This window comes from Acinetobacter sp. V104_13, assembly GCF_031798995.1.
Lineage (GTDB): Bacteria > Pseudomonadota > Gammaproteobacteria > Pseudomonadales > Moraxellaceae > Acinetobacter > Acinetobacter pittii.
Genome location: NZ_JAVQNP010000015.1, coordinates 1 through 51,333, shown reverse-complemented (window position 1 = coordinate 51,333; position 51,333 = coordinate 1). Strand labels below are relative to the sequence as shown.

Annotated in this window: 47 protein-coding genes and 1 pseudogene; 20 read left to right on the top strand and 28 right to left on the bottom strand. The window is 38.2% G+C overall.

Annotation, left to right across the window (positions count from 1 at the left end; all coding sequences use genetic code 11):
• Positions 1-438: 438 nt before the first annotated feature.
• Positions 439-1,671: a tyrosine--tRNA ligase gene (tyrS, locus tag RMB06_RS03960; RefSeq protein WP_002115433.1), complete on the bottom strand. Its 1,233-nt coding sequence runs from the start codon at positions 1,669-1,671 to the stop codon at positions 439-441.
• A gap of 61 nt (positions 1,672-1,732) precedes the next feature.
• On the opposite strand from tyrS, the gene RMB06_RS03955 reads away from it, so the two are divergent.
• Together RMB06_RS03955 and RMB06_RS03950 are read left to right on the top strand one after the other, a co-directional pair.
• Positions 1,733-2,860 carry an anhydro-N-acetylmuramic acid kinase gene (locus RMB06_RS03955; RefSeq protein ID WP_086260980.1) on the top strand — a complete coding sequence of 376 codons (1,128 nt, stop codon included), beginning with the start codon at positions 1,733-1,735 and terminating at the stop codon, positions 2,858-2,860.
• Positions 2,861-2,987: 127 nt separating this feature from the next.
• The gene (locus RMB06_RS03950; protein ID WP_311078446.1) at positions 2,988-3,830 is read left to right on the top strand and encodes an alpha/beta hydrolase; all 843 of its coding nucleotides are present in this window, start codon (positions 2,988-2,990) and stop codon (positions 3,828-3,830) included.
• A 60-nt stretch (positions 3,831-3,890) separates the two neighbouring features.
• On the opposite strand, the gene erpA is transcribed toward RMB06_RS03950, so the two are convergent.
• The 4 genes from erpA to RMB06_RS03930 all read right to left on the bottom strand — a co-directional run bounded on the left by erpA (position 3,891) and on the right by RMB06_RS03930 (position 7,975).
• Positions 3,891-4,226 (bottom strand): iron-sulfur cluster insertion protein ErpA, encoded by a 336-nt coding sequence (erpA, locus tag RMB06_RS03945; RefSeq protein WP_002115421.1) that lies wholly within the window; start codon positions 4,224-4,226, stop codon positions 3,891-3,893.
• A gap of 124 nt (positions 4,227-4,350) precedes the next feature.
• Complete coding sequence (locus tag RMB06_RS03940; protein ID WP_311078444.1) at positions 4,351-5,355, bottom strand: putative solute-binding protein; 1,005 nt, start codon at positions 5,353-5,355, stop codon at positions 4,351-4,353.
• Positions 5,356-5,707: 352 nt separating this feature from the next.
• Positions 5,708-6,715 carry a putative solute-binding protein gene (locus RMB06_RS03935; RefSeq protein WP_002115480.1) on the bottom strand — a complete coding sequence of 336 codons (1,008 nt, stop codon included), beginning with the start codon at positions 6,713-6,715 and terminating at the stop codon, positions 5,708-5,710.
• 255 nt (positions 6,716-6,970) lie between these two features.
• On the bottom strand, positions 6,971-7,975 hold the full coding sequence (locus RMB06_RS03930) for a putative solute-binding protein (RefSeq protein WP_282463749.1): 1,005 nt from the start codon (positions 7,973-7,975) through the stop codon (positions 6,971-6,973).
• Between the two features lie 253 nt (positions 7,976-8,228).
• Between RMB06_RS03930 and RMB06_RS03925 the strand changes: the two genes are divergently transcribed.
• Positions 8,229-10,157 (top strand): ATP-binding cassette domain-containing protein, encoded by a 1,929-nt coding sequence (locus RMB06_RS03925; protein WP_311078440.1) that lies wholly within the window; start codon positions 8,229-8,231, stop codon positions 10,155-10,157.
• Positions 10,158-10,207: 50 nt separating this feature from the next.
• On the opposite strand, the gene RMB06_RS03920 is transcribed toward RMB06_RS03925, so the two are convergent.
• From RMB06_RS03920 to dnaA, 6 genes are all read right to left on the bottom strand, one after another.
• Complete coding sequence (locus RMB06_RS03920) at positions 10,208-11,134, bottom strand: hypothetical protein (RefSeq protein ID WP_311078438.1); 927 nt, start codon at positions 11,132-11,134, stop codon at positions 10,208-10,210.
• Positions 11,135-11,269: 135 nt separating this feature from the next.
• Positions 11,270-11,662, bottom strand: coding sequence for a cytochrome b562 (cybC, locus tag RMB06_RS03915; protein WP_023187717.1), 393 nt, complete (start codon positions 11,660-11,662; stop codon positions 11,270-11,272).
• Between the two features lie 35 nt (positions 11,663-11,697).
• Positions 11,698-14,166, bottom strand: coding sequence for a DNA topoisomerase (ATP-hydrolyzing) subunit B (gene gyrB / locus RMB06_RS03910; RefSeq protein ID WP_311078435.1), 2,469 nt, complete (start codon positions 14,164-14,166; stop codon positions 11,698-11,700).
• A gap of 52 nt (positions 14,167-14,218) precedes the next feature.
• On the bottom strand, positions 14,219-15,301 hold the full coding sequence (gene recF, locus RMB06_RS03905) for a DNA replication/repair protein RecF (protein WP_002115479.1): 1,083 nt from the start codon (positions 15,299-15,301) through the stop codon (positions 14,219-14,221).
• Between the two features lie 14 nt (positions 15,302-15,315).
• Positions 15,316-16,464 carry a DNA polymerase III subunit beta gene (dnaN, locus tag RMB06_RS03900; RefSeq protein ID WP_002115478.1) on the bottom strand — a complete coding sequence of 383 codons (1,149 nt, stop codon included), beginning with the start codon at positions 16,462-16,464 and terminating at the stop codon, positions 15,316-15,318.
• Positions 16,465-16,561: 97 nt separating this feature from the next.
• Positions 16,562-17,971, bottom strand: coding sequence for a chromosomal replication initiator protein DnaA (gene dnaA, locus RMB06_RS03895; RefSeq protein ID WP_002115442.1), 1,410 nt, complete (start codon positions 17,969-17,971; stop codon positions 16,562-16,564).
• Between the two features lie 681 nt (positions 17,972-18,652).
• Here dnaA and rpmH point away from each other — a divergent pair.
• The 5 genes from rpmH (at position 18,653) to mnmE (ending at position 22,752) form a co-directional block, all read left to right on the top strand.
• Positions 18,653-18,787: a 50S ribosomal protein L34 gene (rpmH, locus tag RMB06_RS03890; protein WP_000831329.1), complete on the top strand. Its 135-nt coding sequence runs from the start codon at positions 18,653-18,655 to the stop codon at positions 18,785-18,787.
• A gap of 29 nt (positions 18,788-18,816) precedes the next feature.
• Positions 18,817-19,209: a ribonuclease P protein component gene (gene rnpA / locus RMB06_RS03885; protein WP_005063921.1), complete on the top strand. Its 393-nt coding sequence runs from the start codon at positions 18,817-18,819 to the stop codon at positions 19,207-19,209.
• 10 nt (positions 19,210-19,219) lie between these two features.
• Positions 19,220-19,540 carry a membrane protein insertion efficiency factor YidD gene (gene yidD / locus RMB06_RS03880; protein ID WP_003656027.1) on the top strand — a complete coding sequence of 107 codons (321 nt, stop codon included), beginning with the start codon at positions 19,220-19,222 and terminating at the stop codon, positions 19,538-19,540.
• Between the two features lie 5 nt (positions 19,541-19,545).
• The gene (yidC, locus tag RMB06_RS03875; protein WP_311078432.1) at positions 19,546-21,306 is read left to right on the top strand and encodes a membrane protein insertase YidC; all 1,761 of its coding nucleotides are present in this window, start codon (positions 19,546-19,548) and stop codon (positions 21,304-21,306) included.
• A 90-nt stretch (positions 21,307-21,396) separates the two neighbouring features.
• Entirely contained in the window at positions 21,397-22,752 is a 1,356-nt protein-coding gene (mnmE, locus tag RMB06_RS03870) for a tRNA uridine-5-carboxymethylaminomethyl(34) synthesis GTPase MnmE (protein ID WP_044101820.1), read from the top strand.
• Positions 22,753-22,800: 48 nt separating this feature from the next.
• Here the strand turns inward: mnmE and RMB06_RS03865 are convergent, their stop codons facing one another.
• On the bottom strand, positions 22,801-23,064 hold the full coding sequence (locus RMB06_RS03865; protein ID WP_311078431.1) for a metal/formaldehyde-sensitive transcriptional repressor: 264 nt from the start codon (positions 23,062-23,064) through the stop codon (positions 22,801-22,803).
• Between the two features lie 57 nt (positions 23,065-23,121).
• Between RMB06_RS03865 and dmeF the strand changes: the two genes are divergently transcribed.
• Positions 23,122-24,090, top strand: a complete 969-nt coding sequence (gene dmeF, locus RMB06_RS03860; RefSeq protein WP_311078430.1) for a CDF family Co(II)/Ni(II) efflux transporter DmeF — start codon at positions 23,122-23,124, stop codon at positions 24,088-24,090.
• Between the two features lie 95 nt (positions 24,091-24,185).
• Complete coding sequence (locus RMB06_RS03855) at positions 24,186-24,884, top strand: DsbC family protein (RefSeq protein WP_126645900.1); 699 nt, start codon at positions 24,186-24,188, stop codon at positions 24,882-24,884.
• Positions 24,885-24,935: 51 nt separating this feature from the next.
• Here the strand turns inward: RMB06_RS03855 and RMB06_RS03850 are convergent, their stop codons facing one another.
• From RMB06_RS03850 to RMB06_RS03825, 6 genes are all read right to left on the bottom strand, one after another.
• A complete protein-coding gene (locus RMB06_RS03850) occupies positions 24,936-25,187 on the bottom strand; it encodes a GlsB/YeaQ/YmgE family stress response membrane protein (RefSeq protein WP_002115476.1) in 252 nt (83 codons plus the stop codon).
• Positions 25,188-25,359: 172 nt separating this feature from the next.
• A complete protein-coding gene (hpt, locus tag RMB06_RS03845) occupies positions 25,360-25,887 on the bottom strand; it encodes a hypoxanthine phosphoribosyltransferase (protein WP_002115408.1) in 528 nt (175 codons plus the stop codon).
• A 214-nt stretch (positions 25,888-26,101) separates the two neighbouring features.
• Positions 26,102-27,427 (bottom strand): guanine deaminase, encoded by a 1,326-nt coding sequence (gene guaD / locus RMB06_RS03840; RefSeq protein WP_311078429.1) that lies wholly within the window; start codon positions 27,425-27,427, stop codon positions 26,102-26,104.
• Positions 27,428-27,483: 56 nt separating this feature from the next.
• Positions 27,484-28,539: an aromatic ring-hydroxylating dioxygenase subunit alpha gene (locus RMB06_RS03835; RefSeq protein WP_311078428.1), complete on the bottom strand. Its 1,056-nt coding sequence runs from the start codon at positions 28,537-28,539 to the stop codon at positions 27,484-27,486.
• Between the two features lie 292 nt (positions 28,540-28,831).
• Positions 28,832-29,992 (bottom strand): glutathionylspermidine synthase family protein, encoded by a 1,161-nt coding sequence (locus RMB06_RS03830; RefSeq protein WP_311078427.1) that lies wholly within the window; start codon positions 29,990-29,992, stop codon positions 28,832-28,834.
• 21 nt (positions 29,993-30,013) lie between these two features.
• Positions 30,014-30,379 (bottom strand): hypothetical protein, encoded by a 366-nt coding sequence (locus RMB06_RS03825; protein WP_032056184.1) that lies wholly within the window; start codon positions 30,377-30,379, stop codon positions 30,014-30,016.
• A gap of 178 nt (positions 30,380-30,557) precedes the next feature.
• Between RMB06_RS03825 and RMB06_RS03820 the strand changes: the two genes are divergently transcribed.
• On the top strand, positions 30,558-31,139 hold the full coding sequence (locus RMB06_RS03820; RefSeq protein WP_002124528.1) for a nucleotidyltransferase family protein: 582 nt from the start codon (positions 30,558-30,560) through the stop codon (positions 31,137-31,139).
• Positions 31,140-31,190: 51 nt separating this feature from the next.
• Here RMB06_RS03820 and RMB06_RS03815 read toward each other — a convergent pair whose 3' ends face one another.
• Together RMB06_RS03815 and RMB06_RS03810 are read right to left on the bottom strand one after the other, a co-directional pair.
• A complete protein-coding gene (locus tag RMB06_RS03815; protein ID WP_025464217.1) occupies positions 31,191-32,144 on the bottom strand; it encodes a TerC family protein in 954 nt (317 codons plus the stop codon).
• Positions 32,145-32,463: 319 nt separating this feature from the next.
• Positions 32,464-33,060, bottom strand: coding sequence for an undecaprenyl-diphosphatase (locus RMB06_RS03810; RefSeq protein ID WP_032042486.1), 597 nt, complete (start codon positions 33,058-33,060; stop codon positions 32,464-32,466).
• Positions 33,061-33,196: 136 nt separating this feature from the next.
• On the opposite strand from RMB06_RS03810, the gene RMB06_RS03805 reads away from it, so the two are divergent.
• On the top strand, positions 33,197-34,447 hold the full coding sequence (locus tag RMB06_RS03805; protein WP_086400365.1) for a low temperature requirement protein A: 1,251 nt from the start codon (positions 33,197-33,199) through the stop codon (positions 34,445-34,447).
• Positions 34,448-34,514: 67 nt separating this feature from the next.
• Here the strand turns inward: RMB06_RS03805 and mpl are convergent, their stop codons facing one another.
• The gene (mpl, locus tag RMB06_RS03800) at positions 34,515-35,888 is read right to left on the bottom strand and encodes a UDP-N-acetylmuramate:L-alanyl-gamma-D-glutamyl-meso-diaminopimelate ligase (RefSeq protein WP_032038268.1); all 1,374 of its coding nucleotides are present in this window, start codon (positions 35,886-35,888) and stop codon (positions 34,515-34,517) included.
• Positions 35,889-36,128: 240 nt separating this feature from the next.
• Between mpl and RMB06_RS03795 the strand changes: the two genes are divergently transcribed.
• The 4 genes from RMB06_RS03795 to RMB06_RS03780 all read left to right on the top strand — a co-directional run bounded on the left by RMB06_RS03795 (position 36,129) and on the right by RMB06_RS03780 (position 40,406).
• Entirely contained in the window at positions 36,129-36,491 is a 363-nt protein-coding gene (locus RMB06_RS03795; RefSeq protein WP_075384089.1) for a DMT family protein, read from the top strand.
• 283 nt (positions 36,492-36,774) lie between these two features.
• Complete coding sequence (gene purE, locus RMB06_RS03790; protein WP_002115451.1) at positions 36,775-37,290, top strand: 5-(carboxyamino)imidazole ribonucleotide mutase; 516 nt, start codon at positions 36,775-36,777, stop codon at positions 37,288-37,290.
• Between the two features lie 9 nt (positions 37,291-37,299).
• A complete protein-coding gene (locus RMB06_RS03785; protein ID WP_311078422.1) occupies positions 37,300-38,421 on the top strand; it encodes a 5-(carboxyamino)imidazole ribonucleotide synthase in 1,122 nt (373 codons plus the stop codon).
• A gap of 692 nt (positions 38,422-39,113) precedes the next feature.
• On the top strand, positions 39,114-40,406 hold the full coding sequence (locus RMB06_RS03780; protein WP_311078421.1) for a lytic murein transglycosylase: 1,293 nt from the start codon (positions 39,114-39,116) through the stop codon (positions 40,404-40,406).
• A gap of 63 nt (positions 40,407-40,469) precedes the next feature.
• Here RMB06_RS03780 and RMB06_RS03775 read toward each other — a convergent pair whose 3' ends face one another.
• The 6 genes and pseudogenes from RMB06_RS03775 to RMB06_RS03750 all read right to left on the bottom strand — a co-directional run bounded on the left by RMB06_RS03775 (position 40,470) and on the right by RMB06_RS03750 (position 46,950).
• Positions 40,470-40,844 carry a hypothetical protein gene (locus RMB06_RS03775; RefSeq protein WP_014207668.1) on the bottom strand — a complete coding sequence of 125 codons (375 nt, stop codon included), beginning with the start codon at positions 40,842-40,844 and terminating at the stop codon, positions 40,470-40,472.
• 101 nt (positions 40,845-40,945) lie between these two features.
• Positions 40,946-41,914 (bottom strand): annotated as a pseudogene (locus tag RMB06_RS03770) (M57 family metalloprotease).
• Between the two features lie 137 nt (positions 41,915-42,051).
• Positions 42,052-42,951: a matrixin family metalloprotease gene (locus RMB06_RS03765; RefSeq protein ID WP_311078419.1), complete on the bottom strand. Its 900-nt coding sequence runs from the start codon at positions 42,949-42,951 to the stop codon at positions 42,052-42,054.
• Positions 42,952-43,280: 329 nt separating this feature from the next.
• The gene (dnaK, locus tag RMB06_RS03760) at positions 43,281-45,221 is read right to left on the bottom strand and encodes a molecular chaperone DnaK (RefSeq protein WP_002115449.1); all 1,941 of its coding nucleotides are present in this window, start codon (positions 45,219-45,221) and stop codon (positions 43,281-43,283) included.
• Positions 45,222-45,339: 118 nt separating this feature from the next.
• Positions 45,340-45,894: a nucleotide exchange factor GrpE gene (gene grpE / locus RMB06_RS03755; RefSeq protein WP_002115470.1), complete on the bottom strand. Its 555-nt coding sequence runs from the start codon at positions 45,892-45,894 to the stop codon at positions 45,340-45,342.
• A gap of 162 nt (positions 45,895-46,056) precedes the next feature.
• Positions 46,057-46,950, bottom strand: coding sequence for a LysR family transcriptional regulator (locus tag RMB06_RS03750; protein ID WP_032006002.1), 894 nt, complete (start codon positions 46,948-46,950; stop codon positions 46,057-46,059).
• Between the two features lie 107 nt (positions 46,951-47,057).
• Here RMB06_RS03750 and RMB06_RS03745 point away from each other — a divergent pair, with 107 nt between their 5' ends.
• A complete protein-coding gene (locus RMB06_RS03745) occupies positions 47,058-47,924 on the top strand; it encodes an MBL fold metallo-hydrolase (protein WP_311078415.1) in 867 nt (288 codons plus the stop codon).
• A gap of 392 nt (positions 47,925-48,316) precedes the next feature.
• On the top strand, positions 48,317-48,547 hold the full coding sequence (locus RMB06_RS03740; RefSeq protein ID WP_000733015.1) for a hypothetical protein: 231 nt from the start codon (positions 48,317-48,319) through the stop codon (positions 48,545-48,547).
• Between the two features lie 169 nt (positions 48,548-48,716).
• On the opposite strand, the gene RMB06_RS03735 is transcribed toward RMB06_RS03740, so the two are convergent.
• Complete coding sequence (locus RMB06_RS03735) at positions 48,717-49,043, bottom strand: hypothetical protein (protein ID WP_311078413.1); 327 nt, start codon at positions 49,041-49,043, stop codon at positions 48,717-48,719.
• Positions 49,044-49,253: 210 nt separating this feature from the next.
• Here RMB06_RS03735 and RMB06_RS03730 point away from each other — a divergent pair, with 210 nt between their 5' ends.
• Complete coding sequence (locus RMB06_RS03730; protein ID WP_311078412.1) at positions 49,254-50,324, top strand: alpha/beta hydrolase; 1,071 nt, start codon at positions 49,254-49,256, stop codon at positions 50,322-50,324.
• 157 nt (positions 50,325-50,481) lie between these two features.
• Positions 50,482-51,039: a peptidylprolyl isomerase gene (locus RMB06_RS03725; RefSeq protein WP_033851383.1), complete on the top strand. Its 558-nt coding sequence runs from the start codon at positions 50,482-50,484 to the stop codon at positions 51,037-51,039.
• Positions 51,040-51,333 lie beyond the last annotated feature (294 nt).

Genomic DNA, 51,333 nt, shown 5'->3' with positions numbered 1-51,333 from the left:
AACTGTTTTTCAACAAGTTTCTATCTGCATCACCGCCGATGGATGTGCATTATAGATGATTAAGATCCCTTTGCAAGGGGTATTTCGGCCTTTTTCAATTGAGTGCCGTTTTTTTCTACTATTTTGCGAAAAAAGTGATATATATGGCTTTTTTTTAGGCATTTTCACTACCTTTTATTAGTTTTTATATTTAAGAATTTGGGGCATTTTTAATTTTCTATGTCTTTAATAGAGTTTATAGACATATAAAGTTCCTTAATTCCAAAGAAATAATAGAGTAAAAACTCTATTCCCAGCTATATTTCTTCTTGCTTTTAACTTACTTCATTTATTATTAATTATGTTTAGATGGTTCCACGTGGAACGCTTAATTGGTTTTGTGATCCAGAAATAAAAAAAGCAGGATTACTCCTGCTTTTTTAATCTATAACTTTTTTATTAGTCAGTGAAAATTACACGTGCAATTGCTTTTTTACCTGATTGAATAATAAAGCTTCCGTTTTCTTTTACAGAGAAGCTTGCATCAACAGCATTCCAGTCAACTTTTACCGCACCACGAGCTACCGCATCTTTTGCCGCAGCTGCATTCGGATTTAGGCCTGCTACACGTAAAATCGTAGCAATAAAGATTTCTCCTCCAAACTCACCAAGTGAAATAGTCACTTCTGGTGTGTCTTCAGGTACTTCACCTTCTGTAATACGGTTACCAGCACTCTTATGGGCATTAGCAGCAGCTTCTGCATCATGGAAGCGTTCAACTAGCTCAAGCGCAAGAATACGTTTTACTTCTTGCGGATTACGACCAGCAGCAATTTCATCTAATAGAGCTTTGATCTCATCAAGAGATTTGAAGCTTAATAAATCGAAATAGCGTTCAATTAAAGAGTCTGGCATTGATAAAACTTTTTGGTACATTGCCCCTGGTGTATCAAATACACCAATATAGTTACCTAAAGATTTAGACATTTTATTTACGCCATCTAGACCTTCTAGAATCGGCACGGTGATACACACTTGAGATTCTTGGCCATAACGGCTTTGTAAAGTACGACCCATAAGTAAGTTAAAGGTCTGGTCTGTACCGCCTAACTCAACGTCAGCTTCAAGCGCAATTGAGTCATAACCTTGAACTAAAGGATATAAAAACTCATGAATTGCAATCGGCTGATGATTGCTATAACGCTTAGTAAAGTCATCACGCTCTAACATACGTGATACGGTTTGCTGACTTGCTAATTGGATAAGGTCAGCAGCAGACTTTTGATTAAACCATTCTGAGTTAAAACGTACTTTTGTTTTATTCGGGTCTAATATCTTGAATACTTGTTCTTGATAAGTTTTAGCGTTGGCTTCTACTTGTTCACGTGACAACGGCGGACGAGTTGCGCTTTTACCAGTTGGGTCACCAATCATTGCTGTATAGTCGCCAATTAAGAAGGTAACCTCATGGCCCAAGTCTTGGAAAGTTTTTAGTTTATTAATAAGAACCGTATGTCCTAAATGTAAATCTGGTGCTGTAGGGTCAAAACCAGCTTTAATTTTAAGAGGACGATTCTCTTTGAGCTTTTTCAGTAAATCTTCTTCTGAAATAATTTCGTGCGTGCCTCGTTGGATGAGGGCAAGCTGTTCTTCGGCGGGCAAGAAATTTGACATCACAAAACCTAAACACATCAGTTATTCAATTTGTGCGATATACTAACATTTTTTCAGCGTCTTGCAGGGGAAGTTGCATATGAGCGCAATCTATATCGGCGTAATGACTGGCACTAGTATGGATGGTGTAGATATTGTTGCGGCTTCATTTGAGCCACTACAGCTTCATGCCACTCTTACAGTTCCATTCGAACCCGAGTTACGTGATGAGCTTATGGCATTAACTTTACCTGATGACAATGAAATTGACCGCATGGGTAAAGCTGATGTTGCTCTAGCCCAAATGATTGGTCATGGGATTAATACTCTCATTGAAAAGCACCAATTAGACCGTAGCCAAATAAAAGCAATTGGTTCGCATGGACAAACTATTCGTCATCGTCCAGAACATGGCTTTACGCTACAAATTGGTGATCCAAACATTATTACTGAAATTACTCAGATTCCGGTTGTTTCAGATTTCCGTCGTAGAGATATGGCAGCAGGAGGTCAAGGCGCGCCATTGGTTCCGGCTTTCCATCAAGCATTATTTCAACATCCAAGTATTCATCGTGTGATTTTGAATTTGGGTGGTATTGCCAATGTGAGTATGCTGCCGGCCAATAATGCTGACGGCGTATTTGGTTTTGATACAGGACCTGCAAATATTTTGATGGATGCGTGGTGTCATCGCCATACAGGTCATCCATATGATGAAAATGGTGACTGGGCAGCTTATGGTCATCCTATTCGCTCTTTACTCGATCGTCTCCATGCCCACGAGTATTTTTCTAAAGAACCGCCTAAGAGCACAGGACGTGAAGACTTTAATATTGATTGGTTAGATGATCAGTTAATCGATTGGCGAAATGATTTAACTTATGACGAGTTAGAAGATACACCTGAAAACATCCAAGCTACCCTATTAAAACTTACTGTGCGTGCTATTCAAAAAGCGATTTATCGTTCTGAGATGGAAACAGGCGAAGTGTATGTTTGCGGTGGTGGAGCTTATAACTCTTATTTACTAGAACAGTTACGTTGGCGTTTACGTAAACATAATTGGTCTGTTCAACCTACCGATGTGTTAGGACTTTCCCCTACTTGGGTCGAGGCTACAGCATTTGCATGGTTAGCAATGCGCTTTGTAGATGGTTTAAGTGGAAATTTGCCAGCAGTCACAGGCGCTTCGGATTTCAGAATCCTAGGTACGATCACGGCAGTATAAAACTATTTATTGATTTGTTTGGTTAGATTCGACCTCATAGCACATTTACTGACCCGAAATGCTGTTATGTAAATGAGCATAAAAACTCATGATAAATGCCGATAAAAATAATTTAAGGCATGTTTGTATGGATCTGACCAAACGTATTCATCAATATACACGCGGGGCTTGGACATTCGATGTGATTGATTCAGGCCCTATAGATGCTCCACTCGTTGTTTTATTGCATGGTTTTCCAGAAACTGCTCATAGTTGGGAGCAAACCTCTGAATTATTGCATCAGCATCAATTTAGAACGCTTGCGATTCATCAACGTGGTTATAGTTTAAGTGCTAGGCCTCAAAGCCGATTTCAATATTCATTGAGTGAACTTGTAGAAGATGTGGCAAGTTTCATTGAGCAGCTTAGCCAACCAGTTTATTTAATTGGGCATGACTGGGGCTCGGCAATCGCTTCGGGCATTGCTATGAAGTATCCACAATATATTCAGCATCTCACTTTAGTTTCTGTGCCCCATCAAGCTGCTTTTTTAAAAGCTTGTTTAAGCAGCAGACAACTTTTTAAATCTTATTATTTTGCAATTTTTCAGCTACCAGTCCTGCCAGAACTTTTATTTAAAAAGATACCTAAATTGGGTCGTAAGTTTCTAAAGTCATCAGGCATGACTGAACAGCAAATTGCTATATTCGAGACTGAGTTTATAAAAGAAAATAGATTAACTACGGCGTTGAATTGGTATCGTGGCTTTTTTTGGAACAAACCTCAAAATCCATTTAAAGCCATAGATGTTCCAACTCTTTTTATTTGGGGTAAACATGATATTGCCGTTACAGAAAAAAGTGCGGAGCTAAACTCACGTTATTTTAAAAATAGTTATGAAGCAGTTTTTATGGATGCATCGCATTGGATTCCATATCAGAATGCACCTGAACTGGTACAATACTTTTTAGAATCTGTCCGTAAAATATAATGATCTGACCAATAAAAAAACCTCTCTATTTTGAGAGGTTTTTTAAATTTTAAAATTCTTTTAAATCGAGAATGAAGAACCACAACCACATGTTGTTGTTGCATTCGGGTTTTGTACGATAAAACGTGAACCCTCAAGACCTTCTACATAGTCAACTACTGAACCAATAAGGTATTGGTAACTAAGTGAGTCAACCAGCATTTTTACATCGCCATTTACGAATTCTGCATCATCTTCATTTACGCTTTCAGCAAAATTAAAGCCATACGAAAACCCTGAACACCCGCCTCCTGTTACATAGACACGTAACATGAGATCGTCATTCCCTTCACTATCACGGAGTTGGCGTACCTTATTGGCAGCATTATCTGTCAAAACTAGAGCTTGGGCATTCATGATGATTGTTCCTCGGATTTTGCTGTGCCTTTCAAAATAAAAAAGACCCTATATTGAGTATAGCATAATCAATATAGGGTCTGTCTTCGAAGTTTAAAGCGAATCTTGAGTATTTTTATCAAGATTATTTGTAATTCTCGTCTTGTAAGCCACATTCGAAGTTTTTAGCATCTTGCTTACAACGGAATTGCCATAATAGTTTCATCATGCGTTTATCATATACACCACGTTGTGTAAGGTTAATTCGAGACTCACGCATGAGCTTTTGGTAGCCTGGTTTATCGGCTGCTGGGACATCCATCCAGTATTTTTGTGGAATATCAGCTTTCATCTTACCCAAGATGGTAAAAGCACGTGGTAGCTGACCTGAAACCCACTCTCTAGATTTCTGTCCAAAACCAGCTGGGAACTTATCAGGTCGAATAATAATATTTCCTGTGACCTGTAAGATTGGATAATTCACGATCGCACCTTTTGTACCTAAACCTTTTTGTAGTTCCAAAGGTTTAAATGCTGCTGCTGGCGCACCAATAATATCAACTTGATGGTTATTAAATTTCGCACCAAAATTTGTTACGTCAGCACTAACAGCCTGTGCCCCGACCTGCTGAACCATAATTTTTTGTGCTTCATCATAGTCAAGCACAGCGATTTTTTTACCGGCAGCTTTCGCTACTGTATTGATGCTACGGTCATTTACTAAAAGGTAAGCATCACCAACGGGAATAATACCGACGACCTCATAGCGTCCATTAACCATATATTTACTAAAAGTTTGGCTCGCTAAGCCTTGCATGACTTTAACAGCAAGTTTGAGATCTGGAATCGCACCAATTGCATCTAATGAACCAGTAAATGAGTTGAATTGACGCCCGCGCATTCCTGACACGCTAATACCATCACATTTACCCGCTTTAAAATCTTCAGCAATCACGGCTTCATTCTGGTTTACTTTAAGCTCGATATCAGCTCCCCAGTTTTTAGCGGCAAGCTGATAATCCTTCATCAACGCATAGACATCGCCATTTTTACCAACGAAGTCAAAAACACATACTGTTTGTTTAGCCTCGGCTGCAAAAGAAACTGTGGTAAGTCCCATCGCAAGTAATAGCGCTTTGGAAAATTGCATATTCTTTTTCCTTTCCTTGTGGAGTTTTTGTTTTTCGATACCAAGAAATTTCACACCGATTAGGTATGAATCGGATAGGCTTCATATAAAAATCATGTTGGAATATTTTTATAGACCGTATTTGCTTTTATGATTTTATTTCCATGGAAAATAGATAGCGATTTACCTACCTATTAGCAATTATTTTAATCACTTAAGTCCTTGATCCATTTTTATACCTTCATGTTTCCTTATGAAGTTTTTATCTAAATTTAGCTTAACGTCTTTCTAACTAACCACAATGGCAGAACTGACAGGACATAGAAAACAAAAAGCCTAGAACTCAGTCTAGGCTTTCTGAAAGAAATTAGGATTATTCACCAGGCATTGAACATTCAAAGTTAGCCTTGTCTACAGAACAACGTGCTTTTTTAAGTACAGACATCATTCCTGCATCGTAAACACCACGTTTAGTTAAATCCATACGGCCATCACGCAACATTTTTTGATACTTAAGTTTATCTTCTGCACTTAAGTTCATTTTGTATTTGCCAGGAATTTGCGCTTCTAAACGGTTGATCATTGCAAAGCTCTTCGGTAACTGTTTAACAAACCAGTCACGAGATTTTTGACCAAAACCAGCTGGGAATTTATCAGAACGTAATACTAGATCTGCTGTAACGTGTAATACAGGGAAGTTCCACATTACACCGTTTGCGCCTAAACCTTTATTTAACTCTAATGGTTTGTAAGCATAAGCAGGCGCACCTACCATATCTACCTGACCATTGTTGAATTTAGCAGCAAAGTTTGAAATATCAGAAAGAACTGCTTGAGCTCCTACACGTTGCACCATAATTTTTTGTGCATCGTCATAACCAAGTACAGCGAATTTTTTACCCGCAGCTTTTTCAACAGAGTTGATGTTTTTGTCACGTACGAAAATGAATGCTGAACCTAGTGGAGAAATACCAGCAACTTCGTATTTTTTACCACCCATATTTGTGGTCATTTTTGCTGCATTACGCGCATCTAATACATAGGTAATTGCACGTTGAGCGATTTGATTGTTTGGAACACCACCGAGTGAGTCGATAGATCCTGCGAATTTATTATATTGGCGTGCACGCATTGCTGTCATTGCCACAGCATCACACTTACCCGCTTTAAAATCATTATCAGCAACAGCCTCGTCCTGACGAGGAACTAAGTTAATTTCAGTACCCCAGCCTTTTGCAGCAAGAGCCCATTCTTCCATCATTTTATATGAGTCGCCTGCTTTTCCTAAGAGGTCGAATACACATACGGTACTCGCTGCTTGCGCTGAAGCAGAAAAACCAACAACAGAAGCGGCAGCCATAGCAAGTACGATTTTTTTCATTTTCTTCATCCTTCCACGGAACAGATTTTTTGTTTGAAGTTTCCTTTCAAACACAGATATTAATCATGTTTTTTAGAAAAAAATAGAGCTTTTACTCAAATATTTTTATCTCATTGAATCATTGTTTGTTCGATTTAATTTATTTATTAGCAGTAAAAATCACTAAGTTTCCGTAAGTTACTTTTTATATTCACAATTTTCATACCCATATTCAGCTTTGAAATATATGTAGCGTTTTTGTGTTTAAAAAACAAACTACTCACCACTAAGAGTACATTCAAAATTTGTCCGTTCAACTGTACAGCGGGCACGTTTCAGTACACTCATCATTGTTGCATCGTATACGCCTTGTTTTGTTAAATTGAGACGGCCTTCACGTAAAATTTTTTGATATTTAGTTTTGTCTTCTACAGAAAAGTTCATTTTAATTTTTGAGGATACGCCCATTTCTAGCCGTTTTACCATGGCAAAGTTCTGGGGTAATTGTTGTGTAAACCAAGCACGAGACTTTATACCGAAATCTGTGGGGAACTTATCACTTCGGGCAATTAAATCACCCGTAACATTAACCACGGGAAAAGTAAACATTGCTCCTTTCGTTCCAACCCCTTTGCCAATCTCTAAAGGTTTATAAGCATAAGCGGGTGCAGCAATCGCATCGACTTGGCCACTATTAAACTTTTTCACAAAATCGGTAATTTCTGAAGGAATAGGCTTAGCACCAACGCTTTCCACCATAATTTTTTGTGCTGCGTCATATTGCAAAATAGCAAATTTAGTCCCACGTACTTTTTCAATTGAGTTGAGGTTTTTATCTCTCACAAATAAATAAGCCAATCCAATCTGAACAATACCAACGACCTCGTAATTGGTTCCATTTTGTGCAGTAACCATACGATGTTTATTACGCTTATCTAAAACGTAACTGATGGCTTTTTGGGCAATTGCATTACTGGTTACTCCCCCAATAGCATCAATCGAACCTGCAAATTTATTGTAGTTTCGCGCCCGCATGGAAGTCATATAAGCGGCATCGCACTTACCTTCACGCAGTCTACGGTCAACTAAGCCTTCATCTTGAAATGGAATTAAAGTGATATCTGCTTGCCATTCTTTCGCTGCAAGCGCCCACTCTTCCATCATTTTATAGGATTCACCTGACTTGCCCAATAAATCAAACACACAGACATTTTGCCCTGCATGCACTGTCCCCACAGCACAGCAAAATGCTGCGCCAATCATCCCCAATCTTTTTTTCATTTGACTTTCCTTAGTCTAGTTTTATTAGCAGCTCATTAATCAACCAAATTTCAAACTGTTTTTATTTTAGCCATATTTTTTTAAAAGTATTCTATCTCGTTCAATATTTTGAAAATTTCGGATGAATAGCAAGATTTAGAATGTCTTGATATATACAATTATTAACGACTGCTCACTAAAATCCGGAAAGTTTTGTTTTCATCGACAGTTCTCTTTAAAATACAGCATCCCTAACTCACCTCGATAAAATAAGATGATTCAATTTGACCAAGTTTCTTTACGCCGCGGTGGACGTGTTCTATTTCAAAAAGCGTCTATGCAATTACACCCAGGTTGGAAGATTGGTCTGACTGGAGTAAATGGTGCAGGTAAATCGACCTTATTTGCTGCATTACTTGGAAGTTTAGGTGCTGATGAAGGTTCACTCACTCGTCCTTCAGGCTGGACCGTGGCGCATATGGCGCAAGAAGTAAAAGCCCTAGATATGCCTGCAATTGATTTTGTTCTTTCAGGTGATGAAGAGTTTTGGGATATTCAAAATAAGCTTGCTCAACCAGATCAACTGAGTGATTTTGAATTGGCTAAATTGCATGGCCGCTTTGATGAAATTCATGGTTATTCAGCACCCTCTAAAGCTGCGCAGCTCATGGCAGGTCTGGGCTTTCTAGAAAATCAATTACGTTTGAATGTTGAGAGCTTCTCAGGTGGATGGCGTATGCGTTTAAATTTAGCGCGTACCCTCATGAGTCGTTCTGATCTACTGTTACTGGATGAGCCAACAAACCACTTAGATTTGGATGCAATTCTGTGGTTAGAAGATTGGCTTAAAGCCTATGAAGGTACACTCATTCTAATTTCGCATGACCGCGACTTTTTAGATGCGATTACAGATCACATTCTTCACATTGAAAATCAGGAACTCACACTTTACACGGGGAACTACTCTACATTTGAAACCACGCGTAGTGAACGCCTTGCCCAGCAGCAACAAGCTTTTGAGAAGCAGCAAGAAACACGTGCTCATCTACAAAAGTTTATTGACCGTTTTAAGGCAAAAGCGACTAAAGCTCGTCAGGCACAAAGTCGTATTAAACAACTTGAGCGCATGCAGCAACTTGCACCAGCTCATGTTGATACGCCATTTACTTTTAGTTTCCGTGAACCGACTAAAATGAGTTCACCATTGCTGACTTTAGACAGTGCCAGCATTGGTTACGGCGATAAGCAAATAGCCGAAAAAATTAAATTACAAATTACACCGAACTCACGTATTGGTTTGCTTGGGATGAACGGCGCAGGTAAGTCAACATTGATTAAGAGCTTGGTTGGTGATTTACCACTCTTGGCAGGTGAACGTAAAGCTTCCGAGCTGCTTAATATCGGTTACTTTGCGCAGCACCAGATGGATGCTTTAGATGGTCACGCTAGCCCAATGCTACAGCTTGCCCGTATAGCAGATAAACAAATCAGTGAAGCCACTCTACGTTCGTTCTTAGGGAGTTTTGGCTTTAGTGGTGAACGCATGGATACACCATGTGAAAGCTTTTCTGGTGGAGAACGTGCTCGTTTAGCCCTAGCACTCATTGTATGGCAGCGTCCAAATGTTTTAATTCTCGATGAACCGACGAACCATTTAGATCTTGATATGCGTCATGCACTAAGCATGGCATTACAAGATTTTGAAGGTGCTGTTGTTCTGGTTTCCCACGAACGTCAACTTATTGCAAGTGTATGTGATGAGCTTCTTTTAGTACACGGCGGTAAATGTACTGAGTTCGAGGGTGATTTACAGGACTATGCTAAATGGCTACGTGAAGCACGTCAGCAACAAATCAATGCTCAGACTGCTGTGGCACAGAATAATTCGTCCTCTGCCGCTCCAGCGCCTGCTAAAGTTGATAAAGAAGCACAGCGTAAAGAAGCAGCTCGTCGTCGTGAACAGACTCGACCTATTCGTAAAAATATTGAAAAGGTTGAATCACAAATTGAAAAGCTACAACCACAGCTCGCCAAAATTGAAGAATGCTTAGCAGACACATCTTTATATGAGGCTGCACGTAAGGATGATCTACTCAAACTTATGAATGAGCAGACAGAGCTGAAAGCTAAACTTGAGCAACACGAAGAGCAGCTTTTGGAACTCATGATGGAATTAGAAGAAATGGAAGCTTCTTTTGATTAATCCATTTTCTAAAATAAAAAAACCGATTTCTTAATCGGCTTTTTTATTGATTAGTAAGGCGTATAAAAAGCCCCTAATTCATTTAAATTGGTATTGATCGGTAAAGGCCAAATATTGCTTGATAAGCTGTCAGCAATATATAAATCGTATCCGCCTCGACTCCCTGTTTGTCCTGCAAGAGATACCACCATGTAACGCTGATCTAAAGGAGCTGGATCGGAAGTATTATAATTAATATTGTTAAATGGCAAACGTGTAGTTTGTTTATTAGCCATATCATAAATATAGATCTGGTCATGAGGATTTGTTGGGCTATACCAGCGCACATATAAGAACCGACTTCCTTGCCACCATACTGGATAATATGAAGCGATATTGGTCAGCTGTGTATCATAAGCACCCGACTGATCAATACTAAAAATTCTAGAATTATTTCCAGCACCTTTTGCATACAAAATTTGAGTGGTATTCACCATCGGATAAGGCATCGATTCTTCTATATCCCAACCATTTTGAGTCACAGAAGTCATCGTACGATCCATCATTTTAATGATTCTTAGATCGCCATTTTGTTTAAAAATAATACGCTGGTTATCTATAAATTTAGGGTCTTCATCGCGCTTATTATTGCCCTGAGTTAGGTTAATGGGTAACTCAGTGCTTCCGACTTTCCAAACATACACATCCCATGCATCGCCATAATGCTGTCCAGAATTCACTCCCATAAACGTTAACCATTTTCCATCTGGAGAGAAATGGCCATTCATCATATGGTCAATTTTCCAATTTGCGCCGAGTAATGTGGTCTGCTGTGTTGTGAAGTTATAAAGATAAAGCTTACTGTCCCATGCCTCATAATCACTATAACGATGAAATACTAATTTTCCATAAAAGGTGGGGGCTATCGCAGCATGCAGTTGAAATAAACAATTAAAAAATATGATTCCAATGCATAAGAGTTTTTGTATTTTTTTCATAATTATATTTCCTATTGTTATTAGTAAGTACCGCATAGAGAATATAACTTCGAATAGTTTACTTGTTAAACAAAATACTTTTTTCGGATACAAAAAAGGGCTAATGATGATTAGCCCTTTACCATAAAAAATCAATTATCTAAATTTTTTATGATTTTCATTTCGTATTTTGACTAAATTAATTGCTTCAGTTTTGGCTTGATCTAATTGTCCTTGCTCAACTAAAACAGTTACTTTATCAATTTCGGCAACAAGCTGATCTAAACCAGCTTGGTACTCTTTTACCTTTACATTTTCTGATGGCAAACCTTCGAGTTTATGCGGCAAATATTGCTTAGAAGAAACTGCTGCTTCACGCATTACAACAAGCTGTTTTTTTGCGTTATCAGCATCTTTCGCTTCGGCAAATGCTTTCGTACTCTTAGCTAAAGTTTTCATATTCGTTTCTAGGTCTGCCGCCCAAACAGCAGAACTTCCTAAAAACACACATGAAATTAATAGGCTAGCTAATAATTTCTGACTCATCATTCTCTCCCTAGACTGATTTAGAATCATGTTATGAATTAAGCATCAATATCCGCATTTAAAGCATTCTCTTCAATGAATGCACGACGTGGTTCAACATCATCACCCATTAAGCAAGAGAACATACGATCTGCTTCAATCGCATCATCAATTGTCACCTGCAACATATTACGGTTTTCAGGGTCCATTGTTGTTTCCCACAACTGATCAGCATTCATCTCTCCAAGACCTTTATAGCGTTGGATCATCATACCGCGGCGTGAATCTTGTAAAATATGTTGCCAAACTTGATGGAAGTTAGCCACTTGAATACGGCGATCACCTTTTTGTAAAAAAGCACCGTCTTCAAGTAAAGTGAACCAACTCTTCGAGTTTTTGAGTAAACGTGCATATTCAGCAGAATTCAGTAAAGCTGCATCAAGCAAATACGCATGCGGCAGATTATGAACATAGACAGTAATACGCGGCCAATAATGCGCAGATTTTTCACCTTGAGCATTTTCACGCTCAAATGCCTCTAAAGAGATTTCTGGACGTAAACTTGGCTGTAATCTGGTAATGATATCGCGTACCTGATCTGCCCATTGTTGTACATAAGCTTTATCATGGTTTTGATCACTCTTGAATGCTTCTACTTCAAGTAAAGCATCAAGTAAGCTAGCTGGATAACGTAAAGTTAAGCGCTGTAAGCTCTTTTGTGAAACCTGATAGTCCTGAATCACTTTCGCAAGTGCTTCACCTGTAATTGCAGGTGCTTCAGCATTGGTATGCAAAGATAGCTCATCAATCGCATTTGAGATGAGATAAGTTTCTAACGCATCATTATCTTTGATGTACTGTTCTTGCTTACCTTTCTTCAATTTATACAAAGGTGGCTGAGCAATATAAATATGCCCACGCTCAACCAATTCCGGCATTTGACGGAAGAAGAACGTTAATAACAAGGTACGAATATGCGAACCATCAACGTCGGCATCGGTCATGATAATGATTTTATGATAGCGAAGCTTATCAGGGTTATATTCTTCACGACCAATACCACAGCCAAGTGCAGTGATTAAAGTACCCACTTCCTGACTAGAAATCATTTTGTCAAAGCGTGCACGTTCAACGTTCAGGATTTTACCTTTCAACGGTAAAATAGCCTGCATTTTACGGTTACGGCCTTGCTTGGCACTACCACCTGCAGAGTCACCCTCGACTAGATATAGTTCAGAAAGTGCTGGATCTTTTTCCTGACAATCTGCCAATTTACCTGGTAAACCAGCGATATCAAGCGCGCTTTTACGACGCGTCATTTCACGTGCTTTACGTGCTGCATCACGTGCACGCGCAGCATCAATAATTTTGCCTGCAATCGATTTTGCAGCTTGCGGGTTTTCAAGTAAGTAAGCAGAGAACTCTTTGTTCATTGCTTGCTCAACTGCTGGTTTTACTTCACTCGATACCAGTTTTTCTTTCGTTTGAGATGAGAATTTCGGATCAGGTACTTTGACCGAAATAATCGCCGTTAAACCTTCACGTGCATCATCACCTGTCACATTGACTTTTTCTTTCTTGAGAATATTTTCATTTTCAAGATATTGGTTAAGACCACGCGTTAAAGCCGCACGGAAACCTGCTAAATGTGTACCGCCATCCTTTTGAGGAATATTGTTGGTAAAACAACGCACGTTTTCTTGATAACTTTCATTCCACTGCAATGCAACTTCTACACCGATACCGTTTTCTGTATCAGCAGTGAAATGAAAAATCTCGTTTAGATGAGTTTTACCTTCGTTAATGTATTTTACAAACTCAGATAAACCACCTTCGTAGTCATATACATGTTCAAGGTTAATACGTTCATCACGTAAAACAATACGCACGCCCGCGTTTAAAAATGAAAGCTCTCGTAAACGACGCGCTAAAATTTCAACGTTAAAAATGGTTTGACTAAAAGTTAATTCACTTGGCCAAAAACGTACAGTTGTACCACTGCTATCCGTTTCACCAATCACACGTAATGGATATTGCGGATCACCGTGGTGATACTCTTGTTCGTGCACTTGGCCAGCGCGATTAATAATTAAATGCAATTTACTTGAAAGCGCATTTACAACTGAAACGCCTACGCCGTGCAAACCACCTGAAACTTTATAGCTGTTATCGTCAAACTTACCGCCTGCGTGCAAGATCGTAAGAATTACTTCTGCTGCAGACACCCCTTCTTCAGGGTGGATATCTGTTGGAATACCACGGCCATTATCAGAAACACTTACCGATTCATCTTCGTGAATCGTGACAATAATTTCATCACAATGCCCAGCTAAAGCTTCATCGATTGCGTTATCGACAACCTCGAATACCATATGGTGTAAACCGGTACCGTCGTCTGTATCCCCAATATACATACCCGGACGTTTACGAACTGCATCTAATCCACGTAATACTTTAATACTAGAGGAATCATAAGCCTTTTCATTGGTTTGTTCTGTTTGAGAGGCTGATTGAGACTCTGAACTCATGGTTTCTCCCTAGCAAATATAGGTTTATTCAAAGATGGGTAACATCAAAAAATTATGGTGAAGCAAGACTAACTTGACCGGATTCAACATTGAATAATTGATATGAAATAGACAGATCATGTAAGTGTTTTTTTACCGATGCATGATCTAAAGTTGTCATAAAAACCTGGCTACCAAGTTGGCTTAATCGTTCAATTAAACGTTGTTGTGCGGTTAAGTCTAATTCTGCTGTCAGATCATCTAATAATACCACAGTTTCCTTATTACTCGCATGTAACATTGCAATTTGTGACAGTTTTAAGGCAATAATCAAGAGTTTTTTCTGACCTCTTGATAAAACTACATCAGCATGTCCAAACGGGGTTTTTAAGCGCAAATCTGCACGATGTGGCCCATATTCGGTATAGCGTCGTTCGATGTCTTTTTGGTGTTGATTCAGCAAGTCTTGCATGAGTCCCTGCTCTGTATGAAAACCGGGACTATATTCCAGTTCAATCTCTAGATCAGGTAGCAATTGACTTAAATCATTTTGAAAAAAGACATTCCATTGTTCCACAATACTTAAACGCTGAGAGTGTAAAATTTCACCATAATCACTCAACATTTTATTCCACGGCTCTAAATCCGCTAGAGAAATATTCCGTCTGGTTTTAAGTAAAGTATTACGCTGCTTTAATGCACGAGAATAATATTGCCAAGCAAAATAAAACTCAGGTTCCACGTGGAACATCAGCCAATCTAAAAGCTGGCGCCGAGGTTTCGCCCCATGGTCAATAATATCTGTACTTTGTGGATCAATATGCTGCAAAGGAAGCAGTTTAGCGAGTTGTCCCTGTGTAGCCACTGTATCGCCATTGACCTTCATCAACTGCTCACCAGAGGCCAACTTTTGCATGCCAATTTTTTCAGTTGCAGATTGCGCGAAAACAATCGCATCTTCAGCAGAGTATTGAATATAATTTTTAGGTATGTGGGTGCGGAACGACCGCCCTGTTGCAAGCAAATGGATTGCTTCCAGTATTGAAGTTTTTCCTGAACCGTTAGCGCCATAAAATACATTAAACGGTTGCAACCCTTGGAGTGCAACCGTTTTTAAATTACGCACACGTTCAATATTTAAACGCGTAAGATGCATATTAGATAGCCAGATTATACACGCATCGGCATAACGACATAGGTTTGATCAGGATGTGCCGGATCTTGAACCAATACAGATTGGTTTGCCTCAGTCATGCTCATATTTACATCATCACCATCAAGCACACCTAAAACATCCAGCAAATATTGCGCATTAAATGACATTTCAAGCGGTATGTTTTGATACTGAATCGCTAAATCCTCAATCGCTTCGTCTTGTTCAGGGTTATTTGCACGTAGCTGTAAAGAATCTTGATTAAAATTCAAGAAAACACCACGTAATTTCTCATTACTCAAAATTGCGACACGTTGTAATGATTGTTTGAACACATCATGGCTAATTAACACATGTTTATCGCCACCACGTGGAATTACACGACGATAATCAGGGAATTTTCCATCAATCAACTTTGTAGTAAAGCGAACAGTGATATCGCCCTGCTCTTTGTCACGGCTTGGCGTATTAATTGTGACATTTAACAATTCGCGACCAATCAGCAACGTTAATTGTTCATCTTCAATGCTAAGTAAACGCTGTAATTCACCAACAGCTTTACGAGGCACAATTGCTTGGACCAATTGAGATGATGTAGAAGAAGCAGTAATTTCACAAAGTGCTAAACGGTGACCATCTGTTGTTACTGCACGTAATTGATTTTCATCAATTTCTAATAAAGTACCCGTTAAATAGAAACGTACATCTTGCACAGCCATGGCAAAAGCAGTTTTTTCAAATAAACGCTTTAACTCACGTTGAGTAACTTGTACTTGTGTACCTTGACTATTTTCAGTGGTTAATAACGGGTAATCTTCTGCTGGTAAAGTACCTAATACAAAACGGCTATTACCAGACTTTAAGATACATCTTTGATCTTCAGTAATTTGTAAATCAATCAATGCAGCTGTAGGCAATGATTTACAAATTTCCATCAACTTACGAGCAGGAACGGTTGTTTCACCTGCTTCAATGCATGCCCCTTCTGTTAAAACAGTACTGGCAACCAGTTCAACTTCTAAATCAGAACCGGTAATGGTGAGTGCCTGAGCATTAGTCTGAATTTTGACGTTTGAAAGAATATTCAATGTATGACGACGTTCTACCGCACCGACAACATGCGATAAAACATTGAGTAAGCTTTCTTTAGCGATTTTCAAACGCACGATTCATTCCTCTAGCAACTTGGAGCAAATATTTCATTTTTTAGCTGTGTACTATGCTGCACTTACGTAGACTTTGCAACAACGTCTTATCATTTCATTAACTCTGGAGTAGACGCAGTAAATTTTTATAGTCTTCGTCAAAAATCGGATCTTCTTCACGTAGACTTACTACTTTTTCGCATGCGTGCATCACTGTACTGTGGTCACGGCCCCCAAAAGCCATTCCAATTTCGGGAAAACTATCACCAGTCAACTCACGAGCAAGTCCCATTGCTAACTGACGTGGTCGCGCATAGATTCGAGTCCGCTTTGGTCCTACCAATTCTTTTAAAGGAATACGGAAATATTCACTCACCACACGTTGGATATTTTCTACACTAATTGTACGTGCGCGGATTGCCAACACATCTTTTAAAGACTCGCGGACAACATCAAGATCAATTGGTGCACCTTTAAAACGAGAAATTGCGACGACTTTATTGAGTGCGCCTTCAAGTTCACGTACGTTGGCAACTACTTGTTGTGCAATAAATAATGCACAATTTCGAGGTAAATCAACGCCGCTATTTTCGGCTTTTTTCAATAGAATTTCGATACGAGTTTCAATATCTGGCGGTTCAACGCCTACAGAAAGTCCCCAAGAAAAGCGTGAAACCAAACGTGGATCCAACTCGGTCAATTCTTTTGGATAACGATCTGAAGTTAAAATAATCTGTTTAGATTCATCAAGTAATGCATTGAATGTATAGAAAAATTCAACCAAGCTTGCTTCTTTACCAGCTAAAAGATGAATATCATCGACCAACAATAAATCTAAAGAACGGCAATTTTTCTTAAATTCTTCAACTTTGCCTTTTTGCAAAGAACTTACAAAATCCTGAACGAAGCTCTCAGAGGTCATATACATCACCCGTGCATTAGGCTTGGCTTGCAATAAAGCATTACCAACTGCCTGCATCAAGTGAGTCTTACCCAATCCTGTCGGACCATATAAGAATAAAGGGTTATGCTGTGAAGCACCTAATTGTGTTAATACCTTTCTACATGTTTCAGCAGCCATCTGGTTCGAACGGCCTTCAACAAATAAAGAAAAAGTAAATTGGGGATTTAATAGTTTCTTTTTCGGTGTTTTTGGGTTCACTACACTATTAGTAGTAGGTGAACTGGAAATAGAATCTGGTTCTTTTTTTACTTTAATACTTTGTTGGGGCGCAGTTTGCAAAGCAGCAGTTGTAGTTGCTGGCTGCTCACCTGATGACAAAATACTACCAGGACGAGAATCAACTAAAATCTCAACCTGACGTACACGCCCTTCTGATAACTGTTCGGCCAATATAGAAATTAATTCTAGATGGTTCTCTTGAATGTAACGCGTCCAATAAGGATTAGGTGCATAAAGACGCAGTGTCCCTTCTACTTCTTCAGCAACTAATGGGCGAATCCACATCGCAAAGACGTTATCAGAGAGCTCTTGTCGCAAGCGAGTTAAGCAGTCTGTCCAAAGCATGTGTATCCCCTATTTCTGCGTTTTTAAATTCAAATAATCTAAAGATTAACCCTTCCTGATGAGAAGGGGTCGCCATTCTAACCAAGTTATCCACATCTGTCATGACGATTTCAGTTGATTTTGTCTAAAAAGAAATCTCTTGTGAATAAATTTAAATTCAAAATGGCTTGTGTATAACTTTTTGCACAACCTGTGGATAAATTAACACATAAACTTATCCACAATCCATAAATATAGTAAAAACAGAGTTATCAACAACTCAAATATATGTTTTTTAAATTTAAAAGTGCGAAATCCACAGAAAAAGTTATCCCTAATAAGAATAAATTTAAATTTCTAAATTTGAATTTATTTAATAGGGAGGTGATCTTTTGTGGATAACTGCAAAATATGAATTTAAATTCAAATACAGCAAATCCAAACCAAGATGGTATCTTGTTTTGTTGATAAATATGTATATAAGGTGTGTATATATTAAAAGTTCTAATAAAAATAGACAATTACTTTGTGTATAACTTTTAAAGCTATATATTGCACTGAATTATGACCGTGATAAAAAGAAGAGAAGAGATTAAAAATTTGGGTTAAATACAAAACTTTCTTGGTTTTTCATTGACAGCGTAAACATTGCACAATAAAATCGCGGACCTTTATAGAAAGATCATTTTTGGGAGTTTCAATATGAAACGTACTTTCCAACCATCTGAATTAAAGCGTAAACGCGTTCATGGTTTCCGTGCTCGTATGGCAACTAAAGCTGGTCGTCAAGTATTAGCTCGTCGTCGTGCAAAAGGTCGTCATAGCTTAACTGTTTAATACTGTTACGCTGACCAGACTTGGGTGTGATGACACTTTACAGTTTTAGCACAGACGTGCGAATACGCTGTGCTGCAGATTATAAAAGTGTATTTGATGGTGCGCTTTTTAAAGTGCATCAACCCCATTTTTTATTTCTTGCAAAATTAACCGAACAGCCTAAAAGCCGTTTGGGTATTGTTGTTGCTAAGAAAAAAGTGCGCCGAGCGCATGAAAGAAATCGAATAAAACGTCTTGCTCGTGAGAGCTTTCGTCTACATCAGCCGAATTTTGGATCAGACATAGATGTTGTGGTGATGCCGAAAGTTGGTATAGAAACGATTACGAATGCTGAGCTATATCAACAATTAGACTTTGCTTGGCAAAAATTACAGCGCTTAGCAAAAAAACATTCTAAAGTTGGCACAACCTCGCAGAATTAAGAGATAGCCAATGGTCCGTTTTCTACGTTGGTTGATTCGACTGTATCAAATTGCGATTAGTCCGCTTCTTGGACCCCGTTGTCGTTATATCCCGACTTGTTCCCAATATGCGATAGAAGCATTGCAAACTCATGGTGCGATAAAAGGCGTTTGGTTATCTTCTAAACGGATTTGTCGTTGTCATCCGTGGGGAGGATCTGGATATGATCCGGTACCGCCAAAAGCAATTCGTTTTATTTCGTTTCATCAAATAGATTCTCAAACGCATCATGTTGCTGTACCCTTTCGTGATCGTTTACTGAAGCAAAATCTCTCTAACCATTTGGGGTAATAGATATGCAACAATGGGCCAGGTTTGCAATTCTCGGGGCCATGTTTGTCACCGCATATTTGCTCATTTTGGCTTGGCAAAAAGATTATGGAAATGCTACAACTGCTCCGCAACAACAAGCGGCAGCTGTAAGTTCGCATGAAGTATCTGCTGATTTGCCAAATGCTAAAAATGCAACAGTGGCTTCCGATGTGCCACAAGCAAATATTGCGCAGTCACAAACCACAGATGCAACTGCACCTGTGAATCAACAGCTTATTTCAGTACAAACTGACCTTTACCATATTTGGATCAATCCAAAAGGTGGTGATATTGTTCGTATTGAATTACTCTCACACGACAAAAGCAAAGACAGCGATCAACCTTTTGTTATGCTTGAAAATGATGCCAAGCGTACATATGTTGCTCAATCTGGCTTAATTGGTTTGAATGGACCAGATAGTAGTCGTGGTGGTCGTCCATTATATGCTGTTGAAAAGACATCATATACTTTGGCTGATGCTAAAGGTGTACAGGACCAAAAGGATCAATCTGAAAAAGTTTTAAACGTTCCGATGGTATTTAAAACACCTGAAGGCGTTGAAATTATTAAAACTTTTACCTTTACCCAAGGTCAATATCCAATTGTTGTAAAACATCAAGTCATTAACCGTAGCCAACAAAGCTGGCAAGGTCAGATGTTTGGACAATTAAAGCGCGATAATTCTGAAGATCCGGGTAAATCTTCTCAAGGTATTTTCACTCTAGGAACTTTCTTAGGTGGAGCTTGGGGAACGCCTGATGCACATTACAACAAGCTTAAATTTGCTAATTTCTCAGAAGAAAAAGTAAATACTGAAGCGAAAGGTGGATGGGTTGCGATTGTTCAGCATTATTTTGTAAGTGCTTGGATTCCTGGAAACCTTAAGCTGACTCAAGCTAATGGTCAGCCTTATGTAGCTAAACTTGAATCTCGTCAATCTGCTGATCACATGAATATCATTGGTTTTACCTCACCAGTGATTAATGTTCCGGCAGGCACTTCAATGGAAGTGGATGCAAAACTTTATTCAGGTCCTAAAGTACAATCTGAATTAAAAGATTTAGCTGTTGGTTTAAATCAGACTGTTGATTATGGTTGGTTATGGCCGATTGCTAAGCTCTTGTTCTTAGGTCTTCAATTCTTCCATAGCATTGTGGGCAACTGGGGATGGTCAATCATCTTGCTTACCATTATGGTGAAGATGATCTTGTGGCCTTTATCTTCAAAAAGTTATCGTTCTATGGCGAAAATGCGTGTGATTGCACCAGAAATGCAACGCATGAAAGAAGAGTTCGGTGAAGACCGTATGCGTTTCTCGCAAGAAATGATGGCTTTATACAAGCGTGAACAAGTAAATCCACTTTCAGGTTGTTTACCATTGTTGCTTCAAATGCCAATTTTCCTTGCTTTGTACTGGGTACTCATGGAAAGTGTGGAATTACGTCACGCACCATGGTTAGGTTGGATTCAAGACTTGTCAGCAATGGATCCTTGGTTCATTTTGCCGTTAATCATGGGTGCTACCATGTTTGCACAGCAAATGTTGAACCCGCAACCGGCTGATCCAATGCAGGCAAAAGTGTTCCGCATTATGCCGATTATGTTCACGGTATTTATGTTGTTCTTCCCTGCCGGTCTCGTACTGTACTGGATTGTGAACAACAGTATTACTATTTTACAGCAGTCGTTTATTAATAAGAGCGTTGAGAAAAGTCGTATCAATAAGACTGAATCAGCTTCTTAATCGTTGAACTTTTGCTGAATAAATCCGCTTAAGATGGTAATCTTAGGCGGATTTTTCTTTGGCTGGATTTTAGGTTTTTAGGTGAATAATATGCAAAGTCAAACCACGATTGCCGCAATTGCAACGCCACCTGGGCGTGGTGGTGTGGGCGTGATTCGCCTATCTGGACCTAAGGCTTATGAAATTGCTCAAAACCTGACACAAAAAAACTTGCCAGAAGCGCGTATGGCGGGTTTCCGTAAATTTTATGATGCTGATGGCAGTATTATGGATGAAGGGATTGTTCTATGCTTTCCCAATCCTCACTCGTTTACAGGTGAAGATGTTGTAGAGCTACAAGGTCACGGCGGTCCAGTCATCCAAAATGCCTTGCTTGGACGTCTATTTGAGCTTGGTGCAATTGCTGCAAAAGCCGGCGAATTTTCCATGCGTGCTTTTGAAAATGGCAAGATGGACTTGGTACAAGCGGAAGCGATAGCCGACTTGATTGATGCGACTTCGCAAGCTGCGGCACGCTCTGCGGTTCGCTCTTTACAAGGTGCTTTTTCAACAAAAATTAATACCGTTTTAGAAAAACTGATTCATTTACGCTTGCATGTTGAAGCAGCAATTGATTTTCCTGAAGAAGAAATCGATTTCTTGGCAGATGGCAAAATTTTAGCTTTACTTGAAGATGTTCAGCAGTCAGTACATGCTGTTCAAACCTCTGCACGACAAGGTCAATTACTCCGTGAAGGCTTGCAAGTCGTTATTGCGGGTAAACCAAATGCAGGTAAGTCGAGCTTGTTAAACGCACTAGCTGGCGTTGAACGCGCAATTGTGACCGATATTGCTGGTACAACTCGCGATGTTTTACATGAAAAAATTAGCTTAAATGGCCTACCAATCACCTTAACAGACACAGCTGGCCTACGTGAAACAGGTGACATTGTTGAAAAAGAAGGGATTCGCAGAGCAATTAAAGAAATTGAACAAGCTGATTTGTTATTGCTAGTTTATGATTTAAATCAAGGTGATGACCCATTAAAACTTGCTCAAGAATATTTTGCTGAACATATTGAACCGCGTCGTTTAATCTTAATTGGTAATAAATGCGATTTAACTGGTCAATTAGCTGAAATAAGCGATTTTCAAGGGTTCCGTCATATAACCGTTTCTGCAAAACAAGAGATGGGCGTACAAGGCCTCGTAGATGCGATTACAGCGCATGCAGGCTTTCACCCTGAGGAAGACACCTTTATTGCAAGAACACGTCATTTAGACGCAATGAAGCGCACACAGCTCTATCTTTCAGAAGCACGCGAGCAACTTGTTGTGTTTAACGCAGGTGAACTGGTTGCTGAGTCACTACGCCTTGCCCAAAATGCTTTAGGTGAAATTACTGGTGATTTTAGCGCTGATGACCTATTAGGCAAGATTTTTGGTTCATTCTGTATTGGAAAATAATTAAAAAATTCTGAATGATGCACATGGCTGTGTCATTCAGTAACCTCGTTAACCGTATCTTTTTAGAACCTTTAAAAACTCATGTAGCTCATTCTGATCAACTTGTGCGTCTTTGAGCACGTGGTGATGTAAATGCTGTTCCATTAATTCACTCATCAAACCGTTTATTGCCCCTTTAATTGCAGCAACTTGTTGTAGTATCTCTATGCATGAAATATCTGGCTGTTCAACAGCATGCTCAATGCTGTTGATTTGTCCTTTTAGTCGTTTTACACGATTAAGTATTTTTTTATCCTGACCAATGTGACTCATCTGTGTTCTCTTGTATAATTCAATATACTGGTAGGGAGTATATTGGGTTTAAATATTATGCAGGATCATAGTGTATCACGTCATCATCAACATCAGTTTGATGAAGGAAATCCACTTGCACAAAAACGTATTTTGATTGCAACGATTTTAACGGCATCAATGATGGTGTTAGAAATATTCAGTGGATGGTTTTTCAATTCAATGGCACTACTGGCTGATGGTTGGCATATGAGTTCCCATATGTTGGCTCTCGGTTTAGCTTATTTTGCCTATCGCGCGGCTCGTCATTACTCCAAAGATCGTCGGTTTAGTTTCGGAACGTGGAAAATCGAGATTTTAGCGGGTTATAGCAGTGCAATTTTGTTGATGGTTGTCGCCATTTTTATGGCGTTTCAGTCGATACAACGTTTATTTAGTCCAGTTGAAATTTTTTATAATGAAGCGATTCCGATTGCAATTTTAGGTTTGGTCATTAACTTGATTTGCGCATGGTTACTTCACGATGATGGGCACCATCACCATCACCATCACCATCACCATCACCATCATGAGCATGGACATCACCACCACGATTTAAACCAAAAAGCCGCTTTTTTACATGTAGTTGCAGATGCTGTCACCTCCGTTTTTGCAATTATTGCGCTTTGTGCGGGTAAATATTTCGGTTGGGATTTTTTAGATGCGCTTTTAGGGATTTTAGGTGCTATTTTGGTTGCAAAATGGTCTCTTGGGTTAATGAAAGAGACAGGAAAAACCCTTTTAGATGCAGAAATGGACCATCCTGTGGTTGAAGAAATTCGTGAAGTGATTGCTGAATTTCCTAAAAATATTGAAATTACGGATATTCATGTCTGGAAAGTCGCAAAAGGTAAGTTTTCTTGTATTTTAGCGCTCGAAACTGACGATATTTCTTTAACCGCGGATCAGATTCGTCAGGCTTTATCAATTCATGATGAAATTGTGCATATATCGGTAGAAATTAATACTCTAAAACCTGCTTATGTTCCACGTGAAACATTGGCATAAATGAGTGGAAGTTTGGTTATAACTCGGTAATCAGTTCTGTTTTCAAAAGCTGAACTGATTAAAATGATCTCCTCTCCTACCTATGAGTTGGTTTTATGCTTAAAAAATTAGGAATATTGGCGTTATTTAGCTTAACTGCAAGTGTGAGTTTCGCTAATGTAGATACTGTTAGGGAAAATATTAAGAAACAATATCCTAATTTGAAAATTAGCAATATTCAGAAAACCGAAATGCCAGGGCTATATAGCGCTAATCTTGATCAACAAATTATTTATATTGGTGAAGATGGTCAGCATATGCTTGTTGGTTCTATGATTCGATTAAAAGATCAGAAGAATTTGACCAAAGATCTGGTGTTAGGACAGAACTCAATTGATTGGAAACAATTACCTTTAAAAGATGCAATTAAAACAGTTAAAGGTAATGGACAGCATGTTCTAGCAGTATTTTCTGATCCAAACTGCCCTTATTGCAAGCAGCTTGAACCTGAACTCGATAAGCTGAAAGATGTGACCATTTACACATTCATCTATCCTTTAAAACCTCAGTCTATTGTGGTTTCTAGACAAGTTTGGTGTGCACCAAATCAATCTTACTCATGGAAAAAACTGATTCAGCAAGGGGTTAAACCAATAGCTGCGAGCTGTGCAAACCCAATTGATCGTAATTTGGAATTAGGAAAAAAACTCGGCTTTAACGGCACTCCTACTTTAATTTTTGCAAATGGTTTCAAACTGGTTGGCGCACGCTCTGCTGAAGAAATTCAGGCCGTATGGAAAGAATTAGGTCTTTAAAATAAATTAAAAAAAGCACCATAAGGTGCTTTTTTATAAATGAATTAAAGTTTAGCTTTTTCGTGCAATCAAGTTGTAGATAAAAAGAATAACGATGGCACCAATCACGGATGCGATAAAGCCTGCAGCTGAGTTTTCGCCATAAAGTCCAAGCAAACGACCACCATAAGTGGCTAAAAGTGAACCTGCAATACCAATTAAGGTAGTTACGATGAAACCTGCTTTATCATCCCCTGGATGCAAAGCGCGAGCGATTAAGCCAGCAAAGAAACCAACTACAATAGCGACAATAAGTGACCACATATTTGTTCTCCAGTTGTTTTTTTGATGAAGTTAATGATTTTGCTTCATATTCTATCGTGCGGTAGAGCTGTCTATTTTGTCTGTAGCAGATTGCGACTTTTTGTGTCTTTTTTGTTCAAAGCTAAGGCTTTATATAAAAAAATAGCACCTTGCGGTGCTATTTTTATGAAATTTATAAACCAATTTCACCAATAAAAGGTAAGTGGCGATATTTTTGGTCGTAGTCTAAGCCATAGCCCACAATGAATCTGTCTTCTACTTCAAAACCTAAAAATTTCACTTCGAGATCAATTTCACGGCGAGACGGTTTACTCACTAATGTGCAGAGTTGAATCGAGTTTGGTTCACGAGTTTGCAACATTTCAACGACTTTGCTTAAGGTATTGCCTGAGTCGATAATGTCTTCAACAACCAATACATCTTTACCGCGAATTTCACCGTCAAGATCTTTTAAGATTTTGACATCTCGACTTGAAGTCGTACCGCCGCCGTAGCTAGACACTGTCATGAAGTCGAGTTCATGCGGTTTGGTAATTGTACGGCACAAGTCTGCCATGAAAATAACAGAACCACGAAGTAGTCCAATAAGGACTAATTCTTTATCACTATTTGCATAGTGAGCGTTAATTTGCTCGCCGAGCTCTTTGACTTTTGCTTGAATTTCTTCGGTTGAAATCATGATGCTCATTGCAACAGTCATGGCAGATTCCTACAAGATATAAAAGAAAAAATAAAAAAGGTGTTGACCTGCAACACCTCGAAAATCTGAGTTAATGGTAAAATTTTAAAGCAAAATGACGTTTCATGCACCCTTTGATGGCTGTGAAATTTTATGATTTTGCGGATTATGTCGATCACGCTTTAATGCAAGAGCACATATTCCAAATAATAACAAAAACTTAACAATGCCTTTTTTATTTGGCTGTTTCTTTTTGATAAGCACGGTTTCCATAAATATAAGTCGCCTCAATATTACGGTCATCACCTAAAGTGAATAATGCAAACAGTGAATCTTCAACAGATTTGGATTTAGACTGGCGAAGTTCCTGTAATGCTGTTGGCTTGAGATTCAGTACCACAAAGTCTGCTTCTTTACCGACGTTGAAGTTGCCTAACTGATCTTGCAAATCAAGCGCTTTTGCTCCGCCTAGGGTTGCATGATAAAGCGCTTCATAAGCTGAAAGTTTATCACCTTGTAACTGCTGAACCTTATAAGCCTCGTTAACGGTTTGCAGCAAACTAAATGATGTACCAGCACCGATATCTGTCCCTAAGCCTACTTTCACTTGTTTTTCCCAAGTTTTTTTCATTGGAAATAAACCACTGCCTAAGAACAGGTTTGACGTTGGGCAAAATGCAATAGCCGATTGTGTATCATGCATACATTGCCATTCTTGATCTTCTAAGTGAACGCAATGAGCAAATACAGAACGTTTACCAGTCAGGCCATAATGTTGATAAACATCTAAATAGCCTGCTTGTTCTGGAAATAAAGATTTCACCCAAGCGATTTCATCTTTGTTTTCACTTAAATGGGTATGTACATAAACATCTGGAAATTCTTGTTTTAACTGCCCTGCTCTTTCTAACTGTTCAGGTGTAGACGTTGGTGCAAAACGTGGAGTAATCGCATAGAGAGCACGGCCCTTACCATGCCATTTCTCAATCAGTGCTTTGGTGTCGCTGTAAGCTGTTTCTGGCGTATCACAAAGCGCTTCAGGTGCATGGCGGTCCATGAGTACCTTACCAGCAATTAAACGCATCTGAACGTGTTCTGCGGCTTTAAATAAGGCATCAACAGACTCGGGGTGAACTGTACAGAAAACCAGTGCTGTGGTTGTACCGTGTTTCAGTAGCTCTTGAACAAAGAACTGGGCAATTTCACTTGCATATGCTTTGTCCTGAAATTGGATTTCAGTTGGGAAAGTATAAGTATTGAGCCAACTTAAAAGTTGTTCACCATATGCTCCAACCATTTCGGTTTGCGGGAAGTGAATATGGGTATCAATAAAGCCGGGTACAATCAATTGTTCTGGATAATGTTGAATCTCAACCCCAGCAGGTAGATGCGTCTGAGCGTCTTCCCATGCACCAAACCATTTGATTTTTCCATGTTCACTAACCAATACACCATCTTCCAAATAACGCACTTGATTTGGAATATCTGTTGGCTCAGAGACGGTTTGCTGGATATCTAAAAAACGACCACGCACAACGGTGGTATTTGCGATTAATGACATGGAAAGCCTTTATATTTTCACTTTTTTCGATTGATTGTACCCCAGTTAGCTAATATTTAAACGGTATAACGTTTACTTAGTCCCCATTCAGCCAAAATCCGTCGATAAGTTGTTGATGAACGGTCTGCTTCAAAATGTGCTTCCATCATTAAATCAAGCGGCAGTTCTTCTGGCTTTTGTGATTCGACCATGTCTTGATCTTCGGCAAAAATTTGGGCATTAAATGCATATACCTTTTCTAAATCGCCTGTTTGGTCAAAGTTACGGGTGAGTGGAACAAATAAACGGGTTTTATTGCTTGAAACAGGACAACAGGCATTCAAGATTTTTAAGACCCCGCCTTCTGGAAAATCGACCGTGAGCACGGCTGAAAAAGGTGGATAAACCTCAAAAGTACGCTTCCATAAAAAACCTTCTGGTTCGAGATGTTTTAGTTCATGCGGATAATTACTGACATTGCTGATATAGACCGTTTTTAAACCATAGTCGGTACGTTCAGTGTGATATTTAGGGACGATGGGATTATCGCGATTTGCAAAGGCATTGTGATGTACCCACGCAAAATGAGCGACATCGATAAACCCTTCAAGTTGACGTCCGCTAGAACCACCAATATCGACGAAAGGCGGTAAAATTGATTGATGCTCTGCGTGGTCCCAAGTATCTAATATAGGAATATTGGCTTTAGCAATATCACGACCATGAATACTGGTCCAAATGAGACCATATCTTTGTACAACTGGAAATTTGGTCAGAGAAAAACGATCAGAAATTTTAGTTAGTTCGGGCTGAGCTGGTATTTGGGTACATTTCCCTTCGGTGTTATAGCGTAGACCATGATAAGGACACACAATCTCCTCACCATCTACCCAACCTTTGGTTAAAGGCACCCCACGATGTGGACAGATGTCTCGAACCAGATGAATTTCTCCACTTTCTGTTTTATATAACGCCATATTGACGTCTAGTAGAGTGACTCGTTGAGGTGCAGTAGAGACATCTTGATTACGTGCGACGGGATACCAGTGGTTCGATAAAACTTCCCAATCTTTTGCTTCAAAACTGCTGTTACACGGCATGGCAAGGGGCGTTAAAGTTGGAATCGCATTCATGGCATCACTCCTTAAAAAAATCAGGGCTCTCACGAGCCCTTAAAATCTAGGCTTTTTTCTTTTTAGGAGATGCAAAGAGCTTGCCAATATTGATTTTTAATTGAAGAAATAAGAATAAAATTATTAAATTACATAAGATTAAGTCATTATATTTTTGAATTTTTGTTCTAATTTAGCTTTAGAAACTAAAGTTCATTATTCGCTATATACGTAAAATGCACTGATTGACCGCGTGGAAGGCACAATAAAAAGGCACCTAAACAGTGCTTTTTAAAATACCTCTAGGCATTTATTACTCCACAAAATAATGTGCTGCAAAGTGAGCATCATTACCAATAATGTCATAGCAATCTTCACGAATAGACATGCCTGAACATTGATGTCCAACCATCCATAAACCGAGTGTAGGTAGTTGCCCTGAAAATAATGGGGTATCTATCCATTTCTGTACGATATAACCGTATTTGTCATAGTCATCAAAATAAAAGCTACCAGAAGCTGCGCCTTGGTCATGGCCGTCTTGTAAAACTCGAATATTGGCCCCTTCCCTTGCCAAAATCGGCTTTTTCACCCATTTGCCAGACAAAGCTTGTTGCGGGTCATACGTATGGGTTTCGACCAACAATGGTTGGTTTGGGTAACGCTTCCAAAGCTCAACCAGAATCGCTTTATTTGAAAGTAACATTTTCCAGCAGGGTTCAATCCACTGTGTTTGTGGGTGGATATATTGAGAAAATGCTTCTTCCCAGATCCATTCCCATGGGTAGAGCTTAAATATGTTTTGAATGGGCTGATTATGGAGATCAACAAAATCTTGCCCGTTCCAGCCTATGTTTTCCATAGAAAGCTCGGAAACTTGTAGATGAGCTTGATAAGCTGTATCCATCAAGTACTCGAGATTTCCCCAGTCTTCCCTTCCAGCCTCCTGACAAGCAGCAAAATGCACATGGCTACCACGCGGTAAAATTGTTTTCCAGCGTTTAATCAGATCTTCATGAATGCTATTGAACTGATCTCGGTTTGCAATACCTGAGACCTGTTCTATCCACAGCCACTGCGCGACAGAGGCTTCGAGTAAGCCAGTCGGCGTGTCGGCGTTATATTCCAGCATTTTGATATTTCGCCCATCGTAAGCGAAATCAAAGCGGCCATACAGCATCGGAGCATTTTGTTTCCATGAGTGTTCAATATGGCTTATGGCTGCTTCAGGAATTTGAAAATAAGCTGGATAGTCCCCGCGTTGAATGAGTTCTCCTACTACTGCTAAACACATCTGATGCAGTTCATTTGCTGCATCCTCAAGTTGTTCAATCTGTTTAAGGGTAAACTCATAAGCAACTCCTTCAGACCAGTAAATTGAACCATCAAGAGAAGGTAAATTAAAATAATCAAAACCAATATTTTGATGTTCCACTTGCCAATCTGGGCGCGGAGTAAATATTTTTCTTTTCATATTAAGTGAATGCCTAAAGACTTAGCCGCCAAAAGAAAAACCGCTACGACCAAAACCACCACGAATTGGGGATGAAGAAGAAGCGCTTTTCGCCGTACTTGAAATAATGGGGCGGCCTACACTCAAATTGCTATAAGGGTGTAATGTATTCCCGCGAAAAGAAACTTCCCGATTATTTCGATAATACGCAGGACCTAAATAGCGACCACCAACATAGCTAGAACCATGTCCACTTGAGCTATTTTCTTCTTTACAAGTTTGGGTATTCCAGTCACGAGCACAGTCATATTGGTTGTTATATACGTCTTGTACTAAAGGTCCATCATTATGGCTACATGCCGTGAGTAATAGAGGGACAACGACAAGATTAATTTTTTTAGAACGCATGAGACTCCACACATTTTAATAAGTATGTTCGGCATAAAATACCGAATAGCTGTTATCTATTATGTTTCTGATTAGGAAAGATAAATTTTAAGTTGGCATATGATATTGATCAGCACTTTTAAAGTACAGAGCTTCTATGTACTATTACATGGTGGATAACTTTAGTATTTTTTAAAATATGACAAATATATATAATAATTATCAACAAGATTTTATTGATTTGGTAATGAAATCTCCTTGTTTATTAAAGATATTATTTATTATTTCTCAATTGCATCCAAAAGTTTATTTAAGTGCTGGTGCTGTGAGAAACACTGTTTGGTCATATTTACATGGTAAAACTTATGATTTAAATACAAGTGATATGGATGTGATTTATTATAATGCTAATGAATATGATGATAGTTATCAAAAAGAATTGCAAAGTGATTTAAAAAGCAAATTTCCAAATCAAGATTGGGATGTTGTTAATCAGGCTTTGGTACATACATGGTACCGTAAAGATAATGGTGAAAAAATTCAGCCATTAACTTCGATTGAGGAAGCATTATCATTATGGTCAGAAACAGCAACAGCTGTAGCAATACGTTTCGACAGTTTCGGCAATTTAGAAATAATTGCACCTTTTGGCTTATCAGATTTATTTGAATTGAATCTACGTTGGAATTCAGCTTTAGTTAGTTATCAGACTTTCAAAAATCGTGTAGAAAGCAAAAATTGGTTACAACAATGGCCAAAATTAAAAATAGTCAATTCTTAATTTAAAAAGGGCTTTCTATGAAAGCCCTTTAATATTATTCAAATAAAGATTCTATGAGATTTGTCGCTTATTATGACGTAAAGAGAGATAAGCAGTGATTGCTAACACTATTACGATAAAGCTTAACGAGATCCAGATTGGCATGTGGAATACATCAAGCAACAACATTTTCGCACCAATGAACAATAAAATGATGCCTAAGCCGTATGGCAAGTAATGCAATTTAGTCGCAGCGCCAGCAAGTAAAAAGAACATTGCGCGTAAACCTAAAATTGCCATTAAGTTCGCCGTTAAAACAATAAACGGGTCGCTAGTTACCGCGAAAATAGCAGGAATAGAATCTACTGCGAAAATCACGTCTGAAGCTTCAACCAAAATCAACACTAAAAATAACGGCGTTGCCCACAATAAACCGTTTTGACGTACAAAGAATTTGTCACCTTCAAGCTGTGGTGTAATACGCATATGGTTACGTAACCATTTTAAGAGCTTGATATCTTCAATATTGGTTTCTTCATCTTGGCCTTTTAAGAACTTAAAGCCTGTATATACCAAGAACGCACCGAAGATATAAAGTACCCAAGAAAATTCTTGAACGAACCATGCACCAATAAAAATAAAGAGGGTACGTAGTACGATTGCACCTAATACGCCGTAGAGCAAAATTTTACGTTGTAGTGCAGCTGGAATAGCAAACGCTGCGAAAATCATTAACCATACGAAAACGTTGTCAATTGCGAGAGACTTTTCGAGTAAGTAACCCGCAAAGTATTCCATTGTTTTTTGGTTTGCTAAGGTCACCCCAACTGTTTGTTGTAGGTAAAGCCATAAACCACCACCAAATAGGGCTGCGACGCTTACCCACGCCACACTCCAGTAAGCAGCTTGCTTAATTGAGACATCCTGACCTTGCTTTTGCTTAAAGCCTAAAAAGTCAATCAGGAGCATCACAATGACTATGCCAAAGAATGCTATGTACAGCCATAAATTGCCGATCGATTCCATAAATCCTCCATACATCCGGCAATTGGGCATAAAAAAACCTCGACCAGTTGCCAGATGAATTAAACATCTGTATCAACATGATCAAGGTCTTGCCTACATCATGAATTTCACGATGCTCAGATACCGACTTTTTAATAAAAGCGTATTGACGATATCTGACACATAACACTGCTGTTATGTTTGGAGGAGGCTACTCCCCTTGTCAAACTAAATTCTGTTTTGGATAAAACATATCCAAGTCGACATAGAATGGCAGATTTTTTTGTATTACGCAACTGAACTTAATGTCGTGGTTTGAATGCAAAAAAAGATCTATAGGTTATTTAATCAAACCGCGGTCTAAAAGTGGTTTGCAGATAATCTGATAAATATGAATACAGAATGCCGTCAAACTTGTACCGTAAGCATTCCAGAAGTAATAACCTGCTGTATTGACTAGTAGTGCGACAATAAAAGCCCCTAACATGTCTAAAGGGAAATGCACACCTAAATAAATACGTGACCACGCCACTACAAATGATAAAAATAAAAGGATAATTCCAATTATTTTGCGCTGAGCAAACAAATAAGATAAAGCAATGGTGCTGAAAATCAGCATATGATTACTTGGAAAAGATGCTGTTGGCGCATGTTCAATAAAAGTCGTACCCACACCCATGACAAACGGTCTTGAGTGATGGTAAAACAGAGAAATAACGTAACCGACTAAAAGTGATACGCAGGTTAAAAAGACAGATTTAATGACCCTATTTTTTAAATCTTGATCGCCATAAAACCATAAAAATGTAAGGATGAATAAGAGAATATAGAGGAGATCATTAGCAAAAAAGATAGCAAGACGAATGATAAATTGACTCGCATCCTGAGCCCCATTAATCACATGGAATAAGCTAAGGTTGAGTGTTTCTAAAGACATCCATATTCCAAACAAGAACAAAAAACGTGGGCTATGATAAAGAATTAAGCTTAAGGTCTTGATAAAGAATTGTCACAAAAATGAAATATAGTTTGTTTGTGAGTAAAGATTAAACAGCAGGTCTAAATAATTTTTAATGCGTGTTCTGGACGTTAATATTAAAGTGTTAACGTGTTGGCACTTTATTCGAGAACGTTATTTTATGACTACTCAAGAAAAACAGAAAAAATTAAGCTTGAGGCCCCTATCCCCAAGAGATCCTGATCAGCAGCATAGAGCAGCGACTCCACTTGAATTATTGTTCGATTTAATTTTTGTGGTCGCGATTGCAACAGCGGGTCAGCAGTTACATCATGCAATTATTGAAAATCACCTCTGGCATGCATTACCAAGCTACTTGATGGTATTTTTTGCGCTGTGGTGGGCATGGATGAATTTTTCATGGTTTGCTTCGGCTTACGATAACGATGATGCATTGTATCGATGCCTTACCTTTGTACAGATTGTAGGGTCATTGGTGATGGCAGCGGGTATCCCTGATGTATTTCGTAGTCAGGATTTTGATGTAATCATTATCGGTTATGTGATCATGCGCATGGCCTTAGTGACTCAGTGGCTCAGAGCGGCAAAACATGATCCTGAACGGCGAGTTACGGCTTATCGCTATGCAATAGGTATAGTCTTAGTACAAATTGGCTGGCTTGTCGCTAACTTTGCTCATGTACTTTCAATAACTCTATTTTTATTTCTGGTTGTAGTGGAATTATTTGTTCCAATCTATGCAGAAAAATATTCACCAACGCCGTGGCATCCTCATCATATTGTAGAACGTTATGCCCTACTCACAATTATTGTGTTGGGTGAGTCGATTGTCGGTAGTTTTAATGCCATACGTGATGCTTTAGCCGCTCAGTCAATGAATATCCCTGCTATTTTCTTAATGGTCGGTGGATTGATGTTAATGTTTGCGATGTGGTGGGCTTATTTTGACCGTAGCGAACAACACCATCATGTGAAAGGTGTACGCCCATTTGTTTGGGGATACGGTCATTATTTTGTTTTTGTCAGTATTGCTGCGGTAGGTGCTGCGCTTGCTGCTGCCGTGGATGTTACAACCCATCATGCGCATATTTCTGATTTATATATGGGAATAGTTGTTGCGGTGAGTGTAGTGCTTTATACCACCTGTATTTGGGTACTTTATGAGTTCCAATGCTTATCTGGAATCACGAAATGGTTTTACCCAATCACAGCGCTCATTATTTTATGTATTCCCTTTATTTGTAATAACGTGGGATATAGCGTTTTTGCGATGGGCATTGTCTATAGTTTACGTTTAATGGTTTCTAATAAATTTATGGCCAATATAGAGCCAGAAAAGCTTTAAAAGTCACTGATAAAAAAATGGGTTTCAATTTGAAACCCATTTTTTATTGAATCATCTAAAGCGAAATTTAAGCAGCTTTTGCTTTTAATGCGCTCATTAATTTTTGATGTAAGCCACCGAAGCCACCATTAGACATAATCACAACGGCATCGCCCTCACCTGCTTCATTGACAATACGTTCAATAATTTCATCAAGTGAACGGCTCACTTGAGCATGGTTAGAAGCAGCTTCAATCACAGGTTGTAAATCCCAATCTAAGCCTTCTGGCTGATACCAGATCACTTCGTCTGCTAAGCGTGCTGAATGTGCCAAGCCATCTTTGTGACTGCCCATACGCATCGTGTTTGAACGTGGTTCAATAATGGCCCATAAACGGCGTTCACCTAAGCGTTTGCGTGCGCCATCTAAAGTTGTGTCAATTGCTGTTGGATGGTGCGCGAAGTCGTCATAAACCTCAATGCCATTGACTGTGCCGAGTAACTCCATACGACGTTTCACACCGCCAAAGTTAGACAAAGCTTCACAAGCTTGTTCAAGCGTAACACCTACATGTTGAGCAGCTGCAATTGTTGCCAAAGCATTCGCTACACTATGTTGCCCTGTCATGCTCCATTTCACTTCGCCAACGACATTGCCATTTTCGAGTACTTTAAAATGGCTGCCATCAATTGAAATTAATTCGGCAGAGAGAGCAGCTTTTTCATTCGCTTCTAGACTTGTACGAATTACTGGTGTCCAGCAGCCCATTTCAAGTACTTCATCAATATGAGTTTCAGTAATTGGCGCAATAATGCGGCCTTCACTTGGAATGGTACGCACAAGATGATGGAACTGCTTTTGAATCGCTGCTAGGTCATCAAAAATATCGGCATGGTCAAATTCAAGGTTATTTAAAATCGCCGTCTTTGGGTGATAGTGAACAAACTTAGAACGTTTATCAAAGAAAGCAGAGTCATATTCATCGGCTTCAACACAGAAGTATTTACCACCGCCTAAACGAGCACTTTCACTAAAACCGAGTGGAACACCACCAATTAAAAAGCCCGGATTTAAACCAGCTTGGTCAAGTACCCAAGCTAACATGGTCGTAGTTGTTGTTTTCCCGTGAGTACCTGCGACACCAAGTACATGTTTACCTTGTAAAACATGATCGGCAAGGAACTGTGGACCAGAAATATATGGCAGGCCTTCGTTTAGCATATATTCAACAGCATCAATACCACGTTTCATGGCATTGCCGACAATAACCAAGTCCGGATGAGGCTGTAAATGACTACGGTCATAGCCTTGCATGAGTGTAATGCCTGCATTTTCTAACTGGGTAGACATCGGTGGGTAAACGTTTAAATCGGAACCAGTTACCTTATGTCCTAAATCACGAGCCAAAAGTGCTAAAGAGCCCATAAAAGTGCCACAAATACCCAAGATATGCAGATGCATTGCTCGCCTTCTCCACTGCTTTTGTACACAACATTAAAATGAATTGCTGTGTGTGCATTATTGATAAATTTGCCAGCAACGATAGCAAGGCTAAACTCGAAAAGATAGTCAAAAATCGTTGTTGTTCTATGTGTTTGAGACCCTAATAAAACTACAGCTTTATTTTTTAGATTTAAGCTGAATTACAGTTTTATCTTTTATAATGTTTTGTATCGTTAAAATACTTAAATCATCGTGATGATGAAGGATGTGCCTTTGAGCCCAACGGTTTTAGCTTTTACGCTATTAATTATTTCTAACTGCTTTATGACACTTGCATGGTATGGGCATCTTAAATTTTTGCACCATGCTCCACTTTGGCAAGCGATTCTATTCGGTTGGATTATTGCCTTACTTGAATACAGTTTTATGATTCCAGCCACTCGTATGTTAAGCGCGCAAGGCTGGTTACTCGGTGAAATGAAGATCACTCAGGAAGTGGTTACATTGGTAGTGTTTGTACCTTTTATGATTTTCTTGTTTAAGCAACCCTTTAAACTCGATTACTTATGGGCGATGTTATGTCTATTTGGTTGTGTTTATTTCGTATTTAGAAGCCAGTAATCTATGGTAGCTTGTATTGAATAATTGGTTCTATACAAGCTATTAATTTTTCAAATACCTGATTATATTTCAGATATCTAATTAATTAATATTAATAAAAATTGAGAATGTGTCACTGTTAAACCATGACATTTTTCTATCAAATTAAAAATATTCACAGAGCTGGTCAGTTAAATTTTCGTGAGATGAAAAATCAGTCTATAATAATGGGCTTCCGAACCATTTAAAACTTGGCTCTCGTCGAGATTTATCTTCTTTTACTTTTGTCTCTGGAACATTAGCAATGAATGCGGCCGCAGCACAAGACGCTCAACCTCTCGTTGGAATTATTATGGGTTCTCAATCTGATTGGGCAACTCTCGAAAACACAGCCAATATGCTTAAACAGCTTGGTGTCCCATTTGAAGCGGAAGTGGTATCTGCTCATCGTACTCCAGATCGTTTATTTGAATATGCAGAAACTGCACGTGATCGCGGTATTCAAGTGATTATTGCTGGTGCAGGCGGTGCAGCGCATTTACCTGGAATGTGTGCCGCAAAAACTGATTTACCTGTTTTAGGTGTGCCAGTTAAATCATCAATTTTAAATGGCGTAGACTCTTTGCTTTCAATTGTACAAATGCCAGCAGGTATTGCAGTTGGTACTTTAGCGATTGGTCCAGCTGGTGCAACGAATGCGGCAATTATGGCTGCACAAATCTTAGGTTTAACTCGTCCTGAAATCGCAAAAAATGTTGCTGATTTCCGTGCTGCGCAAACTGATAAAGTTGCAAGCAAAAATATTCCGGGTCAGGTGTAAGAGGCTGAGATGGATAAAACTATCGGTATTTTTGGTGGTGGGCAACTGGGCCGTATGATGGCTCAAGCAGCGTTACCATTAAATATTCAATGTACTTTTTTTGAAGCAAATACAGATTGTCCAGCAGGTGTTTTAGGCCAGGTTTTTTCTAGCCAAGATGAGCAAGGTTTAAAGCACTTTATTGAAAGTGCTGATGTTTTCAGTCTTGAGTTTGAAAATACGCCCGTTGAAGATGTTGATGTTTTGACACAAACCAAAACATTGCACCCTCCCCGTGTTGCTTTAGCAACTGCGCAAAATCGCTTGTCAGAAAAAGCATTGTTTGATGAGCTTACAATTCCTGTTGCGCCGTATCGTGCTGTAGATAGCTTAGAAAGCTTGAAAAAGGCTGTAGCTGAGCTTGGTTTGCCGATTGTACTTAAAACTGCAACTGGCGGATATGACGGCAAAGGCCAGTTTGTACTTCGTTCAGAAGACCAGATTGATACTGCTTGGGCTGAGCTTGGTCCTGCAAAAAGTCTAGTTGCCGAAAGCTTTGTTAAATTCTCTCGCGAAGTTTCAATTATTGCGGTGCGTGGCCAAAATGGTGAAGTAAAAACTTGGCCATTGGCTGAAAACCATCATCATAATGGTATTTTATCGCATTCAATTGTTCCTGCACCGAATAGTGAAGCTTTGCAACCCGTTGCTCAAGACTACATTACTCGTTTGTTGAATCACCTTAACTATGTTGGTGTGCTGACTCTCGAGCTATTTGTAACAGAACAAGGTTTGTGTGCAAATGAGATGGCACCGCGTGTGCATAACTCAGGCCACTGGTCAATTGAAGGCGCAGTTTGTTCTCAATTTGAAAACCATATTCGAGCTGTTGCAGGTTTACCATTAGGCTCAACAGAAGTTGTTCGCCCAACAGTTATGATCAATATTATTGGTCAACATCCTAAAACTGAGGATGTACTTGCCTTAAATGGTGCTCATCTGCATCTTTATAACAAGTCAGAACGTGCTGGCCGTAAATTAGGCCATATCACTTTAATGCCTGTGGATAGTAATGAATTGACGAGTTTATGCCGTCAATTGGCAGAAATTTTGCCAGAACCACTCGCTTTAACAGCAGATATGACCCTCTAAAAGTATTTTTAATTCTCTAAAAAGCGATCTTCGGATCGCTTTTTTTATCTTTTAAATTTAAAAAATAATAGAACATGCATATTTTAGGGCTGTGGATAACTTTAATTGGAACTTTTGAATTTAAAAAAGCTACTGTAATTTGAATTTAAAACTATAAACGACAGTTTTGGGTGCTTTTGAATTTAAAATTAGTTATCCACAAAAGTATTTTTAAATTTAAATGAGAGAGTTGAATGTGCCTTTTTAAATTCAAAAATAGAAGTCTATCGGTATGAGGTTTTGAATTTAAAAATTTTGGCTGATCTTTAAATTTAAAAAAATACGGATTTCTGTGGTGGTAGGCTCTAGCCTGTAATAAATAATAAGGAGATATAGAATATAATTATTAAGGAATAGAAGTGTTTTTTGCTGTGCTGTGGATAAAGTTATCCACAATAAAGAGAGGTTTATAGTTTAAATTTAAAGATGCACTTTTGAATTTAAACTTGAGTATCGTTTTTGAATTCAAAAACAATAATTTTGATCTAGAGGATTTTAAATTCAAAAATAAAGTAGAAAATTTGAATTTAAAACATGGGAAATGAATTTAAAGTAGAGATTATGAATTCAAATTTACGTTTTCTCTCTGAAATTTTGGACTCATAATGGTATGGTACTTACAAATTTAAATTTAAAAATCGAACTAGGATAATATGCGACGTTTTTCTTGTATTGTTGGCTCTGTATTTTTAGCGATGACTCAGGCTCAAGCAGAGCTCGTAATTAATGGTTCTACAATATCTAGCAGTGCTACTGTTCCAGTAGTGACGAGCGAAGATTATACGCCTAATAATAATTTCCAAAGTTGTTTGGCAAATTTACGTTCTCAAGCAATTGCTGCTGGAGTATCTGGTACAACTTATGATCGCTATACCCAAAACTTGACCCCAGATTATTCAGTTATTGATAAACTAAACTATCAACCAGAATTTTCGACACCAATTTGGGATTATCTTTCTGGTCTAGTTGATGAAGAGCGCGTTGAGCTTGGTAAACAAAAGCTGGTGCAACATCGAGATGTTTTAAACCGTGCTTCTCAAACCTACGGGGTGCCGCCGGAAACAATTGTAGCAGTGTGGGGTGTTGAAAGTAATTTTGGTGATATTTCTGGAAAATATCCTTTATTACAAGCACTCGGGACTTTAAGTTGTGAAGGGCGTCGACAAAGTTATTTCCGTACTGAATTTTTTGCCACCATGCGTATTTTACAGCGCGGTGACTTAACCGAAGATCAACTGAAAGGTTCTTGGGCTGGGGCGTTTGGACATACGCAATTTATGCCATCGACCTATGAGCGTTTAGCTGTTGATTTTGATGGAGATGGTCGTCGCGATTTGGTATCAAGTACTGCAGATGCATTAGCATCAACGGCTAATTTCTTAAATAAAGCTGGTTGGCAAACAGGAATGCCGTGGGGTTTTGAAGTAAAAGTTCCCCAAGGTATGTCAATTGATGGAGAAGGGCGACGTTCAAAGAAAGCTTTAAGTAGCTGGAGTGCACGAGGGGTAACCCGAATTGATGGTTCTCCACTTGTTCAAGGGGCTTTATCTGGCAATACTTCAGCGGGTTTAATGGCACCTGCAGGTGTAAATGGTCCAGTATTTTTAGTATTTAAGAATTTTGATGCTATCTACAGCTATAACGCTGCGGAAAGTTATGGACTTGCGATTGCCCATTTATCTGATCGTTTAAAAGGTGCGGGTCCATTTGTTGCGTCTTGGCCAACAGATGATCCAGGAACTTCACGTGCAGAACGTCGTGAAATCCAACAATTTTTGATTAATCGTGGCTATGATATTGGTGCAGTTGACGGTCTTATTGGAGATAAAACCCGCGTAGCTATTCGTCAGGAGCAGACTCGTTTAGGTTTAAATCCAACAGGACGGGCAGGGCAGCAAATTTTACGCGCATTCCGTCAAGAACAAGCTCAAAAAATGATGCAATAAACTGGAAATAATAAAAAAGGTCTGCTCATGCAGACCTTTTTTATAGGTACTTATATAAGATAATTACTCTAATTTAACTGCTTCCAAAATATCAAAAATAACTGACGTAACATCTTGGCTTAAATCACGATCATTAAAGATTTCATATGCAGTAATGGTGACATCAGTATCACTTGGTAATTGCTTTTGCTCTTCTTCAATTAAATGTTCAATCGGTAACAGAGTCTGTTTTACTTCAAGATGGAGAATATCTTTATATTCGATATTTTCATCCTCAAGCTCGATTTCATGCTCATTGAAAAAGGGAATTAAAATAGAATGGAGGTATGGTTTAATTTCAATAATATCAAACAGTTCAATATCACGAGTCTGTTCAATCGTGCTGATATGATCATTTACTTCAATCAGGATATGATAATAACTCATCTTGATCTCCATTCTATTTTCGTTAGCTCTTATGACCACAATAACATGACTTTGATATCAATTTCGATGTATCTACATAGAAATAGATACATCATTTTATATCAAGCTTTTAATTATTGAGGTAAAGCACTTAATAGATCACGGTCAGCATCCGTAAGTCCAGTGATTTTTTTGTCACCATCTTTACGTACTGAGTACATCAATGCATTTGGTTGATCACTATGTTTTAAACCCAGTGCATGTCCTAACTCATGAGCAATGGTTAAGCGTAAGTCATCAATAGATTTAAACTCATAAATCACAATTTGTTTGCCGTTATAGATACCTTTTTTAAAGACATCCGCTTGAGCATTTTGCTTAAATTGGTTCAATGAATTATTAAACTCATTATTAATCTGATTAAAATGAGTAACTTTGACATTTAAGTCTTTAGCTTGCTGATTATATGCAGCAATTTCTTTCTTTAAAGCAACAGTTTGTTTTTGCAAATCTTTCTGAGTTTTAGCCAAAGATTTAGCGCTGTATTCAGGTGCTAATTTGCCTTGGTTAAGCTGCATCATTAGTTGGTCAAGATTTTTCAATTTGCCATTCAAAATCTGCTTCTTATTTTCAAGCTCAGACTGAGTTTGACCAAGAGTTTGCTTCAATTGCTTAATTTGTTGCTGTTCATCAATTACACGTTGCTGTTCTTGTTGGAACTGAGCTGCAATTTTTTGACGCTGTTCAGAACGGCTTTGACTATTATCGTAAACTAAACGAATTTCTAACTTTGCATTTGGATCATAAGTAAAATAATCCTGTCCAGTACCTTGTTTCCAAATGTCCGCAGCTTGTTGACTAATTTGAATTAATTGGTCTTGGCTTAAACCAAAACGTGGATCAATATCAGCAATTTTATAAGTCAAATGTTGACCTGTTTTTTGCTGGATTTGAGTATGTGCTGGAGTTGCAAGATTAGCATTAGCCTGAAAATTAGAAAAAGCAAAGGCTACGCCTAATAACAAAGATGTTAAACGCATAATCGAAGGGGGGAGATTTTAAAAAAAACGTATTATAAGAATATAAAATGAAAAATCAATCAAAAAACGTACAAATCAGAAAAATAAATGAGACTTTAGTCTCATTATTTTTTACCAAATGCCAAATTATTTTTTAGAAAAAATTTAATATATTTGGTTTTATTTAGTTTTTTTAATTATTTAACTTTAACGATTTTTCCTTAATTTGGTCTATAAATTGAACCTAATAAATCTAAATCTGAATCTGTTAATTTAAAGTTATGAATATCTTGCTCTTTTAACCGTGGATACATTAATGATTTAGGATCAGTAGTATGTTTTAGGCCTAATGCATGGCCGAACTCATGAGCAAGGGTCAAACGTAAGTCATTTAAAGAAGCATAGCCGTAAATCTGGATTTGGTTTTGACTGAATAAACCTTTATGGAAGGGTTGAATACTCGTTTTCTGCTCTAGTTTGAATTGTGTTTTTAAAGCGCTTAAATCACTTTGCTCTCGATTTAGCTCTTTAATTTTTAAGTTAAGTGATTGAATTTTAAAATTTAGACTATTGGATTCATTTCGTAACTCTTCCGATTTTTGCTCTAGTTGTTTTTGCCATTCTTTTAAATTATTGGCATTAGAGTATTGATGTTCTCCTTGATCAAAGCGCGTTACATCTTGTTGATATTGTTCAAACTCAACTTTTAGACTGACCTTTTTCTTGTTTAAATCACTTGATAGTTGAGCAACTTGCTGTTTGTTTAGAACAATTTCTTCATTTTTAATGCGCCAAGCTTCCTGCTTTTGCAAAAGTGCATCCAAATTGTTTTGTTGTTCATCCTTAAGTATTTGATGATCATCATAGATTAAGTTAATTGACAATTGAGCCTGTGAATCATAAATAAAATAGGTCTTCCCAGTTTCTTTTTGCCAGATTTCAGCAGCTTGCTGACTTACCTCAACTAGTTGTTCTTTAGTAAGTTGAAATCGTGGATCAATAAAAGCAATTCGGTATTTTAAAGGTTGTTGAGATGAGCTGATTGAAAGGTTGCTTTGAGCAAACAACATTGTTTGTAAGCCCATGCATAAGCTTAATCCCCACCATAGAAATTTTTTCATGGCAAAATAAAAAATATAAATAAATCTTATTGTTAGCTACTTAATTTAATTCGTCAAAATGATAAAAAGTACAGGAGAGTGGGCGAGCTTTGTGATTTTGGTAGAAAAATTTAAAAAGATGTACTCAGACTTGGCAATAATCAAATAATTAATGTAGTAAATAACAGTGGGTTTTTAACAAAAAAATATTATTTAAAATTAAATATTTAGTTTTTATCATTGATCTTTCTGACAGAAATATTTGAATAATATCATTAAAAAACTTATTGTTACTTTTTGTAAACAATAAAAAACCGCGCCTAAGCACGGTTTTTTATTAAAGAAACAAATTATTTTTTGTCATCTTTAACTTCAGTGAACTCAGCGTCTACAACGCCATCATCAGCTTTTTGTTGACCAGCATCGCCACCTTGGAATGCATTTGGATCAAAGCCTTCTGCGCCACCAGCTTGTTGCGCTTGTTCATAAGCACGTTGAGTGATAGGCATCAAGATGTTTTGTAAAGCTTCAGTTTTTGCTTTGATATCTTCTACATCATTTTCTTTTGTTGCTGCTTCAAGTTCAGAAACGGCAGTGCTTACAGCTGTTTTTTCATCTTCAGTAACTTTATCACCAAGATCTTTAACAGCTTTGTTCGAGCTTGAAATTAATGCATCAGCTTCGTTACGCGCTTTTGCAAGTTCTTCAAACTTACGATCTTCTTCAGCATTCGCTTCAGCATCTTTAATCATTGCTTCGATTTCAGCATCAGACAAACCTGAGTTCGCTTTAATCTGGATCGATTGCTCTTTACCAGTGCTCTTATCTTTAGCAGATACTTTCAAGATACCATCAGCATTGATGTCGAAAGATACTTCAATTTGTGGTACACCACGTGGAGCAGGTGGAATATCGCCTAATTGGAAGTTACCCAACAATTTGTTTTGTTGAGCCATCTTACGTTCACCTTGGTAAACTGAAATGTCTACAGCAGGCTGGTTGTCAGCAGCAGTAGAGAACACTTGTGATTTCTTCGCAGGAATCGTCGTGTTTTTCTCAATGATTGGTGTTAATACACCACCCATTGTTTCAATACCTAAAGTTAATGGCGTTACGTCTAATAAAAGAACGTCAGTTTTGTCACCAGACAATACCGCACCTTGAATCGCAGCACCGATTGCAACTGCTTCGTCAGGGTTCACGTCTTTACGTGGCTCTTTACCAAAGAACTCTTGTACTTTTTGTTGTACAAGTGGCATACGAGACTGACCACCAACCAAGATCACGTCAGAGATGTCTGAAGTCGAAAGACCAGCATCTTTAAGTGCGATTTTACAAGGCTCAATTGTACGAGCAACTAAATCAGCAACTAAACCTTCAAGTTTCGCACGTGTTACATTGATTACTAAGTGTTTAGGACCAGTTGCATCAGCAGTGATGTATGGAAGGTTGATTTCAGTTGCATTTGATGAAGAAAGCTCGATTTTTGCTTTTTCAGCAGCTTCTTTCAAACGTTGTAACGCAAGTGGATCATTTTTCAAGTTCACACTTTGTTCTTTCTTAAATTCTTCAACTAAGAATTCAATTAATGCGTTATCAAAGTCTTCACCACCAAGGAAAGTATCACCGTTTGTTGATAACACTTCGATTTGTTGGTCGCCATCAAGGTCTGCGATTTCAATGATTGATACGTCAAAAGTACCACCACCTAAGTCGTAAACTGCAACTTTACGGTCGCCTTCTTTTTTGTCCATACCGAACGCAAGTGCAGCAGCAGTTGGTTCGTTAATGATACGTTTAACGTCTAAACCAGCGATTTTACCCGCATCTTTAGTTGCTTGACGTTGAGCATCGTTAAAGTAAGCAGGAACAGTAATAACTGCTTCAGTAACTGTTTCACCTAAATAGTCTTCTGCAGTTTTCTTCATCTTTTTCAAGATTTCAGCAGAAACCTGTTGAGGCGCTAATTTTTTATCGTTTACTTCAACCCAAGCATCGCCATTGTCTGCTTTGATGATTTTATAAGGTACAAGACCGATATCTTTTTGTACCGCTTGATCTTCATAACGACGACCGATTAAACGCTTGATAGCGAATAATGTATTTTTCGGGTTAGTTACTGCCTGACGCTTAGCACTTTGACCTACTAAGATCTCGCCATCTTTATAAGCAATGATCGATGGAGTTGTACGTGCGCCTTCAGCGTTTTCGATTACTTTTACTTTATCGCCTTCAAGTACAGCAACGCATGAGTTGGTAGTACCTAAGTCAATACCAATAATTTTTGCCATGTGACGTTTTCCTCAAAAATTCTTTTGCAATGTTTTTGCTTGTTATCCGATATGAGAGTGAATCTATTTTTTTCAAGCGTTTTAGCGAAAAAAAATCTAAAAACTCTCAAAAAATTATTTATTGACCAACCATAACCATAGCAGGGCGCAATAAGCGACCATTTAACGTATAGCCCTTTTGTAAAACGCTACCGATTTCATTCGCTTTAGCATTTGGGTCAATACCTACAGCTTGATGTAAATCCGCATTGAAGCCATTTTTCGTATCAGCTTCTACAACACCAAATTTTTCAAGTGTGGTTAACAGCGACTTCAAGGTCAGTTTAATACCTTCAAGTACTGGCGTTTCTTCATCACCAGCCGCTTGAATTGCACGTTCTAAATTATCAACAGAATCTAGTAACTCTTTTGCAAATTTTTCAAGCACAGTCTCTTTATGCTTGTCAGACTCACGTTGAATACGCTCTACACTTTTTTGTGCTTCGTAAACTGCATTCGCAGTACGTGCTTTTTCAAGTTTTAGGCTTTCTTCTAATTTGGTGATTTGCGCTTGTAAAGATTCAACGGTAACGTCGTTTGCTTGCTCTACACCTTCAGCCTGAGTTTGCTCATTAGATTGCTCTGCTTGCTCGTGTTGAATGTCTTGAGCTTGCTCATTTTGCTCATTAGCCATTGATGATCTCCGTTTAAATGGGTTTTTAAACATGTACAGTCCTTTTGGCATCAGCATTTACTGGGTAAAACCTGAACTGCCATGCATATGCTGTAATTCATTAATAGGGATGAAGTATGGGCATTGCCTAAAAATTCAAGCGTACACGGCAATTTAAAACTTTTAATTTTGCGGTTTTAAGTAAAAATCTAAATTTTCGATCATAAAAGCAATAAATTCCTGAGTTATTTTGGGTAAATGTTGTCTTGAAGCATATACTACCGACAAACTTAATTCGGGAGCCGAATAGTTTTTAAATAAAGGCACCAATCGTTTTTCTTTTAAATCTTTTTTAACTAATAAAGTCGGTAACATTGCCACACCTTGAGCATGTACACACATGTCATAAACAGCATTTACATCATTACTTTTAAAGGTGACGTTTAAAGGATAGTTCTGAGGTTGCTGTTCAGTATCAAAAAGTGTCCAAAATTGATGTTGGCTATGGTGAGCTAAACATTCATGTTGAATCAGTTGCCTTGGATGGGAGAGGGGACTGTGTTGCTTTAAATAATCAGGATGAGCACAGAATACAGACTCGATTTGACAAACTGGTCTCGCAATTAATCCATCTGCAACTTTTTGCGTTATACGTAAGGCTAAATCGACCTGAGCATCAATTAAGTCCATCGTATTTTCAGTCAGATATACATCAAATTGAATATGTGGATGTTGCTGTTTAAATTGGCGAATACATTCCCCAACCCCTAATTGAAATAAAAACAAGCCGCAGGTAAAGCGAATCGTACCGTTATGTTGTTCGGGTGCGGCTAACTCTTGTAAAAGTTGCTGTTGTTGTAAAATATTCTCGCAGTAGAGTAGGGCTTTTTCGCCTGCTGGAGTGAGAGATATTTTTCGTGTATTTCTTTGAAATAGTCGAGTTGAGAAGGTGTGCTCAAGGTGCTCAAGATAGCGAGAAACCATCGCACGGGAATAATTTAGATGTTCGGCGGCTTTGGTTAAATTGCCATGTTGAGCAATAGAAACAAAGACGTGTATGGCTTTTAATGTGTCCATATACTTTATCATTGTTACAATATATGCAACAGTTTATCTTAATTTAGTGCATTTACCTTACAAGAATTGCAATTTAAAGTGTTTCTCATGAATTTGGAGAATACATAATGAAATTTTTTAAATTAACTGCTTCAGTCCTAGCAACTGCTACCGCTTTAACAGTAACTTCCTCAGCTTTTGCGCAAGATTTGAAAATCCAAAGTTTCTTGGCTAAACCCGAACATTTTGGTGTGACTTCTACTTTAATTGAAGGCGATAAAGAAGTTCTGTTGGTAAATGCGCAATTCTCAAAATCTGAAGCATTACGTATTGCTGCAGATATTCTCGATAGCGGTAAAACACTAAAGACAATTTTCGTAAGTTATGGCGATCCGGACTACTACTTTGGCTTAGATGTATTTAAACAATACTTCCCAAATGTACAAATCATTGCAACACCAGAAACTGTTAAACATATCCAAGATACTCAAGCGCTTAAAGTGAAATACTGGGGCCCACAAATGGGTGCAAATGCGCCTAGCCAAATTATTGTGCCTCAAGCTTATACCGCTAGAACTTTAAAACTAGAGAATGAGTCAATCGAGATTAAAGGTAAGAAAGAACTTACTTATTTATGGATTCCTTCTTCAAAAGCAGTTGTAGGCGGTATTCCTGTCTCTTCAGGTATTCATTTATGGATGGCAGATACACCAAAAGTTAAAGATCGCAATGAAGTGATTCAAGCTTTAGAAACTATTAAATCACTCCAACCTCAAACAGTTGTTCCAGCTCATATGGTTGAGGGGGCTCCACAAGGTTTGGATGCGGTTAACTTCTCTATCGACTATCTCAAGAGCTATGAGAAAGCGGTCAAAGTAAGTAAAAATGCGAGTGAGCTAAGTCAGCTCATGCAGAAACAATATCCAACATTAAAGAGTGTAGATAGCCTAGAGCTAGGTGCAAAAGTTGTAAAAGGCGAGATGCAATGGCCATAATTTGAACCGAAACACTATAAATTTTTTAATAAAGCCGTGGTCTATCCTCGGCTTTTTTTATGAAATAAGGCATTTTCAAGTAAAAAGTCTGTGTAACATTCTACGCACCTTATATAGCGTTTCTATAAAGAGAAAATTTTTAACGAGAGTAAAAGGCTAAGATAAAAATTAGAAATTGATAAAAATAAACAAAAGCTTAAGTTATAGCTTCTATATAAAAGGTAGAGGTGGGGCTAAGGAAGAGGTTTTAATAAAAAATTGCACAATTTGTACTTCTATTACTACAAAAGACAACCAATGATACGCACGCCAGAAAAAAAAATTGTGAATTATAGGCAGCGCGAAGATGAACTTTGCATTTAAATGTTTGTCGTAATGAAAGGAAAGTGATTATGAAAAAATTAGGTCTTATCTCTGTAGTACTTGCTGGTGTTGCTTTTACAGCTGTTGGTTGTGCATCTGAAGCTGGCTTAAATGCATCAGGTTCAGCTCAAACTAGCGCTAGCCCATCTGGCGTACAAGCTGGTGTTGGTGTAGATGCTGGTGTTTCTGGTCAAGCACAACCAGGTCAAGTTGATGCTGGTGCTTCTGGTTCTGTTTCAGGCTCTGCAACTGCTCAGTAATTCTTAGCGATAAGAACAGTTAAAAGATTATAGAGTACATATATTCAAGATGCCGATTTATATATGAAATGAGCTGCTACTCATTATTCTATAGTCAAGAGAATGTGGATTTCTCAACAAAAAAGCCCCAAGAGATTTTTTCTTTGGGGCTTCCATATTCCAATAGATTTTAGTCATCATCATGATAATCTCTATGATTGTGATCACGATCTTCTAATCTTTTCTTCTCCCATTCACGGTGTCTTTTTTCCCACTCACGACGATTTCTATCTTGTTCGCGAGCATCCTTACGTTGTTGTTCGTATATTCTCTTACGCTCTTCCCAACGTTTTCGTTCCCAGTCACTATAGCGACGTCCATCATTGCGGTCATAGCGATCATCATCATGATCATGGTAACCATAACCACCGCGGTAATAAGGATCATCTGTATAAGCAACACAACTTACCGTTAAAAGACTGGTTGCTAATAAAGTAACAACTAGTTTTGCTGACATAGCACAATCTCCTTTTGTCTGTTAACAATAATTGGCAAAAAAGTCCTGTTTTAAACGACAGATTTGTTAATGACATTTGCTATAAATCAGATTAGCGTAGATTGGTTTTTACCTTTGTATCTTGATTACATGAGTTGTATGCGAATATAGTCAAACAACAAAGAATTCTGTAGAAAATATGAAGGATAAGAGGAATTCATGGAGATAGGCATGACAGCATTTAATCAAAAAATTCAAACATTGCTAGATAAGGGCCAAGGGCCTGCTGCTCGAGCTCTTGATAAGTTACCTCGATTAGCTCAAGAATCACTTGCCAAAATCCTTGGATATGCCTACCAATACCCAGAGCTCGACTCGTTTACTAAATGTATGATGGCCGTACAAATTAAACAGGGACGTATTGGTTTCATTGGTTCAGATCCTATTGAGTCTAGACGACAGTTTGATACACAAATGTTGGCTATACGCCAGAAATCAACTGAAATTGATTCAGTAGAAGATATTCGGTTGCCGCTTCAAAGTGGAACTGTTTTCGCAAGACACTATCATCCGTCACCGAATAAAAAATTACCTCTGATTGTTTTCTATCATGGGGGAGGGTTCGTTGTGGGTGGTTTAGATACTCATGATGAGGTTTGTCGTATATTGGCAAAATATGCAAAAGTACAAGTACTCAGTATTGATTATCCACTTGCACCTGAGGTCTCACCTCAACATTTAATCCAATCATGTGAAGATGCTTTAGCTTGGGTATATCAAAATCGCAGACAACTAAAAATATTAAAAAATCGTATTGCTGTAGCAGGGGATAGTGCAGGCGGCAATATCAGTACGGTTGTGGCTCAACGATCAGTAAACAAACCTTATGCTCCACAAGCGCAGCTTCTCATTTACCCTACAGTTGATTTTAAAAGCCGACATCCTTCTTTTTATGCTTATAACGAAGGATTAGTTTTGACGGATAGCGATATTAATTATGTCACTCAATATTATGCAACTCAGCATAATGTAGAATTAGACGATCCGATTATTTCTCCAACCTATGGTAATTTGAAAAAGAACCCGCCAGCTTTCGTGATTACGGCTGGTCATGACGTATTGCATGATGAAGCGAAAATTTATAGCTATAAGCTAAGAAAAAATGGCGTCAAAATGCATTATGAAGAATATCCAGATCAAACCCATGGTTTTATAAATTTGACACCTATTTCTAAAAAGGCAAAAAGATATACTATCGAGATCAGTAAGAACTTCAGAAAGTTCTGGGATAAAAATAGTTAAATAAAAGTTTAGTCCATGTTTCACGTGGAACGTGGACTAATACTCAAATCTAAAATATAAAGTACTAAATAAAAGATAATAAATACTCACTAGAATTCTCTTATATAGATGATTAAATTTATCCTTCATTAAGTTTTGCATTTTATTGTAGGAAAATATGAAAAAATTATTAATGTTATGTTGTTTGGGTATAAGCAGCCATTCAGTCTGGGCTGACACTTTAGTTGAAATGCAAACAAATTTAGGCAACATTGAAATACAACTTTATGATGATAAAGCACCAAACAGTGTGAAGAATTTTAAAGACTATATAAAGTCAGGCTTTTATAAAGATACGATATTTCACCGCGTAATTCCTGGTTTTATGGTGCAGGGCGGTGGACTTACTGCAAATATGCAGGAAAAGACTACGCGAGCACCTATCAAAAATGAAGCTGGAAATGGAATTGCTAACACACGCGGAACGTTGGCGATGGCTCGTACTGCAAATCCTGACTCAGCTACTAGTCAGTTTTTCATAAACGTTGCAGATAATAATTTTTTAAATCGTTCTGCGGGTAATGCGGGTTACGCAGTTTTTGGAAAAGTAATTAAAGGAATGGAAGTGGTTGATCGTATTGTTCAGGTCCCTACATCAAACTATGGCATGCATCAAAACGTACCAAAACAGGCTATAAAGATAGTAGATATAAAGTTTAAAACTCTTCAAAAATAAATTAACCATATAAATCATACATTTGTTTGTTTTTGAGATTTTTTTTGGCTGAAAAAGAACCGGTCGAACGTGCATATTTATAAAAGTGCTTGCGTACCAGTTTTTTTTCCCTATAATGCACTCATCCCGACGCGATACACGAGAATATCTTAGCTTACAGGGTTAAGATGAAAGCTTAGTATTGCGTTGAATTCTGTCTCTGACGAAGAGCAGAAAAATCATTAAGAGAATTGAAGAACAACTTGTGTGGATTTTTACTGATTGATTAATCGAAATAATTTTCATTGATTAATT

What these genes read in the sequence shown, in the direction of transcription:
- RMB06_RS03830 (WP_311078427.1), bottom strand. Translation starts at nt 29,992, where the DNA reads ATGAAAAGAAAAATATTTACTCCGCGCCCAGATTGGCAAGTGGAACAT.
- mpl (WP_032038268.1), bottom strand. Translation starts at nt 35,888, where the DNA reads ATGCATCTGCATATCTTGGGTATTTGTGGCACTTTTATGGGCTCTTTA.
- RMB06_RS03750 (WP_032006002.1), bottom strand. Translation starts at nt 46,950, where the DNA reads ATGGACACATTAAAAGCCATACACGTCTTTGTTTCTATTGCTCAACAT.
- yidD (WP_003656027.1), top strand. Translation starts at nt 19,220, where the DNA reads ATGGTCCGTTTTCTACGTTGGTTGATTCGACTGTATCAAATTGCGATT.
- RMB06_RS03815 (WP_025464217.1), bottom strand. Translation starts at nt 32,144, where the DNA reads ATGGAATCGATCGGCAATTTATGGCTGTACATAGCATTCTTTGGCATA.
- erpA (WP_002115421.1), bottom strand. Translation starts at nt 4,226, where the DNA reads ATGAATGCCCAAGCTCTAGTTTTGACAGATAATGCTGCCAATAAGGTA.
- RMB06_RS03745 (WP_311078415.1), top strand. Translation starts at nt 47,058, where the DNA reads ATGAAATTTTTTAAATTAACTGCTTCAGTCCTAGCAACTGCTACCGCT.
- RMB06_RS03775 (WP_014207668.1), bottom strand. Translation starts at nt 40,844, where the DNA reads ATGGAGATCAAGATGAGTTATTATCATATCCTGATTGAAGTAAATGAT.
- RMB06_RS03955 (WP_086260980.1), top strand. Translation starts at nt 1,733, where the DNA reads ATGAGCGCAATCTATATCGGCGTAATGACTGGCACTAGTATGGATGGT.
- RMB06_RS03930 (WP_282463749.1), bottom strand. Translation starts at nt 7,975, where the DNA reads ATGAAAAAAAGATTGGGGATGATTGGCGCAGCATTTTGCTGTGCTGTG.
- dnaA (WP_002115442.1), bottom strand. Translation starts at nt 17,971, where the DNA reads ATGCTTTGGACAGACTGCTTAACTCGCTTGCGACAAGAGCTCTCTGAT.
- recF (WP_002115479.1), bottom strand. Translation starts at nt 15,301, where the DNA reads ATGCATCTTACGCGTTTAAATATTGAACGTGTGCGTAATTTAAAAACG.
- RMB06_RS03920 (WP_311078438.1), bottom strand. Translation starts at nt 11,134, where the DNA reads ATGAAAAAAATACAAAAACTCTTATGCATTGGAATCATATTTTTTAAT.
- RMB06_RS03820 (WP_002124528.1), top strand. Translation starts at nt 30,558, where the DNA reads ATGACAAATATATATAATAATTATCAACAAGATTTTATTGATTTGGTA.
- RMB06_RS03850 (WP_002115476.1), bottom strand. Translation starts at nt 25,187, where the DNA reads ATGTGGTCACTTATTGTCGCTATTGTAGTTGGTTTCTTTGCTGGCTTA.
- RMB06_RS03785 (WP_311078422.1), top strand. Translation starts at nt 37,300, where the DNA reads ATGGATAAAACTATCGGTATTTTTGGTGGTGGGCAACTGGGCCGTATG.
- guaD (WP_311078429.1), bottom strand. Translation starts at nt 27,427, where the DNA reads ATGTCATTAATCGCAAATACCACCGTTGTGCGTGGTCGTTTTTTAGAT.
- RMB06_RS03780 (WP_311078421.1), top strand. Translation starts at nt 39,114, where the DNA reads ATGCGACGTTTTTCTTGTATTGTTGGCTCTGTATTTTTAGCGATGACT.
- mnmE (WP_044101820.1), top strand. Translation starts at nt 21,397, where the DNA reads ATGCAAAGTCAAACCACGATTGCCGCAATTGCAACGCCACCTGGGCGT.
- dmeF (WP_311078430.1), top strand. Translation starts at nt 23,122, where the DNA reads ATGCAGGATCATAGTGTATCACGTCATCATCAACATCAGTTTGATGAA.
- purE (WP_002115451.1), top strand. Translation starts at nt 36,775, where the DNA reads ATGAATGCGGCCGCAGCACAAGACGCTCAACCTCTCGTTGGAATTATT.
- hpt (WP_002115408.1), bottom strand. Translation starts at nt 25,887, where the DNA reads ATGACTGTTGCAATGAGCATCATGATTTCAACCGAAGAAATTCAAGCA.
- tyrS (WP_002115433.1), bottom strand. Translation starts at nt 1,671, where the DNA reads ATGTGTTTAGGTTTTGTGATGTCAAATTTCTTGCCCGCCGAAGAACAG.
- RMB06_RS03865 (WP_311078431.1), bottom strand. Translation starts at nt 23,064, where the DNA reads ATGAGTCACATTGGTCAGGATAAAAAAATACTTAATCGTGTAAAACGA.
- RMB06_RS03740 (WP_000733015.1), top strand. Translation starts at nt 48,317, where the DNA reads ATGAAAAAATTAGGTCTTATCTCTGTAGTACTTGCTGGTGTTGCTTTT.
- rpmH (WP_000831329.1), top strand. Translation starts at nt 18,653, where the DNA reads ATGAAACGTACTTTCCAACCATCTGAATTAAAGCGTAAACGCGTTCAT.
- gyrB (WP_311078435.1), bottom strand. Translation starts at nt 14,166, where the DNA reads ATGAGTTCAGAGTCTCAATCAGCCTCTCAAACAGAACAAACCAATGAA.
- RMB06_RS03795 (WP_075384089.1), top strand. Translation starts at nt 36,129, where the DNA reads ATGAAGGATGTGCCTTTGAGCCCAACGGTTTTAGCTTTTACGCTATTA.
- RMB06_RS03805 (WP_086400365.1), top strand. Translation starts at nt 33,197, where the DNA reads ATGCGTGTTCTGGACGTTAATATTAAAGTGTTAACGTGTTGGCACTTT.
- cybC (WP_023187717.1), bottom strand. Translation starts at nt 11,662, where the DNA reads ATGATGAGTCAGAAATTATTAGCTAGCCTATTAATTTCATGTGTGTTT.
- RMB06_RS03730 (WP_311078412.1), top strand. Translation starts at nt 49,254, where the DNA reads ATGACAGCATTTAATCAAAAAATTCAAACATTGCTAGATAAGGGCCAA.
- RMB06_RS03825 (WP_032056184.1), bottom strand. Translation starts at nt 30,379, where the DNA reads ATGCGTTCTAAAAAAATTAATCTTGTCGTTGTCCCTCTATTACTCACG.
- dnaK (WP_002115449.1), bottom strand. Translation starts at nt 45,221, where the DNA reads ATGGCAAAAATTATTGGTATTGACTTAGGTACTACCAACTCATGCGTT.
- RMB06_RS03925 (WP_311078440.1), top strand. Translation starts at nt 8,229, where the DNA reads ATGATTCAATTTGACCAAGTTTCTTTACGCCGCGGTGGACGTGTTCTA.
- grpE (WP_002115470.1), bottom strand. Translation starts at nt 45,894, where the DNA reads ATGGCTAATGAGCAAAATGAGCAAGCTCAAGACATTCAACACGAGCAA.
- RMB06_RS03935 (WP_002115480.1), bottom strand. Translation starts at nt 6,715, where the DNA reads ATGAAAAAAATCGTACTTGCTATGGCTGCCGCTTCTGTTGTTGGTTTT.
- RMB06_RS03950 (WP_311078446.1), top strand. Translation starts at nt 2,988, where the DNA reads ATGGATCTGACCAAACGTATTCATCAATATACACGCGGGGCTTGGACA.
- RMB06_RS03855 (WP_126645900.1), top strand. Translation starts at nt 24,186, where the DNA reads ATGCTTAAAAAATTAGGAATATTGGCGTTATTTAGCTTAACTGCAAGT.
- RMB06_RS03765 (WP_311078419.1), bottom strand. Translation starts at nt 42,951, where the DNA reads ATGAAAAAATTTCTATGGTGGGGATTAAGCTTATGCATGGGCTTACAA.
- RMB06_RS03940 (WP_311078444.1), bottom strand. Translation starts at nt 5,355, where the DNA reads ATGCAATTTTCCAAAGCGCTATTACTTGCGATGGGACTTACCACAGTT.
- yidC (WP_311078432.1), top strand. Translation starts at nt 19,546, where the DNA reads ATGCAACAATGGGCCAGGTTTGCAATTCTCGGGGCCATGTTTGTCACC.
- rnpA (WP_005063921.1), top strand. Translation starts at nt 18,817, where the DNA reads ATGACACTTTACAGTTTTAGCACAGACGTGCGAATACGCTGTGCTGCA.
- RMB06_RS03835 (WP_311078428.1), bottom strand. Translation starts at nt 28,539, where the DNA reads ATGAATGCGATTCCAACTTTAACGCCCCTTGCCATGCCGTGTAACAGC.
- RMB06_RS03810 (WP_032042486.1), bottom strand. Translation starts at nt 33,060, where the DNA reads ATGTCTTTAGAAACACTCAACCTTAGCTTATTCCATGTGATTAATGGG.
- RMB06_RS03735 (WP_311078413.1), bottom strand. Translation starts at nt 49,043, where the DNA reads ATGTCAGCAAAACTAGTTGTTACTTTATTAGCAACCAGTCTTTTAACG.
- RMB06_RS03725 (WP_033851383.1), top strand. Translation starts at nt 50,482, where the DNA reads ATGAAAAAATTATTAATGTTATGTTGTTTGGGTATAAGCAGCCATTCA.